This is a genomic window from Nocardia sp. NPDC046763 (assembly GCF_040645495.1).
Lineage (GTDB): Bacteria > Actinomycetota > Actinomycetes > Mycobacteriales > Mycobacteriaceae > Nocardia.
Genome location: NZ_JBEYYI010000040.1, coordinates 1 through 57,671 on the forward strand (window position 1 = coordinate 1; position 57,671 = coordinate 57,671).

General features: G+C 66.1%; 49 protein-coding genes, 1 tRNA gene and 3 riboswitches. Of the genes, 14 read left to right on the forward strand and 36 right to left on the reverse strand.

Features of this window, described 5'->3' with window-relative positions; translation table 11 throughout:
- Positions 1 to 330 precede the first annotated feature (330 nt).
- The gene (locus ABZ909_RS39570; RefSeq protein WP_357010839.1) at positions 331 to 1,041 is read right to left on the reverse strand and encodes a hypothetical protein; all 711 of its coding nucleotides are present in this window, start codon (positions 1,039 to 1,041) and stop codon (positions 331 to 333) included.
- Positions 1,042 to 1,333: 292 nt separating this feature from the next.
- Positions 1,334 to 1,505, reverse strand: a riboswitch (M-box (ykoK) riboswitch).
- Between the two features lie 608 nt (positions 1,506 to 2,113).
- Complete coding sequence (locus tag ABZ909_RS39575) at positions 2,114 to 3,481, reverse strand: stealth conserved region 3 domain-containing protein (RefSeq protein WP_357010841.1); 1,368 nt, start codon at positions 3,479 to 3,481, stop codon at positions 2,114 to 2,116.
- Positions 3,482 to 3,558: 77 nt separating this feature from the next.
- A riboswitch (M-box (ykoK) riboswitch) is annotated at positions 3,559 to 3,737 on the reverse strand.
- 102 nt (positions 3,738 to 3,839) lie between these two features.
- Positions 3,840 to 4,011: riboswitch (M-box (ykoK) riboswitch) on the forward strand.
- A gap of 234 nt (positions 4,012 to 4,245) precedes the next feature.
- Here ABZ909_RS39575 and ABZ909_RS39580 point away from each other — a divergent pair.
- The 4 genes from ABZ909_RS39580 (at position 4,246) to ABZ909_RS39595 (ending at position 8,310) form a co-directional block, all read left to right on the forward strand.
- Positions 4,246 to 5,166 carry a hypothetical protein gene (locus ABZ909_RS39580; RefSeq protein ID WP_357010843.1) on the forward strand — a complete coding sequence of 307 codons (921 nt, stop codon included), beginning with the start codon at positions 4,246 to 4,248 and terminating at the stop codon, positions 5,164 to 5,166.
- 152 nt (positions 5,167 to 5,318) lie between these two features.
- Positions 5,319 to 6,110, forward strand: coding sequence for an SHOCT domain-containing protein (locus ABZ909_RS39585; RefSeq protein WP_357010845.1), 792 nt, complete (start codon positions 5,319 to 5,321; stop codon positions 6,108 to 6,110).
- 392 nt (positions 6,111 to 6,502) lie between these two features.
- Entirely contained in the window at positions 6,503 to 7,840 is a 1,338-nt protein-coding gene (locus ABZ909_RS39590; RefSeq protein WP_357010847.1) for a phosphoribosyltransferase, read from the forward strand.
- 191 nt (positions 7,841 to 8,031) lie between these two features.
- Complete coding sequence (locus tag ABZ909_RS39595; RefSeq protein WP_357010849.1) at positions 8,032 to 8,310, forward strand: DUF1918 domain-containing protein; 279 nt, start codon at positions 8,032 to 8,034, stop codon at positions 8,308 to 8,310.
- 227 nt (positions 8,311 to 8,537) lie between these two features.
- Here ABZ909_RS39595 and ABZ909_RS39600 read toward each other — a convergent pair whose 3' ends face one another.
- Positions 8,538 to 8,888, reverse strand: coding sequence for a DoxX family protein (locus tag ABZ909_RS39600; RefSeq protein ID WP_357010851.1), 351 nt, complete (start codon positions 8,886 to 8,888; stop codon positions 8,538 to 8,540).
- A gap of 61 nt (positions 8,889 to 8,949) precedes the next feature.
- Here ABZ909_RS39600 and ABZ909_RS39605 point away from each other — a divergent pair, with 61 nt between their 5' ends.
- Complete coding sequence (locus ABZ909_RS39605) at positions 8,950 to 9,861, forward strand: LysR family transcriptional regulator (protein WP_357010853.1); 912 nt, start codon at positions 8,950 to 8,952, stop codon at positions 9,859 to 9,861.
- Positions 9,862 to 9,923: 62 nt separating this feature from the next.
- Here the strand turns inward: ABZ909_RS39605 and ABZ909_RS39610 are convergent, their stop codons facing one another.
- From ABZ909_RS39610 to ABZ909_RS39620, 3 genes are all read right to left on the reverse strand, one after another.
- Complete coding sequence (locus ABZ909_RS39610; RefSeq protein WP_357010855.1) at positions 9,924 to 10,607, reverse strand: hypothetical protein; 684 nt, start codon at positions 10,605 to 10,607, stop codon at positions 9,924 to 9,926.
- A gap of 154 nt (positions 10,608 to 10,761) precedes the next feature.
- Positions 10,762 to 11,583 (reverse strand): acyl-CoA thioesterase domain-containing protein, encoded by an 822-nt coding sequence (locus ABZ909_RS39615; RefSeq protein ID WP_357010857.1) that lies wholly within the window; start codon positions 11,581 to 11,583, stop codon positions 10,762 to 10,764.
- A gap of 87 nt (positions 11,584 to 11,670) precedes the next feature.
- Positions 11,671 to 12,045: a cupin domain-containing protein gene (locus ABZ909_RS39620; protein WP_357010859.1), complete on the reverse strand. Its 375-nt coding sequence runs from the start codon at positions 12,043 to 12,045 to the stop codon at positions 11,671 to 11,673.
- Between the two features lie 78 nt (positions 12,046 to 12,123).
- Here ABZ909_RS39620 and ABZ909_RS39625 point away from each other — a divergent pair, with 78 nt between their 5' ends.
- Positions 12,124 to 12,570: a MarR family winged helix-turn-helix transcriptional regulator gene (locus ABZ909_RS39625; protein WP_357010861.1), complete on the forward strand. Its 447-nt coding sequence runs from the start codon at positions 12,124 to 12,126 to the stop codon at positions 12,568 to 12,570.
- A 16-nt stretch (positions 12,571 to 12,586) separates the two neighbouring features.
- Here ABZ909_RS39625 and ABZ909_RS39630 read toward each other — a convergent pair whose 3' ends face one another.
- A complete protein-coding gene (locus ABZ909_RS39630) occupies positions 12,587 to 13,444 on the reverse strand; it encodes a GNAT family N-acetyltransferase (RefSeq protein ID WP_357010863.1) in 858 nt (285 codons plus the stop codon).
- 164 nt (positions 13,445 to 13,608) lie between these two features.
- Between ABZ909_RS39630 and ABZ909_RS39635 the strand changes: the two genes are divergently transcribed.
- A complete protein-coding gene (locus tag ABZ909_RS39635) occupies positions 13,609 to 13,923 on the forward strand; it encodes a hypothetical protein (protein WP_357010865.1) in 315 nt (104 codons plus the stop codon).
- Positions 13,924 to 13,973: 50 nt separating this feature from the next.
- On the forward strand, positions 13,974 to 15,020 hold the full coding sequence (locus ABZ909_RS39640) for a crotonase/enoyl-CoA hydratase family protein (RefSeq protein WP_357010867.1): 1,047 nt from the start codon (positions 13,974 to 13,976) through the stop codon (positions 15,018 to 15,020).
- On the opposite strand, the gene ABZ909_RS39645 is transcribed toward ABZ909_RS39640, so the two are convergent.
- Positions 15,017 to 15,481, reverse strand: a complete 465-nt coding sequence (locus tag ABZ909_RS39645; protein WP_357010869.1) for a MarR family winged helix-turn-helix transcriptional regulator — start codon at positions 15,479 to 15,481, stop codon at positions 15,017 to 15,019. The genes ABZ909_RS39640 and ABZ909_RS39645 overlap by 4 nt on opposite strands.
- 391 nt (positions 15,482 to 15,872) lie before the next feature.
- Here ABZ909_RS39645 and ABZ909_RS39650 point away from each other — a divergent pair, with 391 nt between their 5' ends.
- Entirely contained in the window at positions 15,873 to 16,175 is a 303-nt protein-coding gene (locus tag ABZ909_RS39650) for an excalibur calcium-binding domain-containing protein (protein WP_357010871.1), read from the forward strand.
- A gap of 146 nt (positions 16,176 to 16,321) precedes the next feature.
- Here ABZ909_RS39650 and ABZ909_RS39655 read toward each other — a convergent pair whose 3' ends face one another.
- Positions 16,322 to 16,546 carry a DUF3618 domain-containing protein gene (locus tag ABZ909_RS39655; protein WP_357010873.1) on the reverse strand — a complete coding sequence of 75 codons (225 nt, stop codon included), beginning with the start codon at positions 16,544 to 16,546 and terminating at the stop codon, positions 16,322 to 16,324.
- 140 nt (positions 16,547 to 16,686) lie between these two features.
- On the opposite strand from ABZ909_RS39655, the gene bcp reads away from it, so the two are divergent.
- The gene (gene bcp, locus ABZ909_RS39660; RefSeq protein ID WP_357010875.1) at positions 16,687 to 17,160 is read left to right on the forward strand and encodes a thioredoxin-dependent thiol peroxidase; all 474 of its coding nucleotides are present in this window, start codon (positions 16,687 to 16,689) and stop codon (positions 17,158 to 17,160) included.
- A gap of 113 nt (positions 17,161 to 17,273) precedes the next feature.
- Here bcp and ABZ909_RS39665 read toward each other — a convergent pair whose 3' ends face one another.
- Entirely contained in the window at positions 17,274 to 18,575 is a 1,302-nt protein-coding gene (locus ABZ909_RS39665) for a hypothetical protein (protein ID WP_357010877.1), read from the reverse strand.
- Positions 18,576 to 18,878: 303 nt separating this feature from the next.
- On the opposite strand from ABZ909_RS39665, the gene ABZ909_RS39670 reads away from it, so the two are divergent.
- A complete protein-coding gene (locus ABZ909_RS39670; RefSeq protein WP_230329926.1) occupies positions 18,879 to 19,517 on the forward strand; it encodes a TetR/AcrR family transcriptional regulator in 639 nt (212 codons plus the stop codon).
- Positions 19,518 to 19,549: 32 nt separating this feature from the next.
- Here the strand turns inward: ABZ909_RS39670 and ABZ909_RS39675 are convergent, their stop codons facing one another.
- Both ABZ909_RS39675 and ABZ909_RS39680 read right to left on the reverse strand, forming a co-directional pair.
- On the reverse strand, positions 19,550 to 19,972 hold the full coding sequence (locus tag ABZ909_RS39675) for a holo-ACP synthase (protein ID WP_354834180.1): 423 nt from the start codon (positions 19,970 to 19,972) through the stop codon (positions 19,550 to 19,552).
- A 233-nt stretch (positions 19,973 to 20,205) separates the two neighbouring features.
- Entirely contained in the window at positions 20,206 to 29,559 is a 9,354-nt protein-coding gene (locus ABZ909_RS39680) for a fatty acid synthase subunit beta domain-containing protein (RefSeq protein WP_357010879.1), read from the reverse strand.
- A 389-nt stretch (positions 29,560 to 29,948) separates the two neighbouring features.
- On the opposite strand from ABZ909_RS39680, the gene ABZ909_RS39685 reads away from it, so the two are divergent.
- A tRNA-Leu gene (locus tag ABZ909_RS39685) sits at positions 29,949 to 30,030 on the forward strand.
- Positions 30,031 to 30,343: 313 nt separating this feature from the next.
- On the opposite strand, the gene ABZ909_RS39690 is transcribed toward ABZ909_RS39685, so the two are convergent.
- The 14 genes from ABZ909_RS39690 to ABZ909_RS39755 all read right to left on the reverse strand — a co-directional run bounded on the left by ABZ909_RS39690 (position 30,344) and on the right by ABZ909_RS39755 (position 43,924).
- The gene (locus ABZ909_RS39690; protein ID WP_357010881.1) at positions 30,344 to 31,570 is read right to left on the reverse strand and encodes a cation:proton antiporter; all 1,227 of its coding nucleotides are present in this window, start codon (positions 31,568 to 31,570) and stop codon (positions 30,344 to 30,346) included.
- 27 nt (positions 31,571 to 31,597) lie between these two features.
- Positions 31,598 to 32,299 carry a hypothetical protein gene (locus tag ABZ909_RS39695; RefSeq protein ID WP_357010883.1) on the reverse strand — a complete coding sequence of 234 codons (702 nt, stop codon included), beginning with the start codon at positions 32,297 to 32,299 and terminating at the stop codon, positions 31,598 to 31,600.
- On the reverse strand, positions 32,296 to 33,741 hold the full coding sequence (locus ABZ909_RS39700; RefSeq protein WP_357010885.1) for a DUF6025 family protein: 1,446 nt from the start codon (positions 33,739 to 33,741) through the stop codon (positions 32,296 to 32,298). The genes ABZ909_RS39695 and ABZ909_RS39700 overlap by 4 nt, the downstream gene beginning before the upstream one ends.
- Complete coding sequence (locus tag ABZ909_RS39705) at positions 33,738 to 34,436, reverse strand: aspartate/glutamate racemase family protein (RefSeq protein WP_357010887.1); 699 nt, start codon at positions 34,434 to 34,436, stop codon at positions 33,738 to 33,740. The genes ABZ909_RS39700 and ABZ909_RS39705 overlap by 4 nt, the downstream gene beginning before the upstream one ends.
- Positions 34,433 to 35,128, reverse strand: coding sequence for a TauD/TfdA family dioxygenase (locus ABZ909_RS39710; RefSeq protein ID WP_357010889.1), 696 nt, complete (start codon positions 35,126 to 35,128; stop codon positions 34,433 to 34,435). Before ABZ909_RS39710 ends, ABZ909_RS39705 begins: the two co-directional genes overlap by 4 nt.
- 31 nt (positions 35,129 to 35,159) lie before the next feature.
- Positions 35,160 to 36,011, reverse strand: a complete 852-nt coding sequence (locus ABZ909_RS39715; protein ID WP_357010891.1) for an alpha/beta hydrolase — start codon at positions 36,009 to 36,011, stop codon at positions 35,160 to 35,162.
- Complete coding sequence (locus ABZ909_RS39720; RefSeq protein WP_357010893.1) at positions 36,008 to 36,787, reverse strand: alpha/beta fold hydrolase; 780 nt, start codon at positions 36,785 to 36,787, stop codon at positions 36,008 to 36,010. The genes ABZ909_RS39715 and ABZ909_RS39720 overlap by 4 nt, the downstream gene beginning before the upstream one ends.
- Positions 36,788 to 36,793: 6 nt before the next feature.
- Positions 36,794 to 38,356 carry an AMP-binding protein gene (locus ABZ909_RS39725; RefSeq protein ID WP_357010895.1) on the reverse strand — a complete coding sequence of 521 codons (1,563 nt, stop codon included), beginning with the start codon at positions 38,354 to 38,356 and terminating at the stop codon, positions 36,794 to 36,796.
- 53 nt (positions 38,357 to 38,409) lie between these two features.
- The gene (locus tag ABZ909_RS39730) at positions 38,410 to 39,075 is read right to left on the reverse strand and encodes an iron-containing redox enzyme family protein (RefSeq protein ID WP_357010897.1); all 666 of its coding nucleotides are present in this window, start codon (positions 39,073 to 39,075) and stop codon (positions 38,410 to 38,412) included.
- Positions 39,072 to 39,791: a hypothetical protein gene (locus ABZ909_RS39735; protein ID WP_357010899.1), complete on the reverse strand. Its 720-nt coding sequence runs from the start codon at positions 39,789 to 39,791 to the stop codon at positions 39,072 to 39,074. The genes ABZ909_RS39730 and ABZ909_RS39735 overlap by 4 nt, the downstream gene beginning before the upstream one ends.
- A gap of 9 nt (positions 39,792 to 39,800) precedes the next feature.
- A complete protein-coding gene (locus ABZ909_RS39740) occupies positions 39,801 to 40,367 on the reverse strand; it encodes a carboxymuconolactone decarboxylase family protein (RefSeq protein ID WP_357010901.1) in 567 nt (188 codons plus the stop codon).
- A gap of 20 nt (positions 40,368 to 40,387) precedes the next feature.
- Positions 40,388 to 41,974: an NAD(P)/FAD-dependent oxidoreductase gene (locus ABZ909_RS39745; protein ID WP_357010903.1), complete on the reverse strand. Its 1,587-nt coding sequence runs from the start codon at positions 41,972 to 41,974 to the stop codon at positions 40,388 to 40,390.
- 59 nt (positions 41,975 to 42,033) lie between these two features.
- On the reverse strand, positions 42,034 to 42,711 hold the full coding sequence (locus ABZ909_RS39750) for a GNAT family N-acyltransferase (RefSeq protein ID WP_357010905.1): 678 nt from the start codon (positions 42,709 to 42,711) through the stop codon (positions 42,034 to 42,036).
- Positions 42,712 to 42,997: 286 nt separating this feature from the next.
- The gene (locus tag ABZ909_RS39755; protein ID WP_357010907.1) at positions 42,998 to 43,924 is read right to left on the reverse strand and encodes a DMT family transporter; all 927 of its coding nucleotides are present in this window, start codon (positions 43,922 to 43,924) and stop codon (positions 42,998 to 43,000) included.
- Positions 43,925 to 44,028: 104 nt separating this feature from the next.
- Here ABZ909_RS39755 and ABZ909_RS39760 point away from each other — a divergent pair, with 104 nt between their 5' ends.
- Positions 44,029 to 44,931 carry a LysR substrate-binding domain-containing protein gene (locus ABZ909_RS39760; protein ID WP_357010909.1) on the forward strand — a complete coding sequence of 301 codons (903 nt, stop codon included), beginning with the start codon at positions 44,029 to 44,031 and terminating at the stop codon, positions 44,929 to 44,931.
- 12 nt (positions 44,932 to 44,943) lie between these two features.
- On the opposite strand, the gene ABZ909_RS39765 is transcribed toward ABZ909_RS39760, so the two are convergent.
- The 9 genes from ABZ909_RS39765 to ABZ909_RS39805 all read right to left on the reverse strand — a co-directional run bounded on the left by ABZ909_RS39765 (position 44,944) and on the right by ABZ909_RS39805 (position 55,520).
- Positions 44,944 to 46,185 (reverse strand): amidohydrolase, encoded by a 1,242-nt coding sequence (locus ABZ909_RS39765; RefSeq protein WP_357010911.1) that lies wholly within the window; start codon positions 46,183 to 46,185, stop codon positions 44,944 to 44,946.
- 214 nt (positions 46,186 to 46,399) lie between these two features.
- Entirely contained in the window at positions 46,400 to 48,673 is a 2,274-nt protein-coding gene (locus tag ABZ909_RS39770) for an MMPL family transporter (RefSeq protein ID WP_357010913.1), read from the reverse strand.
- A complete protein-coding gene (locus ABZ909_RS39775; RefSeq protein WP_357010915.1) occupies positions 48,673 to 49,842 on the reverse strand; it encodes a hypothetical protein in 1,170 nt (389 codons plus the stop codon). Before ABZ909_RS39775 ends, ABZ909_RS39770 begins: the two co-directional genes overlap by 1 nt.
- Positions 49,839 to 50,591, reverse strand: a complete 753-nt coding sequence (locus ABZ909_RS39780; RefSeq protein ID WP_357010917.1) for a phosphatidylserine decarboxylase — start codon at positions 50,589 to 50,591, stop codon at positions 49,839 to 49,841. The genes ABZ909_RS39775 and ABZ909_RS39780 overlap by 4 nt, the downstream gene beginning before the upstream one ends.
- Positions 50,588 to 50,788 (reverse strand): serine/threonine protein phosphatase, encoded by a 201-nt coding sequence (locus ABZ909_RS39785; protein WP_357010919.1) that lies wholly within the window; start codon positions 50,786 to 50,788, stop codon positions 50,588 to 50,590. The genes ABZ909_RS39780 and ABZ909_RS39785 overlap by 4 nt, the downstream gene beginning before the upstream one ends.
- Entirely contained in the window at positions 50,785 to 52,023 is a 1,239-nt protein-coding gene (locus tag ABZ909_RS39790; protein WP_357010921.1) for an SDR family oxidoreductase, read from the reverse strand. Before ABZ909_RS39790 ends, ABZ909_RS39785 begins: the two co-directional genes overlap by 4 nt.
- 353 nt (positions 52,024 to 52,376) lie before the next feature.
- Complete coding sequence (locus ABZ909_RS39795) at positions 52,377 to 53,366, reverse strand: ParB N-terminal domain-containing protein (RefSeq protein WP_357010923.1); 990 nt, start codon at positions 53,364 to 53,366, stop codon at positions 52,377 to 52,379.
- Between the two features lie 926 nt (positions 53,367 to 54,292).
- On the reverse strand, positions 54,293 to 54,661 hold the full coding sequence (locus ABZ909_RS39800) for a hypothetical protein (protein WP_357010925.1): 369 nt from the start codon (positions 54,659 to 54,661) through the stop codon (positions 54,293 to 54,295).
- A gap of 400 nt (positions 54,662 to 55,061) precedes the next feature.
- Entirely contained in the window at positions 55,062 to 55,520 is a 459-nt protein-coding gene (locus ABZ909_RS39805; RefSeq protein WP_357010927.1) for a hypothetical protein, read from the reverse strand.
- Between the two features lie 524 nt (positions 55,521 to 56,044).
- On the opposite strand from ABZ909_RS39805, the gene ABZ909_RS39810 reads away from it, so the two are divergent.
- Complete coding sequence (locus ABZ909_RS39810) at positions 56,045 to 56,884, forward strand: helix-turn-helix domain-containing protein (RefSeq protein ID WP_357010929.1); 840 nt, start codon at positions 56,045 to 56,047, stop codon at positions 56,882 to 56,884.
- On the opposite strand, the gene ABZ909_RS39815 is transcribed toward ABZ909_RS39810, so the two are convergent.
- Entirely contained in the window at positions 56,853 to 57,668 is an 816-nt protein-coding gene (locus ABZ909_RS39815; protein ID WP_357010931.1) for an alpha/beta hydrolase, read from the reverse strand. The two genes, ABZ909_RS39810 and ABZ909_RS39815, sit on opposite strands and share 32 nt — an antisense overlap.
- Positions 57,669 to 57,671 lie beyond the last annotated feature (3 nt).

A 57,671-nucleotide genomic window follows, 5' to 3' on the forward strand; every position in this document is an offset into this window, starting at 1 on the left:
GGGTCGGCGTAGTGCCTCCACAGCTGCGCCGGGGTCGCGGTGGTGGACTCGGTGTGCGCGAACTTCCACATGACTTGCAATCTCCCTCGATCGAATCGCTTTAGTATGCGCACATACTATCTTCGAGCTGTCGGATACCGCAAGTCCCAGCACCGTCGCACCACACCCCGACCGGTCTGCCCGCCGTCGGCTCTCCGTCGAACCGTACTGGCGACCGTCCTCGCACCCGGACAGGTTGTCGTGCAGGCCCTGGGCGACGGCGCAGCGTCGCTTCCTGCGGGATTCGATTGCGCCGGTGCGGCTTTCGCACCTGCGCAATCGACCCGCTGACTAGGCGGCCGGGTCGGCGGGAGCCGGGGCGGTGGCGGGCGCCGGGGTGGAGTCCGGCGCAGTCAGGCGTTGGGCCAGGCCGATGCCGACCGCGATGGCGGCGGGCACACCGGTGACCACCAGCCCGGCCGCGGCGCCCAGCGGAATGCCAATGGCCGCACCGGCGACACAGCCCGCGATGCCGGTCGGCACCGACATGACCACGACACCGGCGATGGCGCCGCCCGCCGCACCGATGACACAGCCCGCGACGCCACCGACGAGGGTGCCGATCATCGTGCCCATGGAGGTGACGATGCCGAACTGGTTGACCGCGGCGGAAAACGCGGCGTCCTGATCGGCCTGGCTGGCAACGTCCTTCACGACCGGAGCCGGGAGGACCGGGGCCGGAGTGACGGCGGCCGGGTCCATGTTCGGGGTGAGAGTGGCGGTGTTGCCGTCGATCTGGGCCGCGATCGGGTGCGCGCCCGCGTTGTCCAGCCAGCTCAGCGGGAACTGTGTGACCAGACCGCCGTTGGTGTCACGGACCTGGAACTGGCCTTCCTGGGTGGTCAGCGAACCCAGGTCGGTCGTGAGCACGACGGACTTGTCGACCACCTTGGTGGTCCAGTGGATGCCCGGCGTCGCATCGGCTTTGGCGTCCTGCGCGTTGCAGGCCACAACACCGACGGTGACGGCGGCGGCAAGGGTGTAAGCGGTGAGCTTCCTCATCGGGATAAAACCTTCGAAATTCAGGGAGATGGGTGAATTCGAATGGGGTGAAATGGCCAGCACGAATTACACGCCGCGCGTGAGACAGCATGCGGTCGCGTAAAGGGAATCGTGAATGATTCAGGCTCGTGTGGCGTGTTTCCACCCGCAATCGGGTGCGGGGAACAACTGACTCGGATGCGGACTATCGCCGGATGGCACTGTCGTTCCTCACCTCCTTGCGGCCGGGGCGCACGGGGGCGCCAGCACGTGTGCACACGAGGAGTCCACCCAGGTAGAAGACCGGATCGGGTGGGCACCTCTCTCGTCAGAGCTTCGGCACTACGCGACGTATCCCATTGCCTGGGAAGCCACTTGGGGTGACCCCTTAATCCGGGGAAACCTGTCCTGATCCTGGGCGTCTCTCGACGTCGTCGGATCAGTGGCCTGTGTTCGCGCAGGAGCCTCGCCTAGCGAGGTGCTGATTTACGTCGCATAGCGTGACACCAACGGGTCTGTTTCGTCAATTCGGACATCTTCTATGCGAACCCGTTTGCCATTTCCCCGTAGGAAATTCGGCGCGGATGTGGCCGAGGCCACACCGTGCTCGTTGTTGAAATCGGGTGCCGCGGGCCGCTCCCGACCGCGGCGGGCACGGGGTCGAGCTCGGACTCCCTAGCCGTGGCCACGACGATCGGAACGGTGCTGAGCTCCCGGATCGAGCGCACCACATTCAGCCCGTCCCTGCCCCTCCGGTCGATATCGAGCAGCACAACATCCGCGGGTTCGTGCGAATCCGCAGCCCGCGCACCGGTTTCGGCTCTCCGGGACGAGCTGCCCTTCCATGCCAGCGCCCGGCTCAGTTCCGCCGGATCGGCGTTCTTGCTTTCCACGATCAACACCCGCCGGCCCCCGAAAGACCCGGTACCGCCGATCGAAATGATCGGTAGTCGATCGACGGTGCGGGATACCGCAGCCGACTGCCCCATTGGAACTAGCTCTGCTCATGAGAATCGGGTAACTCGAATTGGGCATACGAAATCCCGGATCGGTTGCGACACAGTGCAATCCGGTCCGGAACCCGCCGTGTCGGCTATGCGGCGACGGTGTCCGACTCCGCCCGGTCGGGCATCAGGGCGGCGGTGCGCTCCCACGGTGCGGGCCGGGGGAAGTAGTGCTCGAGGAAGCACCGCACCCGCGACGCGCGGTGGGACTCCTCGACCTCGGGGAAGCTGCTGTCGTTGAGGCAGAAGAAGTCGGTGTCGCGGCGAACCGACAGGATGCCGAGCTGGTCAAGCCCGTCGAAGGTCGTGGTGTCGACGTAGCGCACCCACGCGGTTTCGTTCCGGACCGCCCGGCCGGTCAGCAGGGCGTAGTAGTGGTAGAGGGAGTTGGTGACGGAGATGTCGGTGGCCGAGCGGAAAGGGCTGGCCTGGGTCCTGGCGAAGTCCTCGGCGAACTCCCGCTCCATTTCCAGTAGCACGCTGCGGCGCAGCGGTGTGGGCGCGTGTTCCAGGTGGCGGGTGATCAGGTGCCCGAATCGATGCCGCAGCAGTGCCCGGTTCACCCGCGCTCCGTTCTCGAATCCGCTGCGCTGCTCGGCATTCGGTCCGGTGCCGATCCGGAGATCGGATTCGATGAACCGGCTGATGCCCCCGGAGGTGAAGAACATCTCCGGCGCGACGGGGCGACCGAAGAACATGTCGTCGTTGGCGTAGATGAAATGCTCGCTCAACCCGGGAATGTGCTGCAGCTGCGTCTCGATCGCGTGCGAGTTGAAGGTCGGCAGACTGTTCGGGTCCGAGAAGTGTTCCGCCGCACGGACAATCGTCACCTTCGGATCGTCGGCGAGCCAGTTGGGCGGAGTCGAGTCTGTGGCGATGAAGATCCGGTGCACCCACGGTGCGTAGTCGTGCACCGACCGCAGTGCGAAACGCAGCTCATCGATCTGGCGGGTGCGCGCCGGAGCGGCGTCGCCCTCGCCGAAGCTGACGCCGACCGCGGCGGCGGCGCGCCGCGCGGCCAGTGCCGGGTCATTGCCGTCGACCCAGTCGAACACGATGTCGATGGGGAATCCGATGTCGCCCGCATGCGGTTCGAACATCCCCTCCAGGGACACCCAGTCGCTGCCGTACCGCTGGATCTGCGCAAGTTCCAGGTCTGCGGCCGGAAAACTGGTGCGGGTCAAAGCATTCGGGCGCGGGCAGCGCACCTCGTCGGCGCCGAAATCCCAGAATTCGATCTCGATCGCGCCCGGGCCGCCGCCGACCCGCAACAACGGGGCGACCAGTCCCCGGAACTGCTCGCCCAGTGCCAGCGCGGGCTCGCCGTCCGCGGTCCTGATCAGCAGGAACCGAATATTGTTCGCGAGCAGTACGCCGCGAGTGAGCAGCAGATTCTCCACTGCGGTCCGCTCGGTGCCGCCTGCGGCCTCCGGAACGCATGTCATCAGGTTCTTCATTCGTCACACCTACTTATGGACTCAACAGGTTTCAGTGAACGCACGAAGGAGTGCCTGCGCGAACGGACAGACGTCGCACACAACCCCACACGTTGAGCTTCGGCACTGAACGACGTATCCCTGCCGGGGATCCGGCGGGAAGCCACTTGGGATCAACCCTTAATCCGGGAAGATCTGTCCTGAGCTTGGGCGTCTCTCGACGTCGTGAGATCAGTGGCCTGTGTTCGAAAAGGAGCCTCACCTAACGAGGTGCAGCACCGACTATAGCCGCAGCCTCGAAAACTCGCCCCAGGTAACCGTTGTCACACCTGGCCCGGTTGACTCCGGCCATCGAGTAATGCCAAGCTGACGGCCGCAATCAGCACCTCGCTAGGCGAGGCTCCTGTATGAACACAGGCCACTGATCCGACGACGTCGAGAGACGCCCAGGATCAGGACAGGTTTCCCCGGATTAAGGGGTAACCCCAGGTGGCTTCCCGCCCAACGGGATACGTCGTGCAGTGCCGAAGCTCTGACGAGAGGGGTGCGCGTCGGTGGCATCGGGCCGCCGATAACTCCTCGTGTGCCCCCGTGACGCCATATCAGGCCCAGGCCCCGAGGAGGTGAGGACGACGACAATGACTTCCACCGATGGTCCGTATCCAAGTCCTTCCGAATCAGGGCAACGCCGTCGGGCACCCAGCCAGCAGAGTCCGATTCGACTCTGCCCTGCACGCTGCCCTGCGGCACAAGAATGCCGATTTCGAATCTCGAAAGTCTTATCGATGCGGAAAACCCCCGCCGGCGCGGTCGCGCGCCGCGAAAGCTCATTCCGACCGTGGCGGCTGGGCGCCGCGTCCGGCCTGCTCGCCTTCGCCGTGATCCAAGCGGCCCCCCTCGACGCGTCGGCCGCGCCCGTGAGCCCGGCGCGACCCGCCCTACCGCCGACGGAACTGGCCGAGCGGATGCGGTCCGCGATCCAGGACGCCTCCCCCGGCACCGAGGTCGGCATCGACGTCATCGACACCGCCACCGGTGCCACGCTCGCCGAACTCGACACCGATCAGCAGTTCTACACCGCGTCGGTGGTCAAATTGCTGATTGCACTCGACGCACTGCACAGCCAAGTCTGGCAAGCGGATTCGACCACCTCGGCAATGCTCGACCGAATGTTGTCCGCCAGCGACGACGACATCGCCGATCAACTGTGGTGCGACAACGGCGGCACCGCGATTGTGAGCCGGATGATCGATTTGATCGGGCTCACCGGTACCCAGCCACCGAACGACCCCTCCGAATGGGGCGAAACCCTCACCACGCCAAGGGACGTCGTCAGCGTCTACCGCTACCTGAGCACTGCGATCCCCGCACCGGCCCGCGAGGTCATCATGAACGGATTGCGCAACGCCAGCCGTATCGCCGCCGACGGCACCGACCAATACTTCGGCATCCCAGACGCCTTCCCCGGCGCACCCCGCGCGATCAAGCAGGGCTGGATGGCGCTCGACACCTCGACGACCATGAACACCAGCGGCCTCGTCGACACCGGATCCGACCACCTGCTGCGCTTCACGATCGTGGTGCTGACCACCCAACCTGCCGGGACCAGCTGGACGGCAGGCGGTTCGGCACTCACGGCCGGCCTGACCGTATTGCACGATGCCACGACACCGTCGACGACCTCGCTCACACCCGTGTCCCGCTAGCGGCCTCGACACAACGCCCGGCTGGGCTATCGAAGTACCTGACCAGGAACCGGACCGATAGGTACGCGAGCACGCCCGCTCGGAACGGGGTCCATGACCTCCGATATCCGGGCTGTCCTGCGAAAACGGCCATCCCACCGGATAATCGGGGCGTGTCCGACACCGCCGGGTCGGGTCGGCGCCCCGTGGGTGTCGCCCTGCTCATCCTTTCCATCCTGCTCGGTACCGTCACATGGCTGCTGCTTCGGCGAAGTATGTATGTAGCCCATGACATCCCCTGGACCTGCGACAGCGAAGGCTGTGGCACCAACGACTTTCGGGTCCTGTACCTCATCGGCGGCATTGCCGCCGATGTGGCCCTCGTTGGTTCCTCCTGGCTGATCCTGCGTATGGCCGGATTCGGCAGCGCACTCGCCCTGTGTGGCTTCGCCTTCGTGAGCGGCTGGCACGCGGCGATCGCCGAAGGCGCGATACCGCTCGAGCGGGACGCCACGGCCATCACCATCTGGACGGTCATCGGCTGGGTCGGTGTCGGCGTCGCCGCCCTGGGCCTGCTCTACGACCTGGCCATGACCGGGACGGTGGTCCGCCTGCTCGGCCATCCTTCGGTCCCGGCCCGCCTGACCCGGTTCGAGACCGTGGACAACCACGGCACGGCACTGATGACCTTCACCGACTCCGACGGCTTCGACCACACCCGCCGGGTCAGGGCAGGTATGTCATGGCTGTATCTCCCGGTCCGCGCCGTCTACCGCCGTTCCGACCCGACCCGCAACCAGCTGGCCGTTCCCTGGTACCGCCCGGTGCGCACGACCACCACGATCAGCGAGGGCTCGCAAGCCGAAAGGCTCGACCAACTCGAACGCCTCGCCGCTATATACCGCGAGGGTCTGCTCACCGACCTGGAATTCCAGCGCGCGAAAGACACCCTGCTAGATCCCTGACCCCGGCCGCAACGGGATCCTCGAAACTTGATGTCGCCGGCTGAACCGGGGCCGAGGCCGAGATCAGTGAGGTCGTCGATTTCCTGCGTGACCAGATCGGTATCGCCGCGGGGAGCGACGGTCCGGCACGATGCGTAGAGCGGCAACCTTTTTCGGGGCTCAGATAACGGCAGGGCGGGGTTGTGGGTGGTCTCGGCTTGCTCGACGTTGGGTTCTCCGGAGAGTCGCAGGACGGCGGCACGGGCGATGCGCCGAAACCCACCTCCGCTATCAGCAACCGATGTCTCCGAGGTCGTCGTGGGACCAACGACTCTCCCGACCGGCGACAACCGGATCTGCCGGTGGCAGCCGGTGGCTGTGAGGCTGGAAGTGCCTGCCTTAAGGAGGTTTCGATGTACTTCGAGAATCGCGCCGAGGCGGGCCGTCGGCTCGCAGAACGGCTGCGAACACAGCCTGATACGGATGTCGTCGTGCTGGGGCTGCCGCGCGGCGGCATCCCGGTCGCGTTCGAGGTGGCCTGGCGGCTGCCAGCGCCGCTGGATGTCATCGTGGTGCGCAAACTGGGCGTCCCGCATCAGCCCGAGCTCGCCTTCGGCGCTCTCGGCGAAGACGGGGTGCGGGTGATCAACAACATCGTGGTGGAGCGAGCGGACCTGTCCGGCACGGAGATGGCACGGGTGGAGGAGCGCGAACGCGCGGAATTGAACCGGCGCGCCGCTCGCTTCCGGTCCGGCCGCCCACGCATCCCGTTGAGAGGCCGCGTCGCGGTGATCGTCGACGACGGCGTCGCGACCGGCGCGACCGCCCGGGCCGCCTGCCAGGTCGCCCGGGCGCAGGGCGCCGCGCGGGTCGTGGTGGCGGTGCCGGTCGCGGCCCGGGACGCACTACTCAGGCTGCAGCGAGAAGCCGACGAGGTGCTCTGCCTCGAGCAACCGTCGTTCTTCTACGCGGTCGGCCAGTGGTATCACCACTTCGAGCAGACCAGCGACCACGAAGTCATCGAGCTGCTGGCTCGCGCCGCCGCCCGGGATCCGCGGCCACAGCCGGGACCGGACGCGGATCCGCCGCTGCGCGACGACGAGGTGTGTGTGCAGGCCGGAAAAGCCATGCTGTCAGGGCATCTCACCATTCCAGAGCATCCGATCGGTGTGGTGGTGTTCGCGCACGGTAGCGGCAGCAGCCGCCACAGCCCGCGTAACCGCCACGTCGCCGAGGTATTGCAGCAGGCCCGACTCGGCACGCTGCTGTTCGACCTGCTCACCACGGCCGAGGAAGTCAACCGCGCCAATGTGTTCGATATCGACCTGCTGGCCCGGCGACTGGTGGCGGTCACCGACTGGTTGAGCGGACAGGAACACGCGGAGGGGCTGCCGATCGGGTATTTCGGGGCGAGTACCGGTGCCGCCGCTGCCCTGCGCGCCGCCGCCGATCCGAGTGTGCACGTGCGGGCGGTGGTGTCTCGCGGCGGGCGACCCGATCTGACCGGCCGCGCACTGTCGGCGGTACGGGCACCGACTCTGCTGATCGTGGGCGGTCACGACCACCTGGTCATGGATCTGAATCGCCAGGCGGCCAAGGCAATGTCATGTGAGACCGTGCTGGCCGAGGTGCCCGGCGCGACCCATCTGTTCGAGGAACCGGGCACCCTGCGCCAGGCCGCGGAGCTCGCGCGGGACTGGTTCACCACCCGGTTGCCCACTACTACGGCCGAGCCGGAGGGATCGGCGTGAGCGACCCGGAGGCCGGGTATCGGTTCGGTTGGGCACGGGTGCGCCACTGGCCGATTCCTGGTCGCGTGGTTGATCACACGGGCGGCCAGGTCCCGCGTGGGGACTTCCGGCCCTACCCGGGGATCGCCTGGCCTTATCACGATGGAGATTCGAGACACGAGTTTCCGGCCGACGGGTAAGGAGGTCGTTCGATGCGAGCACAACGAGGGGACTGGCTGATCGTCGAAGGACGCGCGGTCGGGGGCGTGGTCCGTCGCGGTCTCATCGAAGAGGTGCACGGCACGGACGGCGCACCGCCGTATCTCGTGCACTGGACCGACACCGGGCATCGGGCATTGACCTTTCCCGGCCCCGACGCATATGTGCGGACCAGCGCGGAACTGCGCGCCCAGGAGGAGATCGCCGCGGCACGGTACTCGTCGATGCAGCATGTACCGGCCTCCCACTCCGATGCGGACGGCCGGGGCTGACCAGGTCCTGGTCGGCGCACGACCGGCAACGATCTCGCCACTGACCCGCCGACCCGGGCACTCCGGCCCCGTGCCGAGGACCTTCGGCCCGCGAACTACTGCACGAATCGAAACCGCCTCGCTGAAAACCGCGCTGACGTCTGAGCGAACCGGCTGGCCGCGGCCGCGCAGGCGTTCGAACCCGACTCGGAAGCCGGCTGTGTGCAACGCCGGAGTCGGGGATGGCGTTACCGGGCGAGGGCGAAGATCAGGGATGCTGCGGCGAAGGCGAAGTACATTGCGGGGAAAGCGATGTTGTGGAACACCCGGGCGCGGATGTGGACGACGATTGCGGCGATGAAGTAGAGGACCAGGCAGAGGGCGGCGGCGATGCCGAGAGCGCGGGCGCCCAGGAGGCCGAGGAGGAGGCCGAGGGCTCCGGCGGCTTTGGAGGCGCCGGCAAGGGGGATCCAGGACGCGGGGAAGTTCACTTCGGCCGAGTTGGCCAGGACGAACTTTGCTCGGGCGAAGTCGGCGACGGCCATGCCGCCATTGAGCGCGATCGCGACGAGGGTGCAGAACAGGTAGGCGATGAACACTCAACGATGCTGGCCGACCGTGACTTTCCGCGTCCAATACCTGCATCGATAACCTGAAGGCATGGATGTGGACACGCGGTTGCTGCGGTATTTCGTGGCCGTGGCGCGGGAAGGGAATCTGACCCGCGCGGCGGAGGGGTTGTTCGTGTCGCAGCCGGCTCTGACGAAACAGATCAAGCAGTTGGAGAACCAGCTCGGGGTGCGGCTGTTCACGCGGTCGAAATCCGGCATGGCGCTGACGGAACCGGGGCGGGCACTCGTGCAATGGGCGCCGGAGGTGCTGACCAGCTGGGATAGGGCGCTGACCGAGACGATGAGCGCTGCCAGCGCGGCGGCGCGCGTACTGCGAGTCGGGTTCATCGCAGGCGGGGCCAACGAGGCCACCCAGCTCATCATCGCGGATTTCGTCCGCCGCCGGCCGGAGTGGCGTATCGAGATGCGCCAAGCAGCCTGGTCGAACCCGACTGCGGGGCTGGCCGCCGGCGAGGTCGATGTCGCGTTGCTGCGGTTGCCTTTCCCCGGTCAGGAGCGGTTCCGGGTGGAGTTGCTGCTGACCGAACCCCGTTGGGTCGCGCTACCCGTCTTGCACCCGCTCGCCACCCGCGAAGTGATCCCGTTCCGTGAACTGTGGGACGAGCCGTTCGTGGCGGCCCCGCCGGAAACCGGTGTGTGGCGCGACTATTGGCTGGCGGCCGACGAGCGCGACGGGCATCCGGTGCGGATCGGCGCGGTCACCGAACACCCCGACGATTGGCTGATCTGCATCGCCAACGGTGACGGGATCGCCCTCGCGCCCGAATCCGCGGCGCGCTTCTATACGCGTCCCGGCATCGTCTACCGCCCGGTCAGCGGCGTGAGCCCGAGCCGGGCCGGTGTCGCCTGGCGGCCCGGGGCGGACGCCGATCCGGTCGTGCGGGACTTCGTCCGCAGCTGCCTCGATCACCGGCAGACGCCGCCCGCGAGCACCGCGTGAAAACCGGCTCAGGCCCGGCGATTTGCCGGGCCTGAGCCGTATTCCCTTGGAGCCGAGTCGGATCAGACCACGCCTGCTCCGGCCGCGCCGGCGCCGACGCCCGCACCGACGATGCCACCGATGCCCGCCACGGGGACGCCCACTACGGCGGCACCGATGCCCGCTCCGACGACCGCACCGATGACGCCACCCGCCACCATGGAACCGGCGGCCACCGGCACGGCTGCGACCACCTCGGCTGCCAGCGCCGGGCTGACGATGACGCAGCCGACACCGGTGGCGCACCCGGCGAGAGCGGCCAGTGAGGAGGCCAGGGCGGTGCCGCCCGCTCCAGCGACAAGGCCTGCGGCGACGCCGATTCCAGCGCCCACGACACCGCCGACCACACCGCCCGCCACCGCGGCCGGAATGCCCGCGACCGCCGCGCCGATGCCGGCGCCGGTCAGAGCTGTGGTGCCGATCTTGTTCGGGTCGACGGGGGCCGGGTCGTCGATGGGCGCCACCGGCTCGACCGGAACCGAGCCGGTGGCCGCGACGGGCTGCACCTGGAGCTCGATGCCGGACAGAGCAATCGGCTGCACGGCAGGAACCGCGACTGGCGGGGCCGCGACAGCCGGGCCGGTCTCGGCGGCCTGCGGAACCGGTGCGGCCGAGGCGATTCCGGCCACGGTCAGCGACGCAGCGACGGGCAGTGCGACGAGAACCGCGGCGCGGCGAACATTTCTGGCGGTATGGCGAACGGCCATCTCTTCCCCCGATGGATGTCAGTGTGTTTGCTGGACAGCATCAGTCAAGGGGATCGAGTTGATCTTGGGCAAAAATTGTGCGAGCCCTCACGACCGGAGTCGGTCGGCTCATTTCGGGCGCTGATGTGCGACAACGCACATCGCCCCGGACCGGTCAGTTGGCGGAAGCCGGGAAAGCGTGAGCTTCGGCGAAGGCGGCCATATCGACCTGACGGCGGGCATTGGACAGCGCGGTGATCGTGCACACGCCCAGCTCGCCACCGCGGTCGTACAGGGTCGCCGTGGAGACGGCAATGCCGTTCGAGGAGACGTGGTCTCGCGCCTGCAGACCCAGTTCCACGCCCTCGGGAAGGCGGGACAGCGTCATGGTGACGTCGGTGTTGATATAGCCGACGCCCTCGGTACCCCAGTTGCAGACGAGGTTGGTGGAGTCGCTCACGAAGGCCGCGCGTTCGAACGGCGTGATGGCCACGCCCTCGATGAGGGACGGGACATTGTTCCAGGCCGCCTTCCGGTGCGGATTGACGCCGGAGGCGAAATCGTGGGTCCAGTCGAAGGACCCGGACTTGAACAGCGGCGGGCTGCCCTCGGGGCCGTCGAGCCGGGCCGCCGGGGCGGGGAGGTCCTGGGCGGGCTGCCAGATCCGGCCCGGTGGCTCGACGGTGGCGACCAGGAATTGCACGGTGGCGCGGGCACGCACGCGATCGTGCTGGACGATGGCGGCGTCGGCCACACGGATTCGATTGCCATCACGGACGATCGAGCTGCGCAGTTCGATGGGCTCGTTCAGGACCGGACTGAACAGATCGACAGTGAAGCGCGCGGGCACGAAATCGGGTCCGGGGCGGTGTGTTTCGAGTTCGTGGGCCAGCAGACCACAGACGGCTGTGCCCGCGAGCTGCCCCGAGGACCAGGCGCTGACCGCCATGCGAGTCGCCGTGAAGCGACCGTTCTCGTGGGTGAAGAACGCAGCCATGGTGTCTCCCCTACCGGTTGATGAGCTCCCGAATTAGAACACGTTACAGAAACGGGAGGGAAGACCCACGCCCCAATCAGCGGGTGATCAGTTCACCCACGGCGGGTTGACGACGGTGCCGTCGAGCAGCTCGCCGGTGAAACCAACGGGCGCGTTGACGAGCACCTCGGCAGTCTGGTCATCCGGATTGTCCAGGCGGATGGCAGATCCGGCCGGCGCCACCGCCGCGTCACCGGGCGCCAGCCGCGCGGCCTCGCCGTCGATGGTCAGCGTGATCGAGCCCGCGAGCAGGACGAACGCCTCCTCGCGGTGCACGCGGTGCGGGACACCCTGGGTGCCGGGCGCGATCTCCAGCCGCCACAGGCACAGTTCACTGCTGCCGGTACTGGGGCGGACCAGCGGGGTGAAGCGGGAGCCGTGCATTTCGTGGGACTGGGCGTCGGCGGCGTGGATTACAGGCATTGCCATCTCCTTTAGTCAATTTACTTGACTATATAGTCAAGCTTGTTGACTTCTTTGTCAAGTGCCAAGATTCCAGACATGCCCGGATACGCACAGGACCTGCCGCTGCTACTGCTCGCGGCCGCCGCGGAGGTCACCGACGCCATCAATGACGGGTGCGTCGCGGCCGGATTCACCGACATCCGGCCCACCCACGGCTTCGCCTTCGTGCGCATGGCGCCGAACGGCGCGACGGTCGGCGAGATCGCCGACCATCTGGGGGTGACCAAGCAGGCCGCCAGCCAGCTGGTCGAGGAACTCGTCAAAAAGGGCTACGCGCAACGCAATCCACATCCACACGACGCGCGCGCCAAACTCGTGACGCTCACCGAACGCGGATGGGCGTGCACCCGTGCCGCCGACGCCGCCGCCGCCCGCTTCACCGAACGGTGGGCCGCGACGCTGGGACCCGCAGCGACGGTCGAACTGCGCAATGCCCTCGCGCGGGTTGTCACACCTGGTCGAGTGCGCCCGTCGGCCTGGTGACGAATTCCACTATCGCTCAGCCGAGTTCGAGGGAGGTCACTCCGTAGACCCGCTCCCGGTGATACGCGCGGACGGGCCCGGTGTACATGCGCGCGGTCTCAAAGCTCGGGGTCAACCCGGCCGCCTCCATCAACCGCACCGCGGGCTCGTTGTCGAGCGGGACATCCACCGCCAGCGGCATACCCGCCGCGTGCGCGGCGAGCGCCGCCAGCAGCTGATGCGCGTCGCCGGGGGTATCGGCGAACAGTGGGCCCACGCGCAGCGAATCCCGGGCCGGACGCAGGGTGGCGTAGCCGGTGACCGTGCCGTCGACAATGCGGGCGAAGGTTCGATGCCCCGGCTCGGCGAGCCAGGCACTGAGGAATACCGGCCGGTCCGCGGGATAGCACGCCGAGTCGTGCGGTTGCAGCGCCGCGAAATCCGCCGGCGCGAGCGCGGTGACCGTGTCATCCGGCAGCGGTAGGCGCGGTACGCCCACGAATCGCGCACTGTTGTAGGCGAGCTCGAATCCACTCCGCCGATAGTTGTCCTGCTGCGCGGGCACTCCGTCGAGCCCGACGACCCGCTCCCCCGCGTGCTTCAGCCCGGCTTCCCAGGTGGCCAGGCCGAACCCGCGCCCGCGCAGGTCCGGGCGCACCAGATAGAAGCCCAGGAACGCGTAGTCGTCGCCGTAGTTGACGACCGAGACCGCGGTGGCGGGCTCCCCGTTCACCCGTCCGAGCAGGAACCCGTCGGGATCCTGCGCGAAGAAGGCGTTGACATCACGCTGCCCCGGGTTCCAGCCCTCGGCGGCGGCCCACTCCACCACGGTGGCCCATTCCGCCGGGGTGGCGCGGGCAATGACCAGACCATCGATACGCACGGCATCCGGCATGCGACCACGGTAACCGCAAAAGCTCTGCGACTCGCGGAGATTCGAGGACACGGCGGGCGCGCTCTCCGCCTGGCGGAGCGCCCGGCGAGCCGGCCCCGGCACTCCGGTAGGGTCGAGGAGACATGGCCCGCGACCTGCGGGGTTGCGCGGAGTTCGAGGATGATATGGCCGACTACGCACACTCCGATCACGCCAGCCGCAGTCGGGAGGAGAAGGCCCGGCGCCTGGCGGCCTATCTCTGGGCGCGCGGCATCAGCGGACCCGAACTGCTGGAATTGCCCGCCGCACAACGGCGCAAGCTGGCGCGCGCGGCCGACACCAATCCGCCCAGCACCGATGAGACCTGGCAGGTGGTGGCCGGGCTGCTCGGCGAGAAGGATGCCTGGGCCGAGCGCAATCCCGGGCATCCGCAGGCCCGCCGGGAGCGGCTGGACGAGAAGATCCTCTGGGTGAAACCGCCGGTCAAACCCTGGGAGTAGGAAGGCGGAAGCCCTTGACAGCAAGAAATGAACCAGGGTTCACTGCTTGAGTGTCCCCCGACTACGAGAACCACTCCGGCACCCGCCCGGCTGCCTGGCGCGACGATCTGACCGGCGGTGACGACTCGCTGTTCGCGGGCCGCCCCGAACCGGTGAACGAATACACCGGCCGCACGCTGACCTACGAGGTGACCGGCCGCATCGCCCGCATCACCTTCAACCGGCCCGAACGCGGTAATGCCATCACCGCCGACACCCCGATCGAACTGGCCGCCGCCGTCGAGCGGGCCGACCTGGATCCGCGCGTGCACGTCATCGTGGTGAGCGGGCGCGGCAAGGGCTTCTGCGGCGGCTACGACCTGTCGATCTTCGCCGAGAACAATCACGAGGCCAGCACCGTTGTCCCGGCCGAGGGCGCCCAGCCGACCGAGGGCACGGTGCTCGACCCGGTCGTGCAGGCGCGCAATCACAATCCCTGGGGCACTTGGGATCCCATGGTCGACTACGCCATGATGTCGCGCTTCAACCGCGGCTTCGCCAGCCTGCTGCACGCCAATAAGCCGACCGTCGCCAAGGTGCACGGCTTCGCCATCGCCGGCGGCACCGATATCGCGCTGTTCGCCGATCAGATCATCTGCGCCGAGGACGCCCGCTTCGGCTACCCACCCACCCGGACCTGGGGCATTCCGGCCGCCGGCATGTGGGCGCACCGGGTCGGCGACCAGCGCGCCAAGCGACTGCTGTTCACCGGCGACAGCCTCAGCGGCAAGCAGGCGCTGGAGTGGGGCCTGGCCATCGAGGCCCCACCGGCCGCCGAGCTCGACGAACGCACCGAGGAACTGCTGGAACGCATTTCGCGGGTGCCGATCAATCAGCTGGTGATGGCGAAGCTGGCACTCAACAGCGCGCTGCTCAATCAGGGCGTGGCGAACTCCGGCATGGTCAGCACCGTGTTCGACGGCATCTCGCGGCACACCCGCGAGGGTTACGCCTTCCAATTGCGTTCGGCCACCGCCGGTTTCCGCGAGGCGGTCCGCGAGCGCGACGAACCGTTCGGCGATTGGAAGCGCGCCCAGTTCGAGCAGCCCGAGGATTAGGCGATTCCCTCCACGTCGGTGCGCTCGACCTCGGCGACGACCCGTTCCGCCAGCGAGCGCACCGCGACCGCCTCCGCGGCGGTCATCTCGTCGATGAACAGCCGCCGCACCAGCTCGACGTGATTGGGGGCGGCGGCCTCCAGCGCCCGGCGCCCGGCGTCGGTCAGCCGCACCTCCCGGCCGCGGGCGTCGTCGACGGCCTGGCAGCGATCGACCAGGCCGCGGGTCGCCATCCGCGACAGGTGCTTGGACAGGCGGCTCTTGTCCCAGCAGATCTCCGCGCCGAGTTCCTTGGCACGCAGCAGCCCGCCGGCCGCGGACAGCGCGACCAGCACCTCGTAGTCGGAGGTCGACAGTCCGTCCTGGGCCAGCCCGGCGGCGAGGGCGGCGTCCAGGCGTTGCCGCATGCGAATGTAGGACTGCCAGGTCGTCTGTTCCGCATCGGTCAGCCAGCGCGTCATGGCATCCATAGTATCGACGAATAGTTGACACGGACACCAAGAAGATCCTCAGGAACTTCACGGCGAATCCGCGCGGTCATCGGGCAGTGTCCTGCCGTACAGTACTGACCGTCCAATTTGCGTAGTTCTGGCGGAAATCGTCAATGCGCGAGCGCATTTCCGACCCGGACGAATGAGACACCCACCGGCAGAAGAGGTTCCGGCATTCGGGGTAAATCCCCTAATTCACCTGGATGAATAGCCCATCCGGTTGACAATGCAACGTTGCCCCAGAAAACTCGACGCCGAGCCCGGACCGGTCACCGCGCCGCAACCGCCCGCGGCGGCGGTGGCACATCCGCGCCGAACCGGGCCAGTTGCCACCCCCTATCGCGCCGACATTGAGGAATACATGAACGTTCGCCGGCTTCTCGTCTCCGCCAGCGTCGCGGGACTGACGACCATCGCAGCCCAGACCGTCGCCCTCGCCGACGTCCCCACCGGTTCCTCCGGCACCGGTTCCTCCGCCATCGACACCGGCTCCGCCGCGACCGGCTCGGCGGGCCTGTCCCAGACCGGTTCGGCCGGCGGACCCGTCTACGAGAACTGCGACCAGGCCCGCGCGGCCGGCGTGGCGCCGCTGTTCCGCGGCCAGCCCGGCTACAGCCCGCACCTGGACCCGGACGGCACCGGAATGGCTTGCCCCACCGTCTGATTCATCGCTGCGCGGCTCAGCCGTCTCGAGCAACCTCGAGGCCCGGTCCGGAAGGGCCGGGCCTCGAGGTTTTTGCCACGCCCGCTCCGCGACAAAAATGTGGCCCGGCCCTGTCGGACCGGGCCACATTCGAGAGTCGGTGCGGCTCAGCGGCGGAAGATCTTCACCACGACCAGAGTCGCGAGCAGGGCGCCGGCGCCCATGAGGCTGTACTTGATCTTGGGCTGGTTCAGCTTCGCCATGACCGACCGCTTGGCATTGTCGGCCAGCCGCTGCGGATCGGCGCGGACCGCGAGTTCATCGAGGGTGCTCGCGAGCCGGTTGCGTGCTGCCTCGATCTCCCGCTCGATCGCCTCGGTATCTCTCGCCACGTCACACTCCTGTCTGGAAGCCGCGCTGGAAGGCGGCACTGTCGTCTCGGGGCCACTCGCGCGACACAGGCGCATGCGAGCCGGCCTGCTCAGGAGTGTATCGCCAACACCGACTCGAGCCCGTCGACTAGCGTGGCGGCATGACCGAGAATCACCGACTCAGTCCCGGCGACACCGCGCCCGCCTTCACCCTGCCCGACGCCGACGGCAAGGACGTCTCGCTGTCGGACTATCGCGGGCGCAAGGTGATCGTCTACTTCTACCCGGCCGCCAGCACGCCCGGTTGCACCAAGCAGGCCTGCGACTTCCGCGACAACCTGGCCGATCTCGAAGGCGCCGGCCTCGAGGTCGTCGGCATCTCCCCCGACAAGCCGGCCAAGCTCGCCAAGTTCCGCGACACCGAGCAGCTCACCTTCCCGTTGCTGTCCGATCCGGACAAGGAGGTGCTGTCCGCCTACGGCGCGTTCGGCGAGAAGATGATGTACGGCAAGAAGGTCACCGGCGTCATCCGCTCTACCTTCCTGGTCGACGAGAACGGGAAGATCGAGGTCGCGCAGTACAACGTGAAGGCCACCGGGCACGTCGCCAAGCTGCGCCGCGACCTGTCGGTCTGACCGCGAACCCCGGAAGACCCGAGCGCCGGCAACCGGCCCCGACGCGAAAACCGGGAATCCCGGCCCTGATTCGGGCCGGGATTCCGGCGAGAATGTCGAGTAGAGGGCAGCCGCTACGCCTTCGGCATCGCCTGCGCGGCCCACTGGAGCATCATGCGCCAGTGGTTGTCCCACCAGGAGGAGAACGCGGTCGTGCCCGGCGGCGGGGGCGCGAGTTCGCCCGGGAACAGCCCGGATTCGGCGGGTGCGCCGACCGCGTGGGTCGGGGCCGGGATGATCGACCCCGGACTTGAGGCGACCTCCCGGTCCGGCCTGGCCTTGATCAGCGGCCTGGGTTTCCCGCCGGTCCGCAGGTTGTCGCCGCGCGGGCCCCAGTTGAGCGTGGCCGGATCGATGGTCACCATTTCGCCGGGCTGCAGTTCGGGCGCGGACTGACCGGAGTTCGGCGTAACCCCATCCGTCGGAGCGACCGGTCCGATCGGCAGCCCGTCGACCACGGGACCGCCGGATCCGATGTCCGAGGCGTCGGGCGCCGGTGCCTCGCCGGCCGGATGCTCGGCACCGTTGTGCACGTCGGCGGAGACCCGGGAATCGATGAGCACCGGGGCCGGGACCTTCTTGGAGTCGCTGCCCGAGGCATAGATCCCACCCGCCACCAGACCGCCCATCAGCACGCTGGCCGCGGCGAACAGTGCCGCGGTACCGCGGGCGCGGCGGATGCGGTCGGCGGCCTCGCCCGCGAACTCGGCCTCGGGTAGGACGGCCAGGGCCGCACCGATGGCCGGGGCGGCCGCCGCCACCGAGCACGGGATGACCGGTGCACCGAAGCCCGATTCCAGGGCGGCCACAACCGCGGGTTCCGTTGCGGCCGAACCGATCAGCACCACCGCGTCCGGCTTCACGCCCGCCGCGTCGAACTGATCCCAGGCGGCGGTGACGGCGCTGCGCATGGACTCCTCGGTAGCCGCGCCACCGGTGAGCGTCACCGCGGCGAGCACCCGGCTACGCTCGGGCGAGATGAGTGAGAAGGCCTGGAAACCGGGCACCACCTCGCAGATGGCGAGATCCTCGAATTCGTCCACCCAGGTCATGGCGCGCGCCACCGCGAGATGCGCGGCCTTGGCCGACACCAGGGAGGCATCGCGCCAGGAGCCGGCGGCCAGCTTGGTGACGATCGCGCGGCGCTCGGCGGTATCCCGGTAGGCGACCGCGGCGCCGAGAATCTCACGGCCCGTACCGATCCGGTCGGCGATGTACTCCAGCGCCGACTCCACCGCGACCGCCAAGTCGGCCTTCGTATCTCCGACGATCGGTTCGACACGCTCGACCACCACGCGCTCGGACACCTTGTCGCCGTCTTCGGCCAGGGCTACAGCGCGCACCGTGCCGCGCTCGGTGGCGACACCGATCGTCACCGCGGAACGAACATGGGTAGAAGCAACCACAATCAGCCTTCCAACGTCGACGTACTGGCGATGTGCACAGGGACGGACAGTCGATATGCGCCGGCAGAGATCCGCAGCTGGGAGGCAGCTGCGATGGGTCTTCGGAGCCGAACGCGGCGTGGATGGGTGGGATGCGATGACACACGAAGTACCGCAGCGTGTCATGCGCGTGTCGCTACCCGTAGGCTGTTCATCGTGGAAGCACGCACGGGAACCGGGTCGACGCGACGACCGGACCCTGCGTTGGAGCTGCAGGACGATCCACAGGAGCTGATGCCCCGTCGCCGCCCGACGCAGGAACGATCAAAACGCAAGTTCGACGCCCTGCTGCAGGCATCCCGGGAACTACTCGTCGAGGTCGGCTTCGAATCGTTCACCTGCGAGGAGGTCGCGGCCCGCGCGGAAGTGCCGATCGGCACCCTCTACCAGTTCTTCGCCAACAAGTACGTCATCGTCTGCGAGCTGAATCGCCAAGACCTGGTGGCGGTTTCGCAGGAGCTGGCCGATTTCCACGGCGAGATCCCGTCCATGGACTGGCTGCGGCACATGACGCAGCTGGTCGATCACCTGGCCGATCTGTGGATGACCGACCCGTCGCGGCGCGAGGTGTGGCTGGCCATGCAGTCCACCCCGTCCACGCGGGCGACCGGCGCGATCCACGAAAAGGAGTTCGCCGAAGCGGTTTCGCAGATGCTGCGCCCGCTCATGCCGCGCACCCCGCGCGGCCGCCGCTCCATGATGGCGCAGGTGCTGGTGCACGTCGTGTACTCGATGCTGAACTTCTCGGTACAGGACGGGCTCAGCCATGAGGACGCCGTCGCCGAGCTCAAGCGCCTCATGGTGGCGTATCTGCTGATCGCGGAAAAGGAATCGCGCTCCGGCGGGCAGCGCACCACCTTCGATCCGGAGTAATCGCGACCCTCCCCCTTGTTGATCGGCGCGGATCAGTCGCGCATCAGATCGGCCAGTTCGCCCGGGTCCTCCAGCACCACCATGGCGGCGGCGGTGTCGCCATCATGGGTGAGCGACAGGTGAACTCGCACCCGGGGCAGGAATTCCGCTGCCAGCCCGTGCAATTTGATGCTGGGCCGTCCCCAGGCATCGTTCACGACTTCGATCAACGGGTACGGGTTGTCCCCGATCTGCGGGCTGCGGGCGAAGCGAGAGGTCGCCCACGCCTTGATGACCGCCTCCTTGGCGGCCCACCGGATGGCGTAACTCCGGGCCGGGTCTGTGCCCTTGCTTTGGCAGTAGCGCCGTTCCCCAGCGGTGAAACTTTCCCGGAGCATGGTGGTTCCGGTGCGTTCCAGTTGTTCGGCGAACTCGGAGATGGTGACCAAGTCCAGGCCGATACCCAGGATCGTCACAGTGCGGGACTCCTAGATTCCTTGTGCGTGCAGTCGAATTGGCTGCGAACATACCAGCGGACCTACGGCACCGTAGGCTCCCTCGAACACATGTCCCGGTCCGCGCAGTGTCATTTGGTCCGCTCACGGACATGGAAACAGCGGGCTCGCACCGGGCACTCCGAGAAGCGCCGGCGCGAGCCCGCCGTGCGGACCTGGCGGGAGCTACTTACCGACAGGCCGGTCTGTGTGGCCTACCGGCAAGCCGGTCCCTTCGGCACCGCCACGTAGACGGCTTCGGAGTTCAGCCGGGCCGTCGGCGACAGCAGCATGTCGGCTTCCAGCTGCCGCGACTGCTTGGCCGGTGTGCCGTCGCCACCGAGGCGGCGGTCGGCGGGCCGCTCGTACAGCGGGGCGCCGCCGCACATGGCCTCGGCCAAGCGCTGACGGCCGGCCAACTGCCGCTCTTCGGCCTTGCGCTGGTACGCCTCCCGCTGCTCGGCGTCAGCGATGGCCTCGACGAACGCCTGCGGGTGCACGATGGCCAGCAGGCCGGACACGTGCCCGAAGCCGAGCGATGTGACCAGACCGGCCTTGAGCGGGAAGCGATCTCCCACCGCGAGCGGCTCGCGCAGCCACACCAGGTGCGGGTACTGGGCCATCTTCTCGTCCACGCAGTCGAGGCTGCGGTTGGGCGGGATGACGCCCTGCTCGAGCACCTGGCACAGGCCGATCATCTGGAAGGCCGCCGCGCCGCCCTTCGCGTGACCGGTGAGGGTCTTCTGCGAAATCACGAACAGCGGAGCGCCTTCCGAGCGGCCGATGGCGGTGGCCAGTCGCTCGTGCAACTCGGATTCATTGGGATCGTTTGCCGCGGTGGAGGTGTCGTGCTTGGAGATCACCGCGATCTCGTCCGGGGTGACGCCGAGCTTGGCGAGTTCCTTGGCCAGCTTGGACTCCGGGCCACCGCGACCCGCGCCCAGGGCGCCCAGGCCCGGAGCCGGAATCGAGGTGTGCACGCCGTCGGCGAAGGACTGCGCGAAGGCGACGACACCCAACACCGGCAGACCCATTTCCAGCGCCACCGAGCCCCGAGCGAGCAACACCGTTCCGCCACCCTGCGATTCGACGAAGCCGCCGCGGCGGCGGTCGTTGGCGCGGGAGAAGTAACGGTCGCTGATGCCCTTGGCGGACATGACGGCCGAGTCGGCGGTGGCGGACATGTCACCGAAGCCCACGATGCCCTCGATGCCGAGGTCGTCATAGCCGCCCGCGACCACCAGGTCGGCCTTGCCGAGCCGGATCTTGTCCACACCCTCCTCGACGGAGACCGCCGCGGTCGCGCAGGCCGCGACCGGGTGGATCATGCCGCCGTAGGAGCCGACGTAGCTCTGAACCACGTGCGCCAGAGCGACATTGGGCAGCGCCTCCTGCAGGATGTCGTTGGCCCGCGGCTCACCGAGCAGGTTGTCGATGTAGAGCGAGCGCATGGACGACATGCCGCCCATACCGGTGCCCTGGGTGTTGGCGACCATGGCCGGGTGCACCCAGCTCATGAGCTCCGCCGGGCTGAAGCCCGAGCCCAGGAAGGCGTCCACGGTGCACACGATGTTCCACAGCGCCACCCGGTCGATGGAGCCGGCCATATCGGCGGAGATGCCCCACTTGGTGGGATCCCAGCCGGTCGGGATCTGACCGCCGACGGTGCGCGACAGCTTGGCCTTGCGCGGCACGCGAATCTCGGTGCCCGCCTTGCGGGTCACCTGCCAGTCGCCCGTGCCGTCGACCGGGGTGACGACCGTCTGCTCCGGGTTGGCGGCGAAGAAGGCACGCGCCTCGGCCTCGCTGTTGACCACGAAGGTGAGGTCCTTGTCCAGGAACACCGAGGTGAGCAGCGGGGCGGCATTGTCGATCATGGCGCCGTCGTCGCCGTAGCGGCGCACGCCGCAGCGCTCCACCACGGTGTCGTGGTAGCGGTCGGCCAGCTCGGATTCCTCGACGTACTCACCGGATTCGGCGTCGTACCAGCCGGGCTTGGGGTCGTTCTCCCAGGTGACCAGGCCGGTGGTCCAGGCCAGCTCCAGTACGCCCGCGGCGGAGAGCTGGTCGGAGACCTCGATCTCGAAGCGGGTGCGCGCCGAACCGTAGGGGCCGAGCTCGCCGGTGCCGACGATGACGACCATGTCGTCGAGATCGGCTGTCACCGAACCCCATTCGGGGGTGGGCAGCTTGGAGCTCAGGGTCGGCGGAGCGGGCAGGGCCGCAATGGTGTTGGCGCCGTCAAGGCCTTCCGACTCGTCGGCGGCGGTCTCGGCCTGCTCGCGGGCCTCGCGGGCCAGCTCCGGCAAATCCAGCTTGGCTCCGGCGAGACCTCCGGTGAGGTCGATCTGCTGCGGTCCGGCCGCGGTCACCACGCGGGCCCGCGAGCTGCACCACTTGAGCAGTTCGTCGGCCATCTGCAGCGTGGACCAGGTGTGGACGCCCGCCTTCTCGACGGCCGTGACCAGCGGGTCGTTGCCGCCCATGAGGCCGGTGCCGCGCACCCAGCCGATCAGCGCGTGCACCAGGGTGACCCGCTCCGACCAGGACTTCTCCGCGCGCCACTTGGCGACGATGGCGTCCAGGGCGGCCTTGGACTCGCCGTAGGCGCCGTCCCCGCCGAACATGCCGCGGTTGGGCGAACCCGGCAGCACCACATGCAGTTTCGCGTCCACGTCGTGGTCGGCGCCCAGCTTGGACAGACCGCCGATGAGACGCTCAACCGACCACAGCAGCACCCGCATCTCCATTTCGGCGCGAGCGCCGGCGTCGGAGAGGTCACCGGCCACACGGGGCGCGGCGAAGGGCAGCAACAGGGTGGGGGTCATCGCCTCCTTGACGAGAATCTTGGCGCCACCGGCATTGTCGACCTGCTCGTTACCGACCCACTCGATGAGCGCGTCGATATCGGTGTAGGAGGCCATGTTCGCCGGGACCACCCACAGGGCGGCACCCTTGCGGGCGTTCTCGCGGTATAGCTGCTTGTAGAAGCCCAGGCGCTCGTCGTCCAGCTTGGAGGTGGTGACCACGACCGTGGCGCCACCCGCGAGCAGCCGGCCGGTGGCCGCCGCCGCGATGGAACCCTTGCTGGCGCCGGTGATCACGGCGATATCGGAGGACCAGACGCCGGGATCCTCACTGCTGAGGGCAGCTTCGGCGATCGCGCCGTAGACACCGGCCAGCACCGAGCGGGCCTCCTTCATAGCGCGGTTGCGCCACCAGGTGGCCTGCGCCGCAACGGCTTCACCGGCGCCGACGTAGCCGTCCACCACCGGTTCGACAGGCAGCGAGCCGTCGTTGCCGAACCACAGGCGGGCGAGATCCTCACGGGCGCTGGCCCACCGGTCGTCGATCAGCACCGCCTTGCGGGCGTCGAAGGCGGGCGCGACCAGTCGCGGCCAGTCCGAACCCAGTTCGGCCGAGACCAGATCCACCAGGGTGTCCTCGGTGGCCTCCGGCGCGGACGCCTGCTCGGCGTGGCCCAGGGACTCCAGGATCACCCGGGCGGCCTGCGCCAGCACGCCGTCGCGGCCGGTGATCTGCTCGGTGAACTCGCCCAGCGCGGCCGCGTCGACGGTCGCGCCGCCACCGCCGCCGGCGGACGGCATGGAGACCGCGACTCCGCGGCGCAAAGCCACAGCCTGCACGGCGGCGTCGATGGTGGCGTCCACGGACGCGCCATCGGAGAGGCCGCCGGAGGCCAGGCCGCCCAGGTCGCCGCCGCGGACCGACTGGCCCTCACGGGTGCCGAGCGAAACCTCGGCGGTGACGTGGCTGACCCAGCCGTCGCCCAGACCCCAGACCTTCTTGACGCGGTCGCCGATGGCGGCGGGCCGCTTGCCGGAGGGGCCGAAGACCTTGCGCAGGTGGTCGCCGATGGCGTCGGAGAGCACCGAGCCGAACGGCTTGTAGGTACGTGCCAGGCGGTCGACCGTGCCGGACAGCGCGCCCATGTCCGCGTCGGCGGCACCGTCGATGGCACCGAGCGAGAGCTCCGCGCCGAGGTCGACGAGCAGCTGGTTGCGGCGCGAGGACACGCCGTCACACAGGCCCTCGATGGTGTCCACCGGGCCGATCTGGTCCATGCGCAGCTTGGTCCACAGCGCGATGAGCACGCGGGTGGCGTCGGCGGCGGAGAACGCGATGTCGTCCGGGGTGGGGCCGCCGGTCGGCACGGCCACGGGGGCCGGGGCTGCCGCAGCCGCGGGAGCCGGTGCGGCGGAAGCGGTTTCGGCCGGGGTCTCCTCGGGCTCTTCGACCGGAGCGGGATCGGTGTCGGTCGAGTAGACGACGCCGCGCTCGCGCTCGATATTCAGCACCTCGACCACGGCGCTGCCGAACTGCGGCAGCTTCAGCGTGTTCGACGCCAGGTTCGCCACGGTCGGCGTTGCGGCCAAACCGATTTCGACGAACCGCTCGACGCCGATGCCACCGTGCTCGACATCGGTGAACAGCAGGTCCTGGGTCTCGATCCAGCGGACCGGGCTGGCGAACTGCCAGGCCAGCAGCTCGACCAGGACCACGCGGCACAGCTCGACGGGCTTGGCGGTCCACTCGTCCCAGTCGGCCAGCACCTCGGCCAGCGGCTCGGATGGCACGAGATCCGCGATCTCCTGGACGAATTCGCGTCCCAGGTTGAACAGCTTGGGCACCAGGTTCGGGATGTAGCGGCCGACGAGCAGCTCGGGGTGCAGGTCGGCGGGCAGCAGATCCAGCAGCTTGGCCCGGAACTCCGGTACACCCGCGCGCAGGACGGTCGAGTGGAACGGCACGTCGATGCCCGGGATGAGCACGAACGCCCGCTTGCCGCCGGTCACGGCGCGCAGCCGCTCGATCTCGGTCTCGAGCGCCTCCATGCCCTTCACGGTGCCCGCGATGGCGTACTGCGCGCCGCGCAGGTTCAGGTTGACGACCTCGAGGAATTCCCCGGCCTGCTCGCCGAGGGTCTTCACCCAGCCGATGACCTGGTCATCGGCAATGTCGATCTGCGAGGGCCGGATGGCCGCCATGCGGTAGTTGCTGCGGCCCTGGGCATCACGGGGCACCAGCTCGTGCATGGCCGAGCCGCGCTGGAACACCACCTCGAGGACCGCGTTCAGCGGCAGCACGCCCGCGGCGGCGGCGAGGGCGTTGTACTCACCGACCGAGTGCCCGGCGAGCATGGCGCCCTCGATGAAGGCGCCGGCCTCGCGCAGCTCCGCGACCTGGGCGACGCCGAGGGTGGCCATGGCCACCTGGGTGAACTGGGTCAGGTGCAGCACACCCTGCGGGTGGCGGTACTCGATGCCGCGTGCCTTGAGGTAGGTCGGGTTGTCGCGCACCACGGCCAGAATCGAGAAGCCCAGGGCCTCACGGGTGTGCTTGTCGGCGCGATCCCAGATCTCCTTGGCGGCCTTGGACCGCGTCCGGGCTTCCAGACCCATCCCCTTGGCCTGAATGCCCTGTCCCGGGAAGGCGTAGACCGTCTTCGGCGGGGCGATGCGGCCGGTGGCGGTCATCACCAGGTTGCCGTCGATGCGGCAGGAGACCTCGACGATCTCCGAACCCCGGTCCACCGCAACACGTTCCACGCGGACATCGATCTTGGCACCGAGCCGGACCATGCCCAGGAAGCGGGTGGTCCAGGCGGTGATGGTGCGCGGCGGCACCTTGTCGCTCAGATCGATGGCCGAGACTGCGTGCTGCGCGGCGGCCGACAGCCACATACCGTGCACGATCGGGTTGCCCAGACCGGCCAGCTTCGCGGCGTTGTCGGAGGTGTGGATCGGGTTGAAGTCGCCCGAGACCTGCGCGAAGGCGCCCATGGCACGCGGCGCGACCAGGGTCACGTCGCGACGGCGGCGACGCGGGGTGTCGGAGGCGTCCTCGGACAGCGAGCCCGCGGCCCGCGGCGGGTCGGCCAGCTCGGCCCTGCCGGTGCGGCCGCGAATGGCGAAGCGCTCCACCAGTTTCGCGACGGCCGGGGTCTCCAGACCGTGGTCGCGCATGACGCCGACGGTGACCTCGACCTCGACCACGCGGCCCAGGTCGGTGTCGAGCACCCCGGCGGATTCGGCGCGGACGGCGAGCACGGCATGCTCGGCGGGCAGCTCGCCCAGCAGCTCGATCTGGTGGTCCAGGTGGACCAGGTCCAGCATCCCCTCGATGACGCTCTGCGCGTCCGCGGTGCGGGTGGCGCCCAGGACCGCGAAAACGGCGGGCCAGCAGGCGCCGACGAGTACGTCGGGGGCGATGCGGCCGATGGTGCTCAGGTTGTCGGGCAGGCCCGCGCCGGTGACGCCGGCGTGGTCGGCGATCAGGTCCGGGCTCCAGGCCAGGTTGACGTGCGCCACCTGGGTGTCGTCGACAGCCTTGACCTCGGGTAGCGACTGGCCGGCGGCGACGGCCAGCAGCGCCGCCATGGCGGCCTCGGCGTCGGTGTCCGTGATGACCGGCGCGCCACCGTTGTACACGGAGGGCGGGACGGTGATGCGAATGCGGACGGCATCCTTGCCCAGCAGCGGGACGGTCAATTCCACGTAGGCGGAATCGGATTCGGGCCCCTCGGTGGCGGACAGGGTGGAGCCGGTGCGCGGATGCTTGGCGCCCTTGCCGTTCATCTCCCACTCGTCCAGGTCGCCCAGGCGGTGGATGGGGTTGACGGTGGTGCGGCCGGCCCACTGCACGTCGGGGGCGGCGAGGACGATGTCGAGCAGGCCGTTGGCGACCTCGGCGCGGCGGCGGCCGTCCACGGCGGCCGGCACGACGCCCGCGCGCACCAGGGAGTAGGCGGTGTTCTGCTCGAAGCGATCCAGCAGCTCACCGACCGGCTCGTCGACGCGGGTGATGCCCGCGACGGCGACGGTGCCCGGGATGATGCAGACCTGGTCGGCGGTGTAGCGCGGATCGTGGGCCTGCCACAGGGAATCCGAGCGCCACCAGCGGCGCACATCCTGGTCGACGACCGGGACGAAGTTGACCGGCTTGCCGGGGGTCTTGCACAGCGCGACGAAGAACGGGACGTCGGCCGGGTGCAGCACGGTGCCGGCGGCGGCCGGGTACTGCTCCTTCAGGGTGCAGATGGCCTGGACCGGGGCCTCGAAGGCGGAGTCGTCGGCGAAAAGCGTTGCGATTTCACCACGGTCGGCCGGGTTGAGGCGGGATTCGGTGCGGCGCACCATCTCCGCGAACCGGTCGCGCCAGGTGATGTCCAGCCACACCGAGCGGGTGGCGTCGGCGATGGCGTCGGAGAAGTCGGCGCCGCAGTCGAAGTCCTTGCGACGGTCCAGGTCAGGGTGGGTCTGGGGCAGAGAGGCTGCCAGCTCGACGTAGCGCTCCAACCACTCCAGGTAGGTCATGGTGGCGACGTCGCCGAAGTACGGCTTGGCGGTGGCATCGAGAGCCGCGATGATCTCGGCGCGGCGGGCGGCCACGGCCTCGGCGTCACCGGCGACCTCGTCCAGCAGGCGGCCGGTGCGGGAGGCGGCATTGTCGATCTCGTGGATGTCCGCGCCCAATTGGCTTCGGCCGGAGGCCATGCCGCCGACAGCGGTACCCGCGCCGACCCAGTCGGGGGTGCCGGGAGTGTCGACCAGCAGCTGCTTCACCTCGGGGGCGGTGGTGGCCTCGAGGGTGGCCATGGCGGCGGTGCCGACCAGCACGCCGTCCAGCGGCATGGCCGGGTAGCCGTGCTGCTGCGACCATTCGCCGGTGAGGTATTCGGTGGCGCGCTCGGGGGTGCCGATGCCGCCGCCGACGCAGACGATCACGTTCTCGCGGCCACGCAGTTCGGCGTAGGTCTCGAGCAGCAGATCGTCGAGGTCTTCCCAGGAGTGGTGGCCACCGGCGCGGCCGCCCTCGATGTGCATGATCACCGGGTACGACGGCACGGCGTCGGCGATGCGCAGCACTGCGCGGATCTGGGCCACGGTGCCGGGCTTGAACGCGACGTGGGTGATGCCGACCTCGGACAGCTCCTCGATGAGGGCAACGGCCTCTTCGAGTTCCGGGATGCCGGCGGTGACGATGACGCCGTCCAGCGGGGCGCCGGCGCTGCGGGCGCGCTGCACCAGGCGCTTGCCTCCCAGCTGCAGCTTCCACAGGTACGGGTCCAGGAACAGCGAGTTGAACTGCACCGCGCGGCCGGGCTGCAGCAGCTGCTTCAGCTCCTCGACACGGTCGGCGAAGATCTGCTCGGTGACCTGACCGCCACCGGCCAGCTCGGCCCAGTGGCCCGCATTGGCCGCGGCCGCAACGATTTTCGCGTCGACGGTGGTGGGGGTCATACCCGCCAGCAGGATGGGCGAGCGGCCGGTGAGGCGGGTGAACGCGGTCTCGACCACGATGCGGCCGTTGGGCAGGCGGATCGGCTTGGGCGCGAATTCGCTCCAGGCCGCGGCGACCTCGGGGGCCGCGCCGGGGGTGAACAGGCTGCGCTGGCCCGGGCGAGTGGAGGCGGCGAGCACGCCGACGCCGGTGCCCTTGAGCGAGCCGACGGTGAGGCGGGTCAGCAGGTCGCCGGGACCGAGGTCCAGGATCCACTGCGCGCCACGGGAGACGGTGTCGTCGACGGTGCCGACCCAGTCGATCGGGTCGACGAGCACTTCCCGGGCGAGGCGCGCGGCCAGCTCGGTGTCCAGGCCGCACTGCTGGGCCCAGCCCTCGACCAGGTCGACGGTCTCGGCCAGCGCCGGGTGGTGGAAGGCCACCTCGACCGGGATGTCCTCGAAGACAGGGGCGAAGACCGCGCCGCCGCGCTTCTTGGCATCGCGCTCGTGCGCCTGTTCGGCATTGATCTCGGCGGCGCGCTGGCGTACACGGTCGAGCTGGCCGACCGGGCCGCTCAGCACGGCGCGGCGGCGGCCGTTGCGAATGGACAGCACGGCAGCCTTCTCCGGCGCCACACCGGCCATGACCTCGGCGACAACGGCTTTCAGGGCCTCGGGGTCGACATTGGAGACGGCGACCATGGGCGACTTCTCCCCCACCGGCAGCAGACCGCGGCGGCGGGCGACCAGACCGGCTGCGGCGCCGATCATCTGGGCGATGGCCAGCAGTTCGGCGTCACGCTGCCCGTGTGCCTCGGCGGCGGCGGTGGCGATGCGGCCCTGCGAGTGGCCGATGATGGCGGCGGGCGCGTGCGCGACGATGTCGAGGCCCTGCAGGCGCAGCGCGCGCAGCGCGGCGACCTGGGTCAGGAACACACCCGGCATCGAGACGGCGGCGGAGCGCAACACCTGCGCTGACGGCGCTCCCGACACCTCCCCCTGCTCCGGGTCGGCGATCTCTTCTTCCAGCATCCATGCGATGGGGTCGAAACCGACCGGCCGAACGACCAGCAGCTGCGAGGCGACCGGCTCCAACTTGGCTGCCGCCTCGTTGACCAGTGCGGTCAGCTCGGGCTCCAGGGCGGAATCCCGCCCGATCTCCTCGAGCTCGGTGAGCCACTGCGCGCCCTGCCCACCGAATGCCAGAGCGTACGGCGCGCCCCCCAGCAACCGGTCCAGCAGTGACGACCTGGCCCCGCTCTCCCGTGACTTCCCCGCCGCCCTGGCCTTCGATCCGGTTCCGGTGCTCTCGTTGATCGTCAAGACGTTCGACTTCCTTCTCCTGGCGGCCAGTCTCCACAGGACTGGACCGCGCTCACGGTGCGCAGGTATCCCTCCGGCCCACAGGCCCTGGTAGAAGCCGAGGATGACACAAAATCATGAGGATCTCCTCATGTTTGGCCGCCAGCCGGGCACCTACCGAGCAGTTTTTCCGTACGTCCGTACCAGAATGATGCCAAACATGACCCTCCCTCATATTTGAAGCCGCTGGTGGGCTCGGTTACGTCCGTGTAGGAAATGTGAGGCTCCCTCACATTGAGGTTTATCAAATCGTTATAATCCCTGGTGAGGTTACCGACCAGTACGCCACACCCGCCCGGTGCTTCGCGATCTCCGTTAGACCCGGTAAAGTTTGGACGGTCGTACCGTTAGCGCGAGTGGCGAAATTGGCATACGCGCCAGATTTAGGTTCTGGTGTCCTAGGACGTGCGGGTTCAAGTCCCGCCTCGCGCACTACAAAGCTTGATACAAAATCCGAGCGGTGGGATCGCGTCGAATCGGACAGCGAGCCAACGCCTTTCGCACCCGGGCAAACTTCGGGCAGACCGAGTCACCCCTGTGCCCGTCACCTACTAGAACACGTATCTCCGGCACTTGGACCGGAATCCAATCCTGCGTCTTCAAGTGCACTTGAACACGCAGGAGCAGGTTGTCCAGCCCATCGCACCGCCGATGTCGACCTCGCCAGTGGTCGAGTGCGGTGAGGGGGTCTGCATCGGTGAGTCACCGATCGCGGCATCGGAATGGCCGGTCTCGGGCATTCATGTCAACGAGTTTCGGCAGCCACGCTTGCCTGGTTCGAGGGTCGGTCCGTTCGCGATCTGGTGTCGAACAGCCGAAGTAGCGGGCCCGTCATCATTGTCGTGAGGACGGCCATTATCACCAGGAGTGAATAGGTAGAGGGGCCGAGCAACCCGAGGTTGAGGCCGACGGCTAGGACTATCAGTTCGGTCAGGCCGCGGGTATTCATCAGGGCGGCAACGGCTCCGGCGCCTTTCGGCGGCAAGAAGCAGCGAGCGCCGAGGTAGGCTCCGCCGAATTTTCCGAGGAAGGCGATGGCGATGATTGCCAGGAGTTCGAGGTAGGCGGTGTGGTCTATGCCGCGGAGGTCTACTCGGAGACCGGCGACGATGAAGAAGGCTGGGAGGAAGATCGAGCTGACGAGGGTTGCGTTGTCTTCGACGGCGGTTCGTGCGTCGCGTGGGAAGACCACTCCGAAGACGAAGGCTCCGAAGATGAGATGTAGTCCCATCCATTCGGTTGCCGCGCCCGAGATCAGGGCTCCGGCTATGGCCGCGTAGGTCATCAGGCGGTTGCCGTGTCGGGTGTCGAGGCGGGATAGCCAGGCCAGTGGGCGCTGCGCGCAGCGGAGGATAAGGATGAAGGGGATGGCGAGGAGTAGCCGCCAGTGGCTGCCCGAGGCGGCTCCGGCGTAGCCGATCACACCGGCCAAGACACACCAGGCAAGCACGTCGTCGACGGCGGCACTTGCCAGGCCCAGTTGGCCGATCTCGGTGTGGATCAGGCCGCGGTCGGCAAGTATTCGGGCGAGCACCGGGAAGGCGGTGACCGACAGGGCCGCACCGAGGAAGAGGGCGAAGGCCAGGCGATTGGTGGCATGCTCACGGAGCAGCACGGTGAAGCCGACGGCAAAACCGAGAGCGAAGGGGAGGACGTAGGCGAACAGCGACACCGTCAGTACCGGGCGGCGGTGCCCGCGCAGGACGCTCGCGTCGATTTCCAAGCCGACGACGAACATGAAGATCGCGACGCCTACATTGGCGAATGCCGATAAGTAGGACAGGCTTTCGCGTGGGAACACGCTATCGACCGAGCCATGCCCGAATATCGTAGGGCCCAGCAGGATGCCCGCGAGAATCTCACCGATCACCGGCGGTTGTCCCAACCGTACCGCGAGCCACGAACCGACCTGTGCGACAACGATGATCAGCACGAGATCGACGAAGAGTAGGGATGTGCTGGCGCTCGACACAAGAGACTCCGAATCGTGTGGTCGGACCTAGTCGCCGCGCAGGCAAACCAGTGTTTCCTCGGTTCCGCGGCGAAGGCGACACGGCACGTGGGCAATTCGCGTGGAGATACCGTCCGCCGCCAGCTCGTCCCGGAGTACGTCCAGCTGACCGTAGGGTGACCCGGCGGTGTCGGTGATCGGATGGATGCGCACCTCGTCGGCTACTCGGATCAGCTCCCGCACCGATGCGCGATGCCACGATCGATCGAAGAGGTTCGAGTACGCGAACAACAGGTTCGGTACCAGGGCGAGGCCGAACGAGCGGTCCGGAAATCCCAGGGACGGAAGCGAACCCGCCACATAATTCGTCGAACCGCCACCATCACGCTCGGCGATGAAGTCCGTGAGGAACGACTGGGCGGCGCGCTGTCGGCGCGCGATGTAGCGCTCCACTCCGCCCGCCCACGAGAAGTCGTAGAGCTCGGGAGCGGTCGCCGAGCGGCGGACGCCGCGCTCGATCTCCGCGGTCACCACGGCGGACAGTTCCTGCGGCGGCCAGGCATAGATGGGATCGACACTGGTGACCCGCGCGCCACGCGAACGCGCAACACACGCGAAATCGCTTGCACCACCCGGACAGTCGAGAATCGGCGCGGTGCTCAGGTCGGCCTCGCTCAGGTCGAACATGGCGATGTACTCGTCGAAATCGCGTGAGGTGATCAGGATTCGGTCGATCGGCGGGGTCGTCATGCGCTCGCCTGCGCATCGATGGCCGAGGTGCCGACCCCGCTGGCGGGCCTGGCAGCCATCGCCTTGACCAGCGTTCCCACCAGCAGACAAGCTTGGCTGATCGTCAGCGCCGAGAACCCGTCGGGCTCGACGAGCTCACTCGCGCCCAATGCGACGCCCACGGGACTCGTGCGGTCCGCCCACTGAAAACGCGCGACCAGGTATCGGCTGGGTTCCCTTTCGGCAATCCAGTTCTCGACAACCCCGGCCACGATCGGAACCAGCCGTCCGGGCTCGGGTGGCCATGGTCCGCACGCCGCGCGGGTCCGCTCGATCAGTGTCTCGATCGCCGCACGCTCGGCCACGCGGGACTGCGGCAGCCACAGGAAGTACGGCGACACCGGGGCCAGGACGAAGAAGATCGGCGACGCCCAAGCCAGCTCACGCGCGACGGTGTCGTACATCCACCGTGACTTGTTCACGCGCCGCGCGAAATACCCGCGGCTGACCGGCGGGCTGCCCGCCATCGCGAGCGCGCCCCAGTGCATGTGAACCTCGGCCTCGCCGGTGCCCACGGGGCGGCGTTCGGTGCGGTGCGCGCCGAGGAACGCGTGCAGCAGGGACGCGACCTCGACGGTCGCCAGCGGTACGCATTCGGGGGTTTGCGCGAGCCAGTCGCCGAGTTCTTCGTCTGCGCCTGCGATCCAGGCCGGCAGCAGGCTCGCGTCGATCAGCGCTGCCAGGTCCGGGTAGTACGTCACGCCGACCCGGAATCCCCGGCCCTCGCGCAGCGGGGCTTGCCGCTCGATATGACCGTCGCGAAACGCGACGCGATCGAAGATCTGCCGCAGCGCGGCGTCCCCGCTCGCACGATCGCTCAGGACCGTCAGAATCGAGTGTGCCGCTCCATAATTGGCCCTCAACAGCTGGGAGTGATATCCAACGTCCGCGATTCCCTGTCGCTGGGTGCGGGCCCGATGAAAGGCCGTCAGCGGAAGGCGCTCAGCACCCGACCCGCCCTCGGTGTAAGGAACGAACAGCGGCTGCGACCGGTCGTGTTCGACGAATCTCCCAGCCTGCCAACGGAATAGGTTGATGGCCGTGCGCACGCCGCCGTCGAATACCGAACCGGGCTGGAACAAGGCATCTCCGGCACCGTCCGATGTCTCCGTCTGGCTGAAGTCGTACAGCAGCGGATAGCCGATCTTCAGTATCTCGCACACCACCCGGTTGTAATCGAGCACCGTACTGCGCCCGGTCCACACATCACCCCAGTCACCGATATGGCCGCTGCGTGGCGGTGTCGTTCCGGCGGCCCGGATGGCCTCGACGGCCTGGCCCGTGCGGATCTCGCCGCGACCGAGATGCCGCCAGGCGAAGCCACTCTCACCCGCCACGAGCGCTCCCCACTCTCGTTCGGTCGCCGGATCGGTGAAACCGAGTCCGGCCAGCAGCGGATTCACAGCACCCCCACTTCCCGGAGCGTCGCGCCCGCGAGCACGGTCGCCGCGTCGTACGCGGTGCCGATATCGCGAACTCGCAACGCGGACAGGTCGGTGCAGCCGACGACGACGGCATCGGAGCCGTTCGTCCACTCGCGGTGAAACAGCACCCGCAACCGCTCGGCCAGCGCATCCGGTGGTGCGCCCTGCTTCACAGATTCGACGGTTGCCTGAATCTCGTCCTGGGTGGCGTCGTCGGGGTATTGCGGCGCCAGCCCGCTGCTCCGGAGCGCAGTATCGATCAGCGCCAGCGAGCGGGCCGGGGTCGTCATGGCGACCGCGGGACGGAGCACCCGGTCGGACAACAGCGTTTGCGACAGGGCGACCAGACCGTCGAGCACCCGTACGTCGATCGCGTCGGTGATTTCCCGAAGGTAGGCGTGCGTGGTGAAGGACGTGATGACCACGATGTCGCATCCCTGCTGCTCGAGCCTCCGTGCGACTTGCTGGAGTGCGGGGACCGGCGAGGGCCCCTCGCCGCGCAGATGGTCGAGCCGACTCGGGATTCTCGGGTCGGAGATCATCACCACCTCCGGGTGTTGCCGGTCGTCGCGGGCAGGCGTCAATTCCACGAGTCGCTGGTAGAAGGTGGCACCGGCCAGCGGTCCGAGCCCACCGATGACGCCGATTCTGGGTGGCGCGGCAACCGAGGTCACTCGGCGACCTCCTTCGCGTCGATCAATACCCGCTTCAGATGCCGTCCTGGATCCCGAAAAGCCGTTCTGGAGTGCAACATTCGCCAGTTGTCCCAGACCAGCAGGTCGGCGCGCGCGAGCCGCAGCGCGACGCGGGTCCGATCGAAATGTTCGAGCCCCAGCTCGAGGTATCTGATCAGCGGCCCCTCCTCGACGCGCACCGCGTTGTTGTAGGAGAAGCGCAGCACGGTGTTCCCGCCGTGGTCCTCCAGCACGGGATGCCGGGTGCGCAACCGAATGCCCTGGCGCGCCAGCCCCTCACTGGACTTCCACTCGTACTGGTGCGTCCTGAGTAATGTCAGGTCGCTGTCCGACAGCACCGACAGCACCGAATGCCCGTCCGCGAGAGTCGTTTCGCCGCCCGGTCCCGCGGCGGGTCGCACACACCACAACCCGATGTAGCGCGGTGGCAATCCGCTCAGCTCGTATCCCTCGGTGTGCGGCAGCAGGGCCGCGCGGTTGTTCGAGTGATAGACATCGTCCATATTCGGCTCGGGCTTCAGATCCCAAACCAGCTCGCCGCGGTATTGGGGACGAATTGGGCCGAGCCCGGCGAGAATTCCGAGATGGTCGAATCCCGCCGGAAGATTCGCCAGATGGCAGTATCCGTTTTGTTCCAGCTCGGAGCGGAGATAGTCGAGAAGGTTCTGCATGGGCCCTTCCAGAAGTCGAGGTACGCCGGGATCATTCGGCCAGGAACGCCGCGATCTGGGTGGCGACCTCCGTCGGCGCTTCCTCCTGGGGAAAGTCACCGCACCCGTCCAGCAGCACCAGCCGGGAGCGCGGCATCAGCTCCGCGAACCGGCGTCCGGTCGACGGGGGAACCAGCTGATCCGCTGCGCCGAAGAGGAGCAGCGTAGGTACGTCCAGACCCAAAAGATGTTGAGCGAGTGCGTCGAACGATTCCCCGTAGCTCAGCCGCACACCCAGACCGAAGCGTGCCATGACGTGGCCGCGCTTACGCAGTTGGTCGTGATAGGTCCGGATGATCTCGTGGTCGGGGACGAAGGCCGAACCGTGCGCGGCCAACCACTTCTTCGTGAACGCTCCCCGCGGGAACGCCGCCGCCAGCACAGGGCCGAGCACCGGGGTCGCCAGTGCGCGATACAGCGTCAGATTGGCCGCGCCCTCGCCCAGCGCGCCGGCCGCCATGATCACCAGCCGCGACACTCGGTCCGGATGCAGCCCGGCAGCGAAAGCCGCTATGGAACCACCCATTTGGCTTCCGATCAGGGTCGGGCGATCCAGCGTCATCGCATCGAACAAACCCATGATCAGGTCGGACGCGCGGCTCGCGGTCCACTCCCTCGCACGTGGGTCCGGTGACCCGCCGCACCCGGGCAGGTCGACTACGATCACCCGGTGCGACTCGGACAGCGCGTCGGCCACGCCGCGCCACGTGATCGCCGAGGTGAGGAACCCGTGCAACAACACCAGCGGTTCAGCATTCCGCGGTCCGGCCTCGTAAATGTGCAGGTCCGCATCGGGCAGCTCGATCATTTTCTCGACGCCGGTCAGCACCGGCCCCGATGTCATGGCCGCTTTCCGAACGTCTCGTTCACCAGCGCGTTGAACTGCCGGGGCTGCTCGACGGGTGGAATGTGAGCCGCCGGAAGCAGTTCCAGCCGGGCGCCCGGCAGCAGGTCGGCCAGTCCGCTCGTCAGCACGGGTGGGAACAGGATGTCCTCCGCGCCGCCGACGACCAGCGCCGGGCAGGCGGGCGGGCTGAACCAGGCCCGGCTGTCGTGCTCGAGCGCCTGACCGTAGATGCTGCTCAGGGCCGCGCAGTCATATTGGTCGAACATCGCTGTGCGCAGGGCCTTTTCATGCCGCCACAGGGTCGCGGCGCCGTTCGCCGAGAACAGCATGCTCTTGAGGACCTCCCAGAACCCGGGCAGGTCGCCGCGATCGAGGAAGCCGTTGAGCATGCCCAGCAGCAGCGAGGTCGGTCCGTGGGCGGCGGCGAAGGTCGCGACGAGGCCTAGCCCGGCGAGCCGATCGCCGTGCTTGGTGGCAAAATGCTGGGCGACCAGGCCGCCGTGCGACATGCCGATCACGACCGCGCGATCGATGTCCAGCCGATCGAGCAGCACGGCAAGGTCGTCGGCATGCTGAGCATTGGTGGGAAACCCGGTGCGTGACGGCGAGTCGCCGAATCCGCGCATGTCGTAGGTGATGGTGCTGAAATGTTTGCTCAGGCCCGCGACCTGGCGCGTCCAGCTGCCGCCCAGCGTCGCCATCAGGATCAGGGCGGTACCCTCTCCGCGACGCTGATATTCGATGGTTCCGTCGTCGAGATCGATGTGTGGCATGGGATTTCACTCCGTTTCCGTGCCGGGACCAGCCGGTCCGGCAACCGGTCGCCACTCCGCGCTCGCGGCATGTATCCGGTCGATCAGGTGGCGGCGCGGCTTGGTCGTTTCGGTCAGGCAGCCTTCTTCGACGGTCGGCATCCGGTCGACAATGGCGAAGGCCTTCAACCGTTCCCAGGGATGCAGGCCCTCATTGGCCTGCCTGATCTCGTCGAGCACCAACCGGTCGTCGGGGACCGCACGCGATTCGAAGAACAGCAGCGCCGCGAGCCGCCCGTCGGCGCGCAGCGTGAGATGGCACAGGTCCGCGCCGGTGCGTTGCGCCAGCGCGGATTCGATCGGTGCGATGAAGACCTTCTCGCCGCTGGGCAGCGCCACGAAGTCCCGTATCCGCCCGATGATCCGCAGGAATCCCTGCCCATCGAACTCCCCTACGTCGCCGGTCGATTCGAACGCCGACGGATCCGGCTCCCAACGCTCGACGCGGTCGCCGACGAGCCTGCCGTACATGAACGGAGTCGGCGTGCGGACCAGGACTTCCCGGGTCGTGCGATCCAGTCGTACCTCGCCCCACGGAATGGGCTGCCCGACAGTGCCGGGCAGGCGCGCCGCGGGCGTATTGAGCCCGATCATGCCGAGTTCGGTGGTCCCGTAGACCTCGAAGACCGGCAGCCCGGCCGCGAGCAGTTCGCTCATCAGCGCGAGATCGGTGGGTGCGCTGCCGACGAATATCGATCGGATGCGGGGCCCGAACAACGTCTGGTAGATCTGCGTGAGCGCCGGACCTTCGGGGGCATCGGCCGGTACCATTTTCCGTGCGCGCCAGCGAATGTGCTCGAGCACGCGCGGCACCGTGACATGCAGCGTGGGCTCGAAGGTGTGCCCGTCGGTCACGAAATGCGCCGGGTCGGACAGGACGAAATCCAATCCCTCCCGCAGCCCCCAATACAGCATCATTCGCTGCGGCAGATGCGACAGCGGCAGATACAACAGCAGCCGGTCCCCGGCCCCGAATCCGTAGATCTCGGCGAAGCGATCCATGGTGAACAACAGTGGCGGGGCGGCCACGGCGAAAAGTTTTGGCTCAGAAAGGGTTCCGCTGGTCGAAACGATCGTGAACGGACCGTTCCTGGGATCCGTTGCCGCGATCGGGGTTTCAGCTTCGGTGGTGAGGAGTTCCGCCACCGAAACGACGCCGTCGGGCGCGTTCGTTCGGTCACCGAGGAAGATGACATCGAGGCCAGCGCTCACCGCTGCGGTCGCCGCGTCAGCTCGGTCGGTGAACACGAGTCGGCAACCGCTTTCGCGGATGGTTGCCAGTGCCCGGGTAAGGGGGGCGCTGGGGTAGAGCGCGACCGACAGGGCACCGGTCAGTACACACGCCAGATCGGCGAGGACCCATTCGTAGCTGGTTGCTCCGTGGATCGCGATCCGGGATCCGGGGCCGAAGCCTCGCTTCCGCAATGCCGCTGCCACGCCGTTCGCGTCGGCGCGACACTGGGCGTGGTTCACCTGCTGTGAGATCCCGCCGCGCCGGAAGAAGATCGACGCCGACCGCTGGTGTGTCATCGCGTCCAGGATCGCGGGGAGTGGACATGCTGCCGGTGCCGCTGTCGTCGTGCTCATGCGCCGGTGCCGCCCCGGGTCAGCGCGTCGGAGAACAGCTGTCCATAGGCGCGCAGGGTGTAATTCCAGGTGGTGACCATGAGTTCGTAGCGATGCTCGGTGGTGGCCGCGCGATCGAAGGCCTTCTTGACCAACTCGATGTGCTCCTGGTCCTCCTCGGAATGCACCTTCAAGAAGTTGAGCGCGCGTTCGGCGAAGGGGTAGGAGACCATCGCCGCGGTGACCTTGGGCCCCAGCGACGCACCGAGACCCTCTGTCGCGGCGGCGAATCCGATCAATGCGGCTGGATCCTTCATTGTGACGGCCCAGTGGTTCTGGCCGATCATCGTCCACGCCCCCAGCCCGGGGAGGCCCGCGAGGTACTCGCCCGTGTCATTGCCGAGCCGACTCAGGTCCTGCACGGCCAGCCGGTCGTGATGACGTTCCTCGATGGCCAGATTGAGGAAGAAGTCCTGCAACCAGCCCTCCGCACAGCGGGAGGCCGCCGCGGAGAGGAAATAGGGGGTCTGATTGACCAGGTAATAGGTCTCGCGCAGATAGGCCGCGTACACCGACTCGGTCAGCTTCCCCGCGAGGATCTGCGCGATGAACGGGTGATCGAGGATCACCGCCCGCAGCGTGGATTCCGTTTCCGCGAGCGCTTTGTCATAGGAGCCGTTCATGCCAATTCCTCTCCGATGCCGATCTTCGCCATCACGTCCCCGAACCGCACGCGCGTCCGGTCGATATAGTCGCTGGAAACGAATCCGGCATCCATCGCCCAGCTGATCGATTCCTTCAACTGTCCGCTCAGGTAACCGTCCAGATGTTCCTGATACCATTTGCAATATTCGACGGCCCGCTTCCGAGCTTCCGGATTGCTCTCGAGAAGCTCGTTGGCGACGGTGATCCCGAATGCCACGTGTCGGCGTTCCTCACGCTCGATCCGGTCGAATTGATAGAAGTACGGGGATTCGCTGCGAGCCAGTTGGGCCAGCTCTTCCATCGCCAGCACGCCTTCGGCGTACAAATTCAGTCCGATCAGCACTTCAACTTCGTCGTCGCTGTAGAACAGCTTGGCGAAACGGTCGTTGATGTCGTCTATGCGGTAGGGCTCGTGGTCGAAACCGTGCCAGGGCTGGCCGAGCCGTTCTACGCCCTCTCGGAACAGCCGGGCGTGGACGACCTCGTCGGCGGCATGCCGGATCAGGAAGTTCTTCTCTCGGAGACCATTCCGGCGCGGCAGCCATCGCGCGCACAGGTCGATGATATCGAGCTCCGAATAATAGAAATTGACATATACGGTCAGGATGAGATCCCAGGCGTTCCGGCCGTATTTCTCGATGATCTCGTTCTTCAGCGGTTCAGAGGTACCGGCGGGCAATGTTGCGTTCGTCATGTTTCGCCTTCAGACTGTGGTTCGACGAGTTTCCGCGGCATCGAAGATGCTCTCGACATCGATGGAGAGAGCCTTGAGAAACCGGCTGGTGAGGTTGTACATGCCGATTGCCAGAATGATGTTCACGACCTCGTCCGGCCGGAATTCCGACAGTAGCCGGGTTTTCAGCTCGGCGGTGACACCGTCCGGATCGGTGGTCAGTGCGTCGGCGGTTTCCAGAATCAGCGCTTCGCGCTCATCGAAAGCCGTCCGCACGGCGGCTGGGTCGCCGATCGCCACGATCTGTTCATCCGGAACGCCGGCCCGTTTCGCGGACGCGGTCATATGCGCCACGCAATACGTGCATTCCTGCGCCTTGGCCGTGCCGAGCGCCGCGAGCGCGCGCAGCCGCGAACCGATGGTCGGCGACTTGTAGATCTGAGCCCACAGCGGCACGAAGACCGTGACCAGATCCGGGCAATGCGCCATTGCCCGCAGAATATTGGGGACGAATCCGTATTCGCCGCGAACGTCGTCGAAGAGCTTGGAGATCTCGGGAGCAACACTGTCGTCGTCGAGAAGATCGATGAGTGCCATTGTCTACCTTCGGATTCGGCTCAGGCCGTCGGCGTCAGCAGCCCATAGCTGACGGCCTCGTGCACCAGACTGCGGACGGGTTCGTGCGCGGCGTCGGTCGCGCGAACGAGTTCCTCGACCAATTCGGCGCTGCTCTTGGTGCCGTCGGCGAGCGCGAGCAGTTGCTCGAGCTGCGGCGTCACCGGCAGCGCGGCCCCGACCGGGGTGACCAGCGACCGCCCCCGCCGCAGATACGCGCCATCGATCGCGAGATCGTCGATGTAGCTGATCTCGGACGAGGTCGCGACGGGTTGATGCGGATCGACATTGATCCCGGTCGTCTTGCCGTCGAAGATCTGCTCGATGGTGGTCCGCAGCGTCTCGGGGACCTCGAGCTGCTTCAGATACCGGCTGTACCACGACCGATGTGCGAAGGCCCCCGCGATCAAGGAGATGAAGGCCTTCTCCGGATCGATGCCCGGTACGTCGAACTGCTTGCGCGCGTGCCAGAAATACGAATCCTTGCTGCCGCCGTGCCCGCCGTAGAGGAAGTACACCTGCGCGCGCAGCCGGGCGAACTCCTTGCGGTACTCGGTCTCGTAGAACGAGAGGATCTCCGCGCGATCCATGTCCGGCTTGTCCAGAATCGTGTTCACCGAGACCGCTGCCAGGAAGCCGCTGAGCATGGCCAGGTGCACGCCGGTGGAGAACAGCGGGTCGATGAAGCACGCGGCGTCGCCGACCGCGATGTACCCGTCGCCGGCGAACCGGTCGTAGATGTAGGACCAATCCCGCGCCACGTGGAGCTTCTCGTCCCGGGTCGCGCCGTCCAGACGTTGCGCCAGCTCGGGCGTTTTCGCCAGGCACTGCGCGTAGTAGGCCTCCATGCCGCCGTCGCGATGCTCGTGCAACACCTTGCTGTCGACGACCATGCCGACGCTGGTGCGCCCGTCGCGCAGCGGGATGAACCACCACCAGCCCTCGTCGAAGGTCGGCAGGAAGGTATTGCCGGCGTCGAACCCCTCCGGTCGCTTCGCATCGGTCCAATACGTCCAGACCGCAAGGTTCTTCAGGTAGGGGTCCCACTCCTGGTTGTGCAGCTTCTTGGTGACCATCCCGCCTTGGCCGGAGGCGTCCACGATCCAGCGCCCCCGCACCGTGAACGTGGTGCCCGCCGCGTCCTGCCCAGTCACCGTCGAGACGCCGTCTGTTCCGATCTCGAAACCGGTGACCCGGTGTTCCTCCCGCACCTCCACCCCATACTCGCGGGCGTTGTCGAGGAGCAGCTCGTCGAACTTGTCACGCTCGACCTGATAGCCGTAGTCGTAGGGCATCGCCAGCGCGTCCTTGAAGTACACCGTCCATGGCTGACGGTCCTCTCCCCAGACCCACTCGACGCCGTTCTTCTTGATATAGCCGTCCCTTTCCATCCGGTCCAGAACACCTATTCTCTTCATCAAATCGGCAGTGCCCGACAACAGTGACTCACCGATGTGATACCGAGGAAACTTCGCCGCCTCGAGAATCAGGACTTTCTTCCCGAAATCGGCCAGCAGGGTCCCCGACATGGTTCCACCCGGGCCGCCGCCGATAACCACGACATCATAAACGTCCGATGCAATTGACATAGTTTCTCCACTCGGAGGTCTTGACAATCCGGTCGGCGCGCGCCGACCGGAGAATTCACTCAGGAATAGACGGCGATATTCGCGTCCGGTTCCATGAGATACCGGTAGAAGGGATTGCCGGACCGGAACGGTCGCGAGAAGAGTTCACCGATTTCCAACAGGAGCGCGACGCTTTCATCAGGCTCGGACAGTTCGGTATCGACGAATTTGATTCCGGTTTCGTCGAATCCCAGTGCCAGCAAGGGAGCCATCGGGGTCGTTTCGGTATTGAGGAACAGGTCCGCGACGATGTGGGTGTACCCGTTCCTGATGCACCAGTGGAGACACCCCTTCACCAGCGCCGCGAACACGCCGTACGGCATGTCGGCGACGCGGGTGTTCCGGTGTCGGCTCACGATCATGAGGCGCTGGCACTCGATCAGCGTGCGCTTTCCGCCTCCTCGCAATTCCCGAATCGAGGCGAATTGCTCGACCGGTAATCCGAGATCGGAATCCCGCACCAATCGCATGGTGCCCACAGCCCGACCGCCGATGACGGCGATCAGATATGCCGAATTTTCGTGATATCGGTCATCGTGAAGGGCCGGTGCGTCCGGCGGCAGCCATCCGCACTCGTGCCCGTAGACTTCCCGCCATATGGCGTCGACACTTGCATAGTCGGTGTCCCGTGTTGCCATGAATACACCATTCTCCAGCGTATGCGGAGGAGGTGCATCCTCAGTGAACTGCCAAGTCAAAGGTATCCCCCCTCTGTCGTATGCAATTCGCTGTTCGAAACATTAACTCTTCGCAAGGGCAATGACAACCGGAGCGTCTCGCTGACTGGGATGATTTACCTTCACGAAACAAAACTAAGCCCCTATTATCAAGCCCAATAAAGGCAGAAAGAACCAATCGGCGCGGCATTGGCGTGAGAATTCCTCACAACACTGTTCCGGTCGATAATCGGATTGCTTTATTCGTTATTAACATACCCATCAGTCGGATTAATGGTCCTCCTTCGGCGGCCAGCCGCAATTCGGGTCACGGGGCAGGGGCCGCGGCCGATCGTCTCGGCTGGGTGCGGGCGACAACTATGCCGCCCACGATGACGAGACCGCCCACGACCGAGTTCCAGCCGACGGGCTCGCTGAAGAACAGCGCGCCCAGGGCCGTGGACCAGATCGGGACGACGTAGGTGATGGTCGAGGCGATCGTCGCTCCGGCAGAGGCGATCACCTGCATATTGAGCAGGAAGGCGTAGCCGGTGCCGATCGTGCCCAGGACGATCAACCCGACGGCCGCGGCCCAGCCGGGCAGGTTCGAGGCGCTGCCCGTCAGAGCGGCAACGACCGCCAATTCGACTGTGGCGGCGACTAATTGGGTCAGCGACAGCGCCGCCGCGGAGCCGCCGCCGGAGGAGAAGAACCGGCGGGTGTAGGCGAAGCCCGCGCCGTAACACATCGTCGCCGCCAGGCAGGCGGCCACGCCGCCCACGGTGTCGGCGCTGAGTCCGCGCCAGACGCCGAGCAGACAGGCCACGCCCGCGAGCCCGATGAGCACGCCCGCGGCGCGCCGCCTGGTCAGCGGCTCCCCGGGAACCAGGACCATCGCGAATCCCATGGTCATGATCGGCGTGGTCGCATTGATCAGGCCCGCCAGCACCGAGCTGATGTGCTGTTCGGCGACGGCGAGGAGGGTGAAGGGCGCCGCGTTGAGCAATACGGCGACCACGGCGGCATGACCCCATACTGACCGGGAGCGCGGCAGGCCCTCGCCGCTGACGGCGCAGATGACGGCCAGGGCGAGCGCGCCGAATCCGCAGCGCCACAGAGCCACCCATACCGCCGGGACGTCGGCGTTCACCGCGAGTTTGATGAGAGCGAAGCTGGTGCCCCAAATCGCTGACAGGACAAGGAATTTCGGCACCCAGTCGTCGGTTATTCGCCTGCGGGCAGCGACCAGGGTCATCGCGCGGCCCCCTTCACACGAGGTCGGTCGGGTCGCGTTTCAGTCTGCCGATGGGTTATACATGAGTCCAATGACATGAACTGATGACGTCATGAGGAAGCTTCATGGACATCACACTCACTCATCTCAAGACGCTGATCGCCGTAGTCGACGCCGGCGGATTCGGTGCGGCGGCGGCCGAACTCGGCGTCAGCCAGTCGGCCGTTTCGCACACGATCGCCGCACTCGAGCGGATCAGCGGTCAGCCGGTCGTCGAACGTGAGGTGCCGATCACCCCGACCGGCCTGGGCCGGGGGATTCTCGAGCATGCCCGAATCGCGGTGGCGGCCTCGGCGGCCGCCGAGGACATCCTGCGCGGTCGCGGCGACAGTCCGAGCGGCACCATCACGCTGGCGGCCCCGCCGACCGCCTGCCACGCGGTGCTCCCCGCGCTGCTGCGGACGTGGCGGCTGGAGTTGCCCCGGGTGAAAGTTGTTGTCCTGGAAGGAGAGGACGGAGAGATCGCCCGATGGCTCGCCGACGCGACGGCGGACGCGGCCGTGCTCGTCGACCCGCCCCAAGTCCCAGCGGGGGCGGTGCTGCTGGCCCGCGACGGCTTCTGCGCGGTGGTCGCGAATGACCATCCGCTCGCCGGTGAGGCGGTCGTCGACCTCGGTGAACTCGCCGACGATGCACTGTTGCTGTCCACCGGAGGATGTGAGCCGCACATTCGAGAACTCCACCGCCGAGCACGATCCGAATTCCTGCCCGCGCATCGGGTGCGTCAGTTGAGTACCTTGTTCTCCATGGTGCGCGCGGGTATCGGCGTCACGATCGTGCCCGAATCGGCATCGGGGATGGAGGGATCCGACGTGGTCTTGATTCCGATCAAACACAATCTCGTGCGATCGCTGTATCTGTGCGGCCCGCCCGACCGGCCCTGGCATCCCGCAGTCGCGCGAATGGTCGGCGCTGCACGCACGATCATCGACGACGGGCAATCGTATAGTGCCGACTCTTCCTTGTAACTGGCTATTGCACTAGAGGTTCGGCTTCGCAAGCCAAGTGAGGCCGGCGACCACGAGCGCCTCGACGCCGGTGGTCAAGGTGGGTTCGATGTCGAGGGCGAACTCCGCGGAATGGTTGGTGGGTGCGCGATCCGGCGACAGGCCTCGCCCGGCAAGATCCATTCCGCCCCAGAACCAGTAGACCGTGGGCGCGGCGGCGGCCTCCCCGAGGATCCCGACGTCCTCGCTCGCTGTCACGGGCGGGACGGGCACGATCCGGTCCGCGCCGAAATGCTCTGTGAACGCGGCGACGGTTCGCGCGGTCGCGACCTCGTCGCTCACGAGGATCGGGGTGGACGCGGACCACTCGAGCGCCGGCTCACGTTCGGCTCCCGCAGCCAGCGCTTCCGCGCGGATGATCCGCTCGACCGCAGCGCGCACCAGGGCCCGGGTCCGTTCGGTGTTGGCGCGCAGATTGATTCCCAGCTCGGCAGTGTCGGGAATGATGTTGTCCACGGTGCCCGCCTGGAGCCGCCCGACTGTGACCACGGCGGTTTCGCCGGGTGGCACCTCGCGGGCGACGATGGCCTGCAATCGGGTGACGATGTGCGCGGCCATCAATACCGGATCGATCGTCGTGTCGGGGCGCGCGCCATGCCCGCCCCGGCCGAACAACGTCACCTGCAGCGAGTCCGCGCCGGACATGACGGGGCCGCCGCGATGCCCGATGACTCCAGCAGGCAGGGGACCCACGTGCTGCGCCAGGATGATCTCCGGGCGCGGGAAGCGCTCGAAGAGACCGTCCCGCACCATGTCTCGCGCGCCGCGCACCAGCTCCTCGGCTGGTTGGAAGACCAGCAGCACGGTCCCCGACCACTCGCCGCGCGCCCGCGCCAGCAGGGTCGCGGCACCGAGCAGGCACACCGCGTGCATATCGTGGCCGCAGGCGTGCATGACCGGCACGTCGCGCCCGGTCGCGTCGACCGCCCGCACCGTACTGGCGTACGGCAGGCCGGTCTGCTCCCACACCGGTAGCGCGTCGATGTCCGCGCGCAGCATCACCACGGGTCCTTCACCGTTGCGCAGGACCCCCACGACACCGGTACCGCCGATCTCGGTGTCGACCTCGAAACCCGACCGCCGCAAGACATCCGCGATCTTCGCCGCAGTCCGGAATTCCTGCAGCGACAACTCCGGGTGCTGGTGGAAATCGCGGTACAGGGTCGCCAACTCGTCTGCCAAGCCGTCGCAATTCGCCCACAGTGCCTCGAGCATCCCGCCCACTCCCCGGTCCGCCGGCAGCGTGAGACTGTCCCGGCCCGCACTCCGTGGATCCAAATCGACTCCTGCACAGCACAATAGCGAGCTCCCGCGAAGGCCGCAGAACTTGCGGGCGGATGGTCACGGCCGATTCGAGAAGCAGATGTCTTGCAGCACTGCGGCGTCGAGCACAGATCAGGCCGAGGAGCGGCGCGCGGCCGGTGGCGCATCAGTTCAGCGGGAGTTGCGTGCAAGGCTTCGACTCGGGACCGAGTGCCTCGGTTCGCCGTAAGGGTGTTTTGTCGACGATGATGCCGGGCCACCAATTGCGGGTGCCGAAAAGCTTCATCATTGCTGGTACCAGCATCATTCTGACCACCACCGCATCGAAGAAGACGGCTACGGCGAGGGCGAAGCCGAATTGCTCGAGTTCGAGGACATCTGCGGTGATGAAGCTGGCGAATACGGCGATCATGATCGTCGCGGCAGCGGTGATCGGACGGGCGGTGTGTTCGATGCCTTCGACGATTGCGGTGTCGTTGTTGCGGGTGCGATGGAATCCTTCGCGCATTCTGCCGATGAGGAACACTTCGTAGTCCATCGACAGGCCGAACACGACAGCGAAGACCGTGACCGGTAGATAGACCTGAACGAAACCGGTGCTGTGGAAACCCAGCAGATCCGAGGCCCACCCCCACTGGAAAGCGCAGACTGTCAGCCCCAGCGCCGCGCCGGTGGCCAACAGGTTCATCAGTACCGCCTTGGCGGGAATGACGATGCTACGCAATACAACAGCGAGATAGATGAAGGAGAAGCCGAGGATCAACACGACAACCCATGGCACTTTTGCCGATATCTCCGCCGATGCGTCGACAACCAATGCCGTCGTTCCGCCTACAGCGATGTCTGGTCCTTCATTCGCGGTCAGCTGGCCGGCCGAGTGCCTGACCTGACTGATCAGGTCCGTGGCCGCAGTGGAATCGATTGGAACCGAGGCGATGGCGACGAGCAGTTCGCGGCCGTCACTGTGTTGGGCTTGGGTGTATGCGACCCGAGGGTCGCGTTGCAGCTGGCGCTCGAGGTACGCGGCCCGCCGCAATTGTGAGTCCGTCATGGGCGAGTCGTGTTGGCCGGTCAGGACGATGGTGATCGGCGAGATCGTGCCAGGCGCGAATTTCCCGGTCAGGATTGCGTTGGCTCGTCCGCTGGTCTGCTCGGCAAGCGCGCCCGCTCCGATATCGACGCCGTAGCGAATCCAGCCGAGGGGGATCGCGCAGAGCACGAGCGCCAATGTTGCCACCGCTACGTATCGCCACGGTCGTGCGATCACCTGATTTGCCCATCGAGACCACCACCCTGCCACTGATCCGGATGTCGAATCCGAGGGCCGAAGCCGTCTCGGAAGCCCGAGCGCGTTCACGCCAGGACCGAGGAGTGCCAATGTTGCCGGCAGCAGCGTCCAGGCAACCAGCAGCACGGACGCGACAGTCACGGCTACGACGACGGAAATGTTGCGTACCACCGGAACATCGACAATGGTGAGGGCGCCGAGCGCGATCATGACCACGAGACCGGAAATCGCGACCGTGTGACCGGCCGTCGCCATAGCTGTGGCGATCGCGTGGTCGATCCGCTCACGTTCACGCCGTGATTTCACACCGTCGGCGGCGAGTTGCTCGCGGAATCTGCTGACCACGAACAGCGAATAGTCGATGCCCAGTCCGAGCCCGATCATCGAGGACACCGTGGTGACCAAGCTATCGAAGCTCAGGAAGTTCGACATCAAGGCGAACAACCCGAACGCTGCGTTGAGTCCGATGCCGGTGGCCACCAACGGCATGACACCGGCGATCAGTCCGCCGAGGGCGAAGATGAGCACGGCCAGAGCAATGGGGATGCCGATGCTCTCAGCGAGCCGTGCATCCCCGGATTCCACGGTGGTCAGATCTACCGTCATCGGCGAATAGCCGGTGAGTGCCACACTCACGTCGCGGCGGGGGTAAGCCTGGAGCAGGTCGTGGAGCCGGCGGGATACCTCGATGCGCTCGCGGGCACCGCCGCTGATACCCACCAGCGCCATCGCGGAAGTCTTGTCAGCAGATACCAGTAACGACGACATCAACGGTGTGTACGGATCGATCACTCCCACAACCCCAGCGGTGGCGCGCACTACGTAGGTGACGTTGTCGACCGTGGCGCGGTAGGACGCGCTGTCGACCGTGGCGGTCTTGGAGGTGAAGGTCAGGGTCAGTTGCTCGGAACCGAACGATTGAAAATGGCGGTTGATGAGCTGATCGACGCGACTCGATTCAGTTGCGGGAACCGAGAAGTCGACTCCCACCAGGCTGTTTTGCAACGTCGGGTATAGGAGCGCCGAACCGATCGAGACGAGCGCCCACACTATGACCACGAGCCATCGATGGTGGGCGATGAGCCGACCCCAGCGATAGCCGATTCGTCGCGAATCGTGTTGGCGGCCTGGTGAAGCCGGTGTGGCGCCCATCAGCGGGCATGCTGTGGGTCGATTTCGCGCCCGTATATTCGGTACACCCGGTGCGGGGCCTGCTCGATGCGGGTCAGGACCGCACCTTTCATCCATGCACTGTCGTCCAGGACCGGCGCCGCCTCGACATTCTTGTATCGCTTGTTCTTCATCCGTTGACTCAGTTCCATTATCAGCAAGAGAGCTATTGTTCGATCCTGGCAATCGGGATCGACGAACAGCATGTCGACGCGGACGTTGTCGACCACTTTGTGCCGTCCGGGCCGCTTGAGATGCCACAGGGTGGCAAGGTCGCGTGTCCATCGCGACGAGAACCTCGAGGAGCGCACCGCGGCTTGGTTCACGTCGGGTATGCCCATCAGGAATCCGACGGGCTTACCCTCCAGCTCCGCGAGCAGAACAAGTTGACGGTCCAGAATCGGGAGCATTATTTTCAGAAGCTCGAACAACTCTGTCTCGGATAACGGTGAGTAACCCCAGAATTTTACAAACGCCTTGTTGTAAAGGTCTGCGACGATCTTCGCGTCACGTCGGATCGTTCTATATTTCATCGATCTGAACGTCACCTTGGAGCGGGCGCGCATCCTTTCATATATTTGCCGGTGCCGCGCGAATGCGGGATTTGTAAATAGCAAATAGGGGTCGTCGAACCGATAGCTGTAGAAGTCCTTGACTGCGACCAATCCCCACTTTTCGAATTGGGTGCCATAGTAGAGCGGGTTATGTGGCATTCCCACCAAGGGTTGTTTCGGCTCGTCTCCGACCACGACACCGGCGCTGTAGAACATCGACGGGCTGAACGGCCCGTAGACCACGGCGAGGCCCCGCCGGGCCAACCAGGACGATGCCGCACGCAGCAGCGCATCGGCAACCTCCTGCCGATCGATCGCTTCATAGAACCCGAAGAAGCCCATGCTCTCGCCGGTGTACTCGGTGAAGCCCAGATCGTGAATCGCGGCGATGCGACCGACCGCAACGTCCCCATCCCTGGCGATGAATGCCTGTGAACACCGGGTCGCCGCCACCGCCGCCGGGGGGTCTCTCAGCACGCGGCCGATGTCGATCGAATCGTCCGGTGCCGGGAACGGATCATTGCGGTAGATCTGCCTACCGACCCCGCGGAACTCGGCCCACTGGGATGCGGTGTCGACCGCGTGAACGGTGATCATGGTGCACCGCCGTCCACCTGGTCCCCGGCAACTGATGCCGAGGCGGTGGCCAGGGTGGTTTTGCCGGCGAATACATACTGACCAGGGTGGACTGCGATGTCAGCGACAAGTTCGTCCGGCAGGAACGCATCACATTGGGAACCGAAGCGGATCATGCCGTATTGCTGTGCGCGGGTGACGCTGTCTCCCTGTCGAACACGAGCGACGATCCGGTTGACCCACAGGTCCGCGATCTGGGTCACCGTGACGACCGCACCGCTGGCGTGCCGGATACCGATCGTCAGGCGTTCATTGGCCAGCAGATGGTCGCACCCCTCGTCGTAGGGGGTATGACGAGTGATCAAGTTCGCACCGATTCGCGCCATCGAACGATTGAACGGCGCGGCGGCGCGGTGCCGGCGAAAACAGATGGTGCCGGCGATCGGCGCGCGATTGCGGTGCACCGAGTACTCGGTCATGTAGATACCAACGAGGTAGCCGCCGTTGGATATCGCGCCTAGCCCGGTGAATTCGGTCAATGGGATGGTACGTCCATTCTTCACCGCATCCGGTATTTCGCCCTTGTCGATCCGCTTGATGTAAGTGATCAGTCCATCGGCCGGCGCGACGATGGCCCTCGGGTCGGTCGGCGGCCATCGCGGTGGATCACGAAAAAAGAACCGCGTTCGCCAGAACACGAAGAGCGACCCCAGACAGAATGTCGGAGCAGCGACGATAGACGCTACGACACAGCAGGGTTTTGCGATCATTGATATCGCCTCTCATCCACTTTTGCCGACCAGCCGACGAATGTTCCCATAAGCCGGTATCGCACGTTTTTCGGCAAAAGACCAATCATGCCGCACACCGCGTAGAAGCCCAGCGACAGAGCGAAGTTCAGAAACTCTTCGACATCGACGGCATCGCGCAACGGAACTGACGACGGCTCGTTCTCATACACCGTCATCCAATCGACAATGGAGTCAACGTTCGCAATTGAGCCTTCTCGAAATAGAACTCGAAAAGCCGGCGGTTGTCACACCACGATGTGTCGAAGCCGGGCGGGAAAATCGCTTCGGGCTTGTGAACCAGCCGCATCAACGTGTCGATATTCTCCGACAGCATGGTTTTGGCGAATTTGGGGGAGATCTGTGAAGTCACACGCTCGACGAAGTCATCCCAGCTGACCAAATCCAGTCCGAGCAGCTCTGCGTAGAGGTCGTGACCGTAGCCCTCGGGGTTGCTGGGCAAAAGGCGCGCCTGCGGCGAGGCCGCAAACGCGTTGGTGGTCATTACTTCACAGAGCACATCCACAGGGACATAGTTCATACCTGGACCGTCCCAAATAGCACCGACCGCGATGGCCAACTCGATGATCCGCCAAAAGGTATACACTCGCCCGGGATCCACGCCGTGGTCGGTACTACCGAGGACATAGGGCGCCTCACACAGGGTGACCGAGTATGTATCCGAGCGCGCCAGCCATCCGAGCAGTGTCGCATTCACCCACTTCATCTGCGCATACCCGGAGTACCACCAGGAGTCGGGATGACGAAAATCATCGGGCTTCTGATACAGGTGGGCGCCGATGCTTCCGACATAGGTGAGATGCTTGCGAGTAGACGTGACAGAGAACTCCAGCATACGCAGGAGGCTGATGAACCAATCGTTGCGAAGGTCCAGGTAGCTGTCGGTGTAGCTGGTCGAGCTGGCGCAATTGAACAGGTGGCCGATATCTCGGGCCAATTCGAAGTACTCGACATCGCTCAACCCGAAGTGGCGTTCGGTCGGGGTTCCCTCGACGATTCGCAGCTTGGCCGCATCGACTTCGATCGCGTAACGATCGACCGTCGCTTGCAACCGCTGACCCGCAGTCTGCTCGGCAGTCGGGCGTACAACGGCCGACACGGTCTCGATAGCAGGGTCTCGACTCAACCGGCCGATCAGATGGGCGCCCACAAAACCGTTCGCGCCGAACACCAATGCCGTCTTTCGTCGCGATGAAGACATCGCTGCGACGCGGCGGCGAGTTTCGTCGTCGATATGGGGACGAAGCGCGGTTGGATCGCCCGCACTCAATGCCGCGACATCGGCGTACTTGCCGGCGAACCGCAAGCCTTGGATCTCCGGCTTGATCACCGCATCCGAGTATGGCCACTTGGGCCGCAGCAGTGGATCACCGAAGGGAGAAATATGGTTCATGAGCCGTTCCTGGTGACAGTAGTTTGGCGGAGATTTTCCGTTGCACATACTTGGCTACGGATTAGCCTGACGAACCCACGATCGAGGTATCCGATATTTCGGGGTTCATTTATCTCCGACGATCGATGAGTTTCACAGACGTTGGGCTTCGCGTCAACGGTTGGATCAATCCAATTTCAGTCGAGGCGAAGCCAACTTTCACACTTACACAGAACCGAACATCACCATGTCCGGTCACGCACGTTCAACCGAACGCTGTCCTCAGTTGAACACCATCAAAGAGAGGACTTATCGACCGCCGCCGTGGCGGCGAGGTCGTGTCTGCGCCAGCGCAACATCCAAATCTGTTCGACTTATCCCGGGTCGGTGAGTACATCCGCTAGACTGATCCAGCAGAAAGCCAATTCCCGTGCGATCCTGGAAACTTTCTCCGCACAATGGGGCGGCACACATGCATACAACTTCTCCCAGTCTTTCGCCTCCATTCTCTGAGAATTCAGAAAACGCAGAACAGCCCGACCGGAATCGGTCGAGCGCAATGCCGGATCCCTTTGCAAGACGTGCAAAAGGTCGTCTATGAGTTGAATTCGATCCACGGACCATTCGATGGTCGTCGGCGACCGCCTGGATCTACTCGGCACCGGATCCTCACCGCGGTCCATACGCTCTCGAACGTCGCGCGCAGTGGCCGGTGATACACCCGCCTCCCTCGCGATCTCGCGAAGTGAGGCATGCGGCTTCTCTTTGATCAATCGACTCGCTCGGATACGACCCGCGGCGCTGTTCACCGGCCGGGACTTTCCATCTCGACCGAGTCGAGTCGAGCTGTCCGCGGCGGGAACATCCGATGTTCGACGAATCGAGGCGATGGTCTTCGCCGATAAACCAGTCAATTCTGCCAACGAGCGATCCGACCAAGATGGATGCATTTCCAGCATTCGCTTGGCTGCAGATCGGCGATCAACCGCCGAAAGCGGGAGACCGTGGCTCACATTAGTTCGCACGCCAATGGCGAAGGCTTCGGATTCGGTGCCCTCGAAGAACACCACCTCAATGTCCCCAACGCCGCGCATCTCGGCCACCCGCAATCGATGCATGCCATCGATAACTCGCATCGACCCGCGATGTACGATAATAGGCGGCAACTGCGTCTCCGATTCGGACAGCGTGGCGATATGATTCGCATTCTCACCCCCGAGCCGGGGAGAATCGGCGTACTTCAGCGCAGCCGTCGGCACCTTCACAGGCAAAATCGAAGCCAGTCGATCGATCTCCGCCACGATCTTATCGCAGTCCAACACATTGTCGATTTTTGCAACCACGCGACAGTCGAAACTATCCATTTGCTACCCCGCTAGCTCTTGTTACTACAGTGACTGTTGTGTGCGCTGAAACGCCGAAGCCCTCGGCTAGGTTAGTAATTCCATGACGGGCACGCCGGCCGGATGGCCCCGCAACATCTTGCCAGCAATTTCTACCTCACGCTCGGTTCCTCGCACAGATTAGCCGCGCTAACGACGGTACGTGCGATTTCGAGATTGTCAACGGACATTGCTGAACATTTTTTCTCGGCCGCATGCAATATCGATAAACATGCCGGAATGATCTCCGCGTTTCCATGGGATTTTGCATTATCGGCTCGATCGTGGCGTTCAACCGTGACTCATCCGCAGTTGCACGTCAGTACGGAGAGCGGCCGTCCAGCACCTCGTCGTGTATCCAACCGTGAACCCCCATCCGCTCGCATGCCCTCGGTACGACGGAATCAGTCGCATATTTCCGAGTCAGCTGGTGCCACTAGACTAAGAGCGGCTTCGACATGCGGTTCGAACACATCCCGGTGAGCGGAATCCGGCAACCAGTTCTGATCACGCCACGCACCGAGACCTGACCATGCTCATTACCCCTGCTACTTTTTTGCAACCAACTCTCCGCATGGTCGCCGAATTCCCTGTAGCGCAGTGTGCTTTATTCAGCCTTCTGCCTCGAGCATGGATATCCAGCAGAGTTGGGTCTGCGAATCTTCGATCCACCACCGACCGATCCACCGACGGGGTGTGCGATCCGGGTCGGACCCCTGATCCTCGTCCTTGCAGGGCTGACCGCGGTGTCCCCGTTCGCCACCGACATCTACGTCCCAGCCTTCCCAGGTGCGAAATGCCTTGGTGTGCAGTCACATCCGCGTGCACGTGCAGTCGCTTCCTCGGAATGCACGTACATGTCCAGCCGGAAGCGGTGCATACATGCAAGTCACATGGAGAGTTGGGGGCTACGGCTCGAGCGCGTCCTCGACCGGTTCGAGCAGAGGAAACCGGCTCAACCAGGCCTTCAGTGCGCCTGGCTCGTTCACCAGCCGATTCGCCAGTTTCTGGCCGTGGTGGTTCATGATCTCCCCGACCACCGTCACCGGCAGCGAGTCTGTGTCCTCGCCGGAGAGGAACCAGTCGTGGTCGATAGCGGTGACGAGTATCGAGAGGTCCTCGCCGATCACGCCGTTGATTTCCAACCGCTCTCCGATCCGCGGCAGCACCGGACCATAGGCGTTGAACGAGATCGAGTCGTCACCGTCGGCCCTTTCGACCAGGATCCAGACCCGGTAGCGCAGCAGCCCATCGGTACCGACTGTGCTGTCAGACATCGCCCTCCCCCTTCGTCTCGAGTGCAGCATGGCAGCCACGCAGCCGCTATGCAGCCGCTATCCGCGAAAAGGAACCGAGTTCGGCGCCGAATCTCACCGGATGAGTTCCACGCTCCGGTCAGCCGTTGGGCTCCGGGTGTGCAGGCTCTTACGACTCCTGCACCCCACACCGACACTCTGCCGATCGAATCATCGGCGAGGGCCGAGCCAGATCCGGCCGGCTACCGTCGCCGCCACAACACGCGGATCCACCCCGCCAACATCAAGCCGGCGGCGGGCGTCGCTGCCGACGGCCTGCTCTCCGCCGCCGCCTACGCGAAATTGATCAGCCAGCCATTCTGCTGCACGGCAGCGCGCTCGACATGAGCAAGCAGCGGCCGAATACGCTGCCAGCCGATGGCTAAAGGGTGCTGTCGAGGTCATCCGCGGCATTCAGAAGCGCTGCCGCGATGCGGCGGGCCTCAGGGCCGGTTAGCTCCGTTGTTTCGCCTTCGCGCACCGTCAGGCCCACAGCCAGTCGGCGATCGAAACGGGTGTCTTTGGCGCACAACCGTACTCGGACTCTGCTACCGGACAGTTGCGGTCCTATCACCGGCACCGTCCACGGCCGACTGCTGTGCCACTGTTCGGCCTGTGGATCCATCGCCTCGTCGTGCTGTCGACACCACGGAGGGCAGGGATGGGCCTGCGGAAAGCCATCGGCCAGAATTCGGGAATCCCATAAATCCCCGCCGGCTACGAGAGCCTCGGCAAGCTGCCGTGCCTGTGCCGCGGTCATTTCGGAATAGACGCGGCTCGGCGCAACCAAATCGATCCAGCTGTATCGCAGCCCATGACAGTCGTGAGCGTTCAACTGCACGAACAACACTGGAAGCCCGGACCGCGCCGGTATCTCGACCAGCACCGGCCGCTTCCGGCCACAATGGTGACCGCCATCGCCGGGTGCGAACGGATCCGGGTCGTCGTGCTCTACGCACCACGCCGGACACGGCAAAACCGTGGACATCTCTTACCAATCCCTGTGCACGCCCTTCTGCGAGGGCTGCGCCCCCTTCGCGCAGCCCTGGCAGCGGGGTCCCCGTCCTCCTCCTGCGAGGCAGGGAAACTGTCGGGCTCCGCACCATTCTGGGTGCTTCCGATATACGCGGAGCCGAATGCAACTACTCACCGACTCTGAGGTTGGTGTCCGAGGAGCCGGTGCGAGGGAAATAAGAACATGCCCGGATCGCGGCGGTAAAGACACCGGGCGCACGCTGACCAGAGGCACCTCTGGCCAGTGGTCGATTCGAATGGGCGGGACCCACGCTCCTACTTGGGTTTCCGGTGTGCATGGGCTCGAACTCATTCCGGCTGTATCGCTTCCCGGAGAGTATCCTGCTCGCCGTGAACGCTGGCTACACTGCAGTGGGGGAAACCGAGATTGACCAGTTGCTGGCCCCCAACCTCGCTGACTTCGTCCGAACCCACCGCACGACTTCGAGGCACCCGGACCATCCCCGCGGCTTCAGCCGTCCGGCACTGGCCAGTCTCTGTGACGTGAGCGCCAGTTATATAGCTCAGATCGAGCAGCGCGAGAAGACCTCGCCAAGTCCCGAAGTGGTGGACGCGATTGCCCGCGCACTGCGGCTGACGCCCGCCGAGCGGCAGCATATGCACAATCTCGCTGCACCTAAGACTCCGGGCCCGCGTACCCACACACCGATGCCGGTCGCCGGGATGCGTGAACTGATCTCCGACGATCTACGCGCTGCTGCCGATGGCCTGGCTCCACATCTGTCGGGATATATCGACGAGCGATGGAATGTGTTGTGGGCCAACCAAGCCTACGCCCGCGCGTATCCACGGCTATCGGAAGTGGAGAACATACTGGTCTGGTTCTTCCTGGTCCCAGAGTCGCACAAGGTAATGATCGAATGGGAGGACGAAGCCCGGCTGACCGTGAACTGGTTCAGATGGCACATGGGCAGGTACCAGAATCCACAGTGGGCTCTGGATCTGCTCGGCAGGCTCAGCTCATGCGCGGCCTTCCGGGCAATGTATCTAGCCGAGCGCGTCGACTTCGAACGCCACCAGCCCTTGATGCACCTGCGTGACCCGGCTACCGGAGAGCCCTACAGTGTGCGGGTCCGGATTACCGATGTGCCCAGCGTAGATGCACCGTTTCAGTGGTTCATCGGCATACGCCAGTCGTTCAGCGGGCCGCCGAGTTTGCCAACCGACTGAGAAATCCGCCGATCGCATCGTTGACCAGACCTGGGGCCGTCCAATTGGCTGCGTGGCCGGCGCCGGGAACCGTCATCACGGGACCGGACCCGGCCAGTCCGGCAGCCAACGCATCGGACTTGTCGGCAGTGCTCGAGGCGTCGAATTCGCCGCGTAAAACCATTGCGGGACAGGTGATCTCACCCAACCGATCAAGGAGAGACTCCCGTTCGGTCAAGCAGGCGGCCGCCTGAATGATCGCTGAACGGTCACTGGCCGCCCATTTAGCGCGCCACGGCCCCTGATCGGCCGCCGTGCCGCCGATCAGCTGTGGCGCCAAACCGTCTGCCAGACTTGCCAGTGGCACTTCAGGATTCGTCCAGGCGTCGAACAGCTCGCGATACTCGGCCTTCTGCTCGTCGGACGAGTCACCGGCCTCCGTGTCGAGCAGGATCAGTGCCTCCACGCGCTCCGGTGCGAGCAGCGCGGCGCGTAAAGCCGTGTAACCGCCCTGCGACATCCCCCCCAGGACCGCACAGTCCACGCCGGCCGCGTCCATCACGGCCAGCAGGTCGCGCGCCGAATCCCAATAGCTGAAAGGCCGATGCGGCTCCGAAGCAGTGCCACCGTGCCCCCGGGCATCCCAGCACAGCACCCGAAAGCCCTTCGCTTCCAGATACTCCACCTGCGGTGCGAACATCGACAGGTCCATGAAGAATCCATGGCTCAACACAACGACTGAGCTGCTGCGACCACCAGAGTCGGTGTAGAAGATGCGGGCCCCATCGGTACTGACGTACGGCATTGC

Coding starts and splice junctions, on each gene's coding strand:
- ABZ909_RS39775 (WP_357010915.1), bottom strand. CDS start 49,842: ATGATCACCGTTCACGCGGTCGACACCGCATCCCAGTGGGCCGAGTTC.
- ABZ909_RS39785 (WP_357010919.1), bottom strand. CDS start 50,788: ATGACGGTGTATGAGAACGAGCCGTCGTCAGTTCCGTTGCGCGATGCC.
- ABZ909_RS39610 (WP_357010855.1), bottom strand. CDS start 10,607: ATGGCCGTTCGCCATACCGCCAGAAATGTTCGCCGCGCCGCGGTTCTC.
- bcp (WP_357010875.1), top strand. CDS start 16,687: ATGACCGAGAATCACCGACTCAGTCCCGGCGACACCGCGCCCGCCTTC.
- ABZ909_RS39740 (WP_357010901.1), bottom strand. CDS start 40,367: ATGGCACTCATCGATCTTCTCGACGACGACAGTGTTGCTCCCGAGATC.
- ABZ909_RS39575 (WP_357010841.1), bottom strand. CDS start 3,481: ATGAAGAACCTGATGACATGCGTTCCGGAGGCCGCAGGCGGCACCGAG.
- ABZ909_RS39745 (WP_357010903.1), bottom strand. CDS start 41,974: ATGTCAATTGCATCGGACGTTTATGATGTCGTGGTTATCGGCGGCGGC.
- ABZ909_RS39760 (WP_357010909.1), top strand. CDS start 44,029: ATGGACATCACACTCACTCATCTCAAGACGCTGATCGCCGTAGTCGAC.
- ABZ909_RS39630 (WP_357010863.1), bottom strand. CDS start 13,444: ATGCCGGATGCCGTGCGTATCGATGGTCTGGTCATTGCCCGCGCCACC.
- ABZ909_RS39720 (WP_357010893.1), bottom strand. CDS start 36,787: ATGCCACACATCGATCTCGACGACGGAACCATCGAATATCAGCGTCGC.
- ABZ909_RS39650 (WP_357010871.1), top strand. CDS start 15,873: ATGAACGTTCGCCGGCTTCTCGTCTCCGCCAGCGTCGCGGGACTGACG.
- ABZ909_RS39605 (WP_357010853.1), top strand. CDS start 8,950: ATGGATGTGGACACGCGGTTGCTGCGGTATTTCGTGGCCGTGGCGCGG.
- ABZ909_RS39755 (WP_357010907.1), bottom strand. CDS start 43,924: ATGACCCTGGTCGCTGCCCGCAGGCGAATAACCGACGACTGGGTGCCG.
- ABZ909_RS39800 (WP_357010925.1), bottom strand. CDS start 54,661: ATGTCTGACAGCACAGTCGGTACCGATGGGCTGCTGCGCTACCGGGTC.
- ABZ909_RS39795 (WP_357010923.1), bottom strand. CDS start 53,366: ATGGATAGTTTCGACTGTCGCGTGGTTGCAAAAATCGACAATGTGTTG.
- ABZ909_RS39625 (WP_357010861.1), top strand. CDS start 12,124: ATGCCCGGATACGCACAGGACCTGCCGCTGCTACTGCTCGCGGCCGCC.
- ABZ909_RS39815 (WP_357010931.1), bottom strand. CDS start 57,668: ATGCCGTACGTCAGTACCGATGGGGCCCGCATCTTCTACACCGACTCT.
- ABZ909_RS39715 (WP_357010891.1), bottom strand. CDS start 36,011: ATGACATCGGGGCCGGTGCTGACCGGCGTCGAGAAAATGATCGAGCTG.
- ABZ909_RS39780 (WP_357010917.1), bottom strand. CDS start 50,591: ATGATCGCAAAACCCTGCTGTGTCGTAGCGTCTATCGTCGCTGCTCCG.
- ABZ909_RS39670 (WP_230329926.1), top strand. CDS start 18,879: ATGCCCCGTCGCCGCCCGACGCAGGAACGATCAAAACGCAAGTTCGAC.
- ABZ909_RS39695 (WP_357010883.1), bottom strand. CDS start 32,299: ATGACGACCCCGCCGATCGACCGAATCCTGATCACCTCACGCGATTTC.
- ABZ909_RS39590 (WP_357010847.1), top strand. CDS start 6,503: ATGTACTTCGAGAATCGCGCCGAGGCGGGCCGTCGGCTCGCAGAACGG.
- ABZ909_RS39770 (WP_357010913.1), bottom strand. CDS start 48,673: ATGGGCGCCACACCGGCTTCACCAGGCCGCCAACACGATTCGCGACGA.
- ABZ909_RS39620 (WP_357010859.1), bottom strand. CDS start 12,045: ATGCCTGTAATCCACGCCGCCGACGCCCAGTCCCACGAAATGCACGGC.
- ABZ909_RS39570 (WP_357010839.1), bottom strand. CDS start 1,041: ATGAGGAAGCTCACCGCTTACACCCTTGCCGCCGCCGTCACCGTCGGT.
- ABZ909_RS39725 (WP_357010895.1), bottom strand. CDS start 38,356: ATGACACACCAGCGGTCGGCGTCGATCTTCTTCCGGCGCGGCGGGATC.
- ABZ909_RS39635 (WP_357010865.1), top strand. CDS start 13,609: ATGGCCGACTACGCACACTCCGATCACGCCAGCCGCAGTCGGGAGGAG.
- ABZ909_RS39595 (WP_357010849.1), top strand. CDS start 8,032: ATGCGAGCACAACGAGGGGACTGGCTGATCGTCGAAGGACGCGCGGTC.
- ABZ909_RS39580 (WP_357010843.1), top strand. CDS start 4,246: ATGCGGAAAACCCCCGCCGGCGCGGTCGCGCGCCGCGAAAGCTCATTC.
- ABZ909_RS39765 (WP_357010911.1), bottom strand. CDS start 46,185: ATGCTCGAGGCACTGTGGGCGAATTGCGACGGCTTGGCAGACGAGTTG.
- ABZ909_RS39710 (WP_357010889.1), bottom strand. CDS start 35,128: ATGCAGAACCTTCTCGACTATCTCCGCTCCGAGCTGGAACAAAACGGA.
- ABZ909_RS39730 (WP_357010897.1), bottom strand. CDS start 39,075: ATGAACGGCTCCTATGACAAAGCGCTCGCGGAAACGGAATCCACGCTG.
- ABZ909_RS39615 (WP_357010857.1), bottom strand. CDS start 11,583: ATGGCTGCGTTCTTCACCCACGAGAACGGTCGCTTCACGGCGACTCGC.
- ABZ909_RS39645 (WP_357010869.1), bottom strand. CDS start 15,481: ATGACGCGCTGGCTGACCGATGCGGAACAGACGACCTGGCAGTCCTAC.
- ABZ909_RS39735 (WP_357010899.1), bottom strand. CDS start 39,791: ATGACGAACGCAACATTGCCCGCCGGTACCTCTGAACCGCTGAAGAAC.
- ABZ909_RS39790 (WP_357010921.1), bottom strand. CDS start 52,023: ATGAACCATATTTCTCCCTTCGGTGATCCACTGCTGCGGCCCAAGTGG.